Annotated in this window: 48 protein-coding genes and 1 pseudogene; 29 read left to right on the top strand and 20 right to left on the bottom strand. The window is 69.6% G+C overall.

The genetic code is table 11. The features are described from left to right. Together AXA74_RS18315 and AXA74_RS18310 are read right to left on the bottom strand one after the other, a co-directional pair. Window positions 1–228 (bottom strand): annotated as a pseudogene (locus AXA74_RS18315) (hypothetical protein); the annotation flags it as partial. A 38-nt stretch (window positions 229–266) separates the two neighbouring features. Beyond that, window positions 267–842, bottom strand: a complete 576-nt coding sequence (locus tag AXA74_RS18310; RefSeq protein WP_029581084.1) for a BON domain-containing protein — start codon at window positions 840–842, stop codon at window positions 267–269. Window positions 843–1,106: 264 nt separating this feature from the next. Between AXA74_RS18310 and AXA74_RS18305 the strand changes: the two genes are divergently transcribed. Then, window positions 1,107–1,814, top strand: coding sequence for a glutamine amidotransferase (locus tag AXA74_RS18305; protein ID WP_032979264.1), 708 nt, complete (start codon window positions 1,107–1,109; stop codon window positions 1,812–1,814). Window positions 1,815–1,883: 69 nt separating this feature from the next. Beyond that, complete coding sequence (locus tag AXA74_RS18300) at window positions 1,884–3,113, top strand: MFS transporter (protein WP_032955160.1); 1,230 nt, start codon at window positions 1,884–1,886, stop codon at window positions 3,111–3,113. On the opposite strand, the gene AXA74_RS18295 is transcribed toward AXA74_RS18300, so the two are convergent. Together AXA74_RS18295 and AXA74_RS18290 are read right to left on the bottom strand one after the other, a co-directional pair. After that, window positions 3,110–3,535, bottom strand: a complete 426-nt coding sequence (locus AXA74_RS18295) for a PaaI family thioesterase (protein WP_032955152.1) — start codon at window positions 3,533–3,535, stop codon at window positions 3,110–3,112. The genes AXA74_RS18300 and AXA74_RS18295 overlap by 4 nt on opposite strands. 4 nt (window positions 3,536–3,539) lie before the next feature. After that, the gene (locus AXA74_RS18290; RefSeq protein ID WP_029581088.1) at window positions 3,540–4,322 is read right to left on the bottom strand and encodes an IclR family transcriptional regulator; all 783 of its coding nucleotides are present in this window, start codon (window positions 4,320–4,322) and stop codon (window positions 3,540–3,542) included. A gap of 162 nt (window positions 4,323–4,484) precedes the next feature. Between AXA74_RS18290 and AXA74_RS18285 the strand changes: the two genes are divergently transcribed. From AXA74_RS18285 to AXA74_RS18270, 4 genes are read left to right on the top strand one after another with little or no spacing between them, the layout of a single operon-like run. Next, window positions 4,485–6,029, top strand: a complete 1,545-nt coding sequence (locus AXA74_RS18285) for an acyl-CoA synthetase (protein ID WP_032979263.1) — start codon at window positions 4,485–4,487, stop codon at window positions 6,027–6,029. Window positions 6,030–6,046: 17 nt separating this feature from the next. Beyond that, window positions 6,047–7,192: an FAS1-like dehydratase domain-containing protein gene (locus tag AXA74_RS18280; RefSeq protein ID WP_029581090.1), complete on the top strand. Its 1,146-nt coding sequence runs from the start codon at window positions 6,047–6,049 to the stop codon at window positions 7,190–7,192. Window positions 7,193–7,251: 59 nt separating this feature from the next. Beyond that, window positions 7,252–8,460 carry a CaiB/BaiF CoA transferase family protein gene (locus AXA74_RS18275; protein ID WP_029581091.1) on the top strand — a complete coding sequence of 403 codons (1,209 nt, stop codon included), beginning with the start codon at window positions 7,252–7,254 and terminating at the stop codon, window positions 8,458–8,460. A gap of 54 nt (window positions 8,461–8,514) precedes the next feature. Then, complete coding sequence (locus AXA74_RS18270; protein WP_032979262.1) at window positions 8,515–9,468, top strand: Bug family tripartite tricarboxylate transporter substrate binding protein; 954 nt, start codon at window positions 8,515–8,517, stop codon at window positions 9,466–9,468. Here AXA74_RS18270 and AXA74_RS18265 read toward each other — a convergent pair. Further along, entirely contained in the window at window positions 9,465–10,325 is an 861-nt protein-coding gene (locus AXA74_RS18265) for a LysR family transcriptional regulator (protein WP_032979261.1), read from the bottom strand. The genes AXA74_RS18270 and AXA74_RS18265 overlap by 4 nt on opposite strands. A gap of 128 nt (window positions 10,326–10,453) precedes the next feature. Here AXA74_RS18265 and AXA74_RS18260 point away from each other — a divergent pair, with 128 nt between their 5' ends. Beyond that, window positions 10,454–11,827 (top strand): DHA2 family efflux MFS transporter permease subunit, encoded by a 1,374-nt coding sequence (locus tag AXA74_RS18260; protein WP_080700216.1) that lies wholly within the window; start codon window positions 10,454–10,456, stop codon window positions 11,825–11,827. Window positions 11,828–11,888: 61 nt separating this feature from the next. On the opposite strand, the gene AXA74_RS18255 is transcribed toward AXA74_RS18260, so the two are convergent. Beyond that, a complete protein-coding gene (locus AXA74_RS18255; protein WP_051593968.1) occupies window positions 11,889–13,541 on the bottom strand; it encodes a thiamine pyrophosphate-binding protein in 1,653 nt (550 codons plus the stop codon). A gap of 123 nt (window positions 13,542–13,664) precedes the next feature. Between AXA74_RS18255 and AXA74_RS18250 the strand changes: the two genes are divergently transcribed. The 3 genes from AXA74_RS18250 to AXA74_RS18240 all read left to right on the top strand — a co-directional run bounded on the left by AXA74_RS18250 (window position 13,665) and on the right by AXA74_RS18240 (window position 16,099). Next, entirely contained in the window at window positions 13,665–14,588 is a 924-nt protein-coding gene (locus tag AXA74_RS18250) for a LysR family transcriptional regulator (RefSeq protein ID WP_032955146.1), read from the top strand. Between the two features lie 138 nt (window positions 14,589–14,726). Continuing rightward, a complete protein-coding gene (locus tag AXA74_RS18245; RefSeq protein ID WP_029581097.1) occupies window positions 14,727–15,698 on the top strand; it encodes a Bug family tripartite tricarboxylate transporter substrate binding protein in 972 nt (323 codons plus the stop codon). Between the two features lie 86 nt (window positions 15,699–15,784). Further along, a complete protein-coding gene (locus AXA74_RS18240; protein ID WP_029581098.1) occupies window positions 15,785–16,099 on the top strand; it encodes a hypothetical protein in 315 nt (104 codons plus the stop codon). A 10-nt stretch (window positions 16,100–16,109) separates the two neighbouring features. Here the strand turns inward: AXA74_RS18240 and AXA74_RS18235 are convergent, their stop codons facing one another. The 7 genes from AXA74_RS18235 to AXA74_RS18205 are packed head-to-tail and all read right to left on the bottom strand — an operon-like array spanning window position 16,110 to window position 25,415. Next, the gene (locus AXA74_RS18235; RefSeq protein WP_029581099.1) at window positions 16,110–17,795 is read right to left on the bottom strand and encodes a N,N-dimethylformamidase beta subunit family domain-containing protein; all 1,686 of its coding nucleotides are present in this window, start codon (window positions 17,793–17,795) and stop codon (window positions 16,110–16,112) included. A gap of 25 nt (window positions 17,796–17,820) precedes the next feature. Further along, complete coding sequence (locus AXA74_RS18230) at window positions 17,821–18,795, bottom strand: ABC transporter ATP-binding protein (RefSeq protein WP_029581100.1); 975 nt, start codon at window positions 18,793–18,795, stop codon at window positions 17,821–17,823. Then, window positions 18,792–19,775, bottom strand: coding sequence for an ABC transporter ATP-binding protein (locus AXA74_RS18225; protein ID WP_032979260.1), 984 nt, complete (start codon window positions 19,773–19,775; stop codon window positions 18,792–18,794). Before AXA74_RS18225 ends, AXA74_RS18230 begins: the two co-directional genes overlap by 4 nt. After that, window positions 19,775–20,668, bottom strand: a complete 894-nt coding sequence (locus tag AXA74_RS18220; RefSeq protein ID WP_029581102.1) for an ABC transporter permease — start codon at window positions 20,666–20,668, stop codon at window positions 19,775–19,777. The genes AXA74_RS18225 and AXA74_RS18220 overlap by 1 nt, the downstream gene beginning before the upstream one ends. Further along, a complete protein-coding gene (locus AXA74_RS18215) occupies window positions 20,661–21,605 on the bottom strand; it encodes an ABC transporter permease (protein ID WP_032979259.1) in 945 nt (314 codons plus the stop codon). Before AXA74_RS18215 ends, AXA74_RS18220 begins: the two co-directional genes overlap by 8 nt. Window positions 21,606–21,614: 9 nt before the next feature. Next, window positions 21,615–23,159 (bottom strand): ABC transporter substrate-binding protein, encoded by a 1,545-nt coding sequence (locus AXA74_RS18210; RefSeq protein WP_197700151.1) that lies wholly within the window; start codon window positions 23,157–23,159, stop codon window positions 21,615–21,617. Between the two features lie 15 nt (window positions 23,160–23,174). Then, complete coding sequence (locus AXA74_RS18205; protein ID WP_029581105.1) at window positions 23,175–25,415, bottom strand: penicillin acylase family protein; 2,241 nt, start codon at window positions 25,413–25,415, stop codon at window positions 23,175–23,177. 174 nt (window positions 25,416–25,589) lie between these two features. Between AXA74_RS18205 and AXA74_RS18200 the strand changes: the two genes are divergently transcribed. From AXA74_RS18200 to AXA74_RS18145, 12 genes are all read left to right on the top strand, one after another. After that, on the top strand, window positions 25,590–26,321 hold the full coding sequence (locus tag AXA74_RS18200; RefSeq protein WP_029581106.1) for a GntR family transcriptional regulator: 732 nt from the start codon (window positions 25,590–25,592) through the stop codon (window positions 26,319–26,321). Window positions 26,322–26,425: 104 nt separating this feature from the next. After that, window positions 26,426–27,685: an aminotransferase class III-fold pyridoxal phosphate-dependent enzyme gene (locus tag AXA74_RS18195; protein WP_080666633.1), complete on the top strand. Its 1,260-nt coding sequence runs from the start codon at window positions 26,426–26,428 to the stop codon at window positions 27,683–27,685. Window positions 27,686–27,697: 12 nt separating this feature from the next. Next, window positions 27,698–28,540, top strand: a complete 843-nt coding sequence (locus AXA74_RS18190; protein ID WP_029581108.1) for a transketolase — start codon at window positions 27,698–27,700, stop codon at window positions 28,538–28,540. Further along, window positions 28,537–29,478, top strand: a complete 942-nt coding sequence (locus tag AXA74_RS18185) for a transketolase family protein (protein ID WP_029581109.1) — start codon at window positions 28,537–28,539, stop codon at window positions 29,476–29,478. The genes AXA74_RS18190 and AXA74_RS18185 overlap by 4 nt, the downstream gene beginning before the upstream one ends. Before the next feature lie 53 nt (window positions 29,479–29,531). Then, window positions 29,532–30,458 (top strand): LysR family transcriptional regulator, encoded by a 927-nt coding sequence (locus AXA74_RS18180; RefSeq protein WP_029581110.1) that lies wholly within the window; start codon window positions 29,532–29,534, stop codon window positions 30,456–30,458. Between the two features lie 86 nt (window positions 30,459–30,544). Then, window positions 30,545–31,333: a class II aldolase/adducin family protein gene (locus tag AXA74_RS18175; protein ID WP_029581111.1), complete on the top strand. Its 789-nt coding sequence runs from the start codon at window positions 30,545–30,547 to the stop codon at window positions 31,331–31,333. A gap of 60 nt (window positions 31,334–31,393) precedes the next feature. After that, window positions 31,394–32,338 carry a Bug family tripartite tricarboxylate transporter substrate binding protein gene (locus tag AXA74_RS18170; RefSeq protein WP_029581112.1) on the top strand — a complete coding sequence of 315 codons (945 nt, stop codon included), beginning with the start codon at window positions 31,394–31,396 and terminating at the stop codon, window positions 32,336–32,338. Then, a complete protein-coding gene (locus tag AXA74_RS18165; RefSeq protein WP_029581113.1) occupies window positions 32,322–33,305 on the top strand; it encodes a D-2-hydroxyacid dehydrogenase in 984 nt (327 codons plus the stop codon). Before AXA74_RS18170 ends, AXA74_RS18165 begins: the two co-directional genes overlap by 17 nt. Before the next feature lie 132 nt (window positions 33,306–33,437). After that, complete coding sequence (locus AXA74_RS18160; protein ID WP_048940625.1) at window positions 33,438–34,799, top strand: cytochrome c; 1,362 nt, start codon at window positions 33,438–33,440, stop codon at window positions 34,797–34,799. Next, window positions 34,792–35,676, top strand: coding sequence for a c-type cytochrome (locus tag AXA74_RS18155; protein ID WP_029581115.1), 885 nt, complete (start codon window positions 34,792–34,794; stop codon window positions 35,674–35,676). The genes AXA74_RS18160 and AXA74_RS18155 overlap by 8 nt, the downstream gene beginning before the upstream one ends. 41 nt (window positions 35,677–35,717) lie before the next feature. Beyond that, window positions 35,718–35,954 (top strand): putative hemolysin, encoded by a 237-nt coding sequence (locus AXA74_RS18150; RefSeq protein WP_029581116.1) that lies wholly within the window; start codon window positions 35,718–35,720, stop codon window positions 35,952–35,954. A 31-nt stretch (window positions 35,955–35,985) separates the two neighbouring features. Further along, window positions 35,986–36,576, top strand: a complete 591-nt coding sequence (locus tag AXA74_RS18145) for a toxin-antitoxin system YwqK family antitoxin (RefSeq protein WP_029581117.1) — start codon at window positions 35,986–35,988, stop codon at window positions 36,574–36,576. Window positions 36,577–36,794: 218 nt separating this feature from the next. On the opposite strand, the gene AXA74_RS18140 is transcribed toward AXA74_RS18145, so the two are convergent. Beyond that, entirely contained in the window at window positions 36,795–38,093 is a 1,299-nt protein-coding gene (locus tag AXA74_RS18140; RefSeq protein ID WP_029581118.1) for a DUF445 domain-containing protein, read from the bottom strand. A 119-nt stretch (window positions 38,094–38,212) separates the two neighbouring features. Between AXA74_RS18140 and AXA74_RS18135 the strand changes: the two genes are divergently transcribed. Further along, window positions 38,213–38,659, top strand: a complete 447-nt coding sequence (locus AXA74_RS18135; protein WP_029581119.1) for a MaoC family dehydratase — start codon at window positions 38,213–38,215, stop codon at window positions 38,657–38,659. Here AXA74_RS18135 and AXA74_RS18130 read toward each other — a convergent pair. From AXA74_RS18130 to AXA74_RS18120, 4 genes are read right to left on the bottom strand one after another with little or no spacing between them, the layout of a single operon-like run. Beyond that, window positions 38,656–40,899: an ATP-dependent DNA helicase gene (locus tag AXA74_RS18130; protein WP_032979257.1), complete on the bottom strand. Its 2,244-nt coding sequence runs from the start codon at window positions 40,897–40,899 to the stop codon at window positions 38,656–38,658. The genes AXA74_RS18135 and AXA74_RS18130 overlap by 4 nt on opposite strands. Beyond that, a complete protein-coding gene (locus tag AXA74_RS18125; protein WP_029581121.1) occupies window positions 40,890–42,512 on the bottom strand; it encodes a VRR-NUC domain-containing protein in 1,623 nt (540 codons plus the stop codon). The genes AXA74_RS18130 and AXA74_RS18125 overlap by 10 nt, the downstream gene beginning before the upstream one ends. A gap of 36 nt (window positions 42,513–42,548) precedes the next feature. Then, window positions 42,549–42,692, bottom strand: a complete 144-nt coding sequence (locus tag AXA74_RS24500; RefSeq protein WP_164725168.1) for a hypothetical protein — start codon at window positions 42,690–42,692, stop codon at window positions 42,549–42,551. Between the two features lie 51 nt (window positions 42,693–42,743). After that, the gene (locus tag AXA74_RS18120; RefSeq protein ID WP_029581122.1) at window positions 42,744–43,055 is read right to left on the bottom strand and encodes a hypothetical protein; all 312 of its coding nucleotides are present in this window, start codon (window positions 43,053–43,055) and stop codon (window positions 42,744–42,746) included. A gap of 259 nt (window positions 43,056–43,314) precedes the next feature. On the opposite strand from AXA74_RS18120, the gene ku reads away from it, so the two are divergent. Together ku and ligD are read left to right on the top strand one after the other, a co-directional pair. Next, window positions 43,315–44,262, top strand: a complete 948-nt coding sequence (gene ku / locus AXA74_RS18115; protein ID WP_032979255.1) for a non-homologous end joining protein Ku — start codon at window positions 43,315–43,317, stop codon at window positions 44,260–44,262. Window position 44,263: 1 nt separating this feature from the next. Then, on the top strand, window positions 44,264–46,636 hold the full coding sequence (gene ligD, locus AXA74_RS18110; protein ID WP_029581124.1) for a DNA ligase D: 2,373 nt from the start codon (window positions 44,264–44,266) through the stop codon (window positions 46,634–46,636). A gap of 26 nt (window positions 46,637–46,662) precedes the next feature. Here the strand turns inward: ligD and AXA74_RS18105 are convergent, their stop codons facing one another. Continuing rightward, the gene (locus tag AXA74_RS18105) at window positions 46,663–48,849 is read right to left on the bottom strand and encodes a copper-transporting P-type ATPase (RefSeq protein WP_029581125.1); all 2,187 of its coding nucleotides are present in this window, start codon (window positions 48,847–48,849) and stop codon (window positions 46,663–46,665) included. A gap of 54 nt (window positions 48,850–48,903) precedes the next feature. Next, window positions 48,904–49,533 (bottom strand): TetR/AcrR family transcriptional regulator, encoded by a 630-nt coding sequence (locus tag AXA74_RS18100; RefSeq protein ID WP_029581126.1) that lies wholly within the window; start codon window positions 49,531–49,533, stop codon window positions 48,904–48,906. A 130-nt stretch (window positions 49,534–49,663) separates the two neighbouring features. Between AXA74_RS18100 and AXA74_RS18095 the strand changes: the two genes are divergently transcribed. The 4 genes from AXA74_RS18095 to rbbA are packed head-to-tail and all read left to right on the top strand — an operon-like array spanning window position 49,664 to window position 56,716. Next, a complete protein-coding gene (locus AXA74_RS18095) occupies window positions 49,664–51,472 on the top strand; it encodes a PHA/PHB synthase family protein (RefSeq protein ID WP_370736525.1) in 1,809 nt (602 codons plus the stop codon). A gap of 4 nt (window positions 51,473–51,476) precedes the next feature. Further along, entirely contained in the window at window positions 51,477–52,910 is a 1,434-nt protein-coding gene (locus AXA74_RS18090; protein WP_029581128.1) for an efflux transporter outer membrane subunit, read from the top strand. 15 nt (window positions 52,911–52,925) lie between these two features. Further along, window positions 52,926–53,987 (top strand): HlyD family secretion protein, encoded by a 1,062-nt coding sequence (locus AXA74_RS18085; protein WP_029581129.1) that lies wholly within the window; start codon window positions 52,926–52,928, stop codon window positions 53,985–53,987. Then, window positions 53,987–56,716: a ribosome-associated ATPase/putative transporter RbbA gene (gene rbbA / locus AXA74_RS18080; RefSeq protein WP_029581130.1), complete on the top strand. Its 2,730-nt coding sequence runs from the start codon at window positions 53,987–53,989 to the stop codon at window positions 56,714–56,716. Before AXA74_RS18085 ends, rbbA begins: the two co-directional genes overlap by 1 nt. Window positions 56,717–56,815 lie beyond the last annotated feature (99 nt).

The following is a 56,815-nucleotide window of genomic DNA, read 5'->3' as shown; positions in this document are numbered from 1 at the left end:
CGCAGCCGAAGCCGCCGCCGCGCCAAGCAGCACCGCGCCCAGCCAGGCGCCGCCGGCCGGCGCCTCGGCGGCCGTGTCGCCGCCGCTTGGCTGCGGGGCCTGCCCGCCCGGCGGATTGACATAGAAAGTATGCATGTCGGCCACGGGAAAGCCCTGGTCGAACAATTGGCGGGCCGCCGCCCCCGCCTGGTCAAAGCTGTCGTAATGGGCGGCAATGATCAAGGTCATTGGCAGCTCCTGTACGGAAAAGATCCGGACACGTCCGCTTAATGGCGCGGCGAACCCGGCGCGCCCGGCACCTCGGGCCGCGCCACCCGGGTATGGTTTTCCACATCGCGCACGCCGACACAGGTGTCGGCGCAGTGCTCCACGCCGTGGCGCGTGCGGCCGTCGGGCACCACGCCGTCCAGGCGCACGCAACCCTGGTGGACATCGACCGAGACCTGGCTCACGTCATAACCGCTGTGGCGCAGCTGCTCGCGCACGATCTCGCCCACGCGGGCGTCGCCGTCGATTACCTGGCGCTGGCCGGCCGGGTTTTCACCGAAAAACCCGCCATAGCTGCCCTGTCCCGGATCGGCGCTGCGGCTGCGCAAAGGCAGGTTCTCGTCCAAGGCCCGCACCCCGGGACTGTCGTCCAGGCGCGCCCCGGGATAGCGTCCGCCCTCTTCGTACTCGGGCCCATGCCGGTTGGGCTGGCCATAGCCGAGCTCGGGCGGGCATTCGCCGGGCGGACGGCCATAGCCGGGCTCCTGCGCGCCGACCCGGCCGCTGGCGGCCTTGCCATCGCTGCGCGCCTGCGCCGAAAGCCCGGGCCCATGCCGCAATGGAATCTTCTGCATGATCGCCTCCTGTCATGCGGCAGCGGCGGCCTGGCCGCGCTGCCTCTGCTTGCCTTTCCCATGGTAGGAAGCCGTTGCGCGCCGCAAGTAAGGGAAGGCTACGAGGTGCTTGAGATTACGGCCGCCCGCCGGCGCGGCCGCCCGCGGCCGATGTAACCGTAGGCGGCGCTTACGATTTCGCGGGCGCATGGTGGTCCCGGCGCGGCGCCGCCGGGACCACCGAAACCCGCTATGATGCCGGCACCTTTCTGATCGTCTGCCGCCATGCAAGCCCTGCCGCTGTTGATTGTCCAATTGGGCCGTCCGCCCGAAGATGTGGTGCGCCACGCCGGCGAACAAGCCGCCTGGTTCGCCGCCGAGCTGGCCGGCCAGCCGCTGGCCGTGGTCCGCCCGCATGAGGGCCAGGCCTTGCCCGAGGCGGGCAGCTTCCGCGGCGCCATCCTCAGCGGCGCCTGGGAAATGGTCACCGACCGCCTCGACTGGAGCGAACGCACCGCGGCCTGGCTGCGCGGGATCATCGCCGCCGGCAAGCCCGTGCTGGGCGTGTGCTACGGCCACCAGCTCATGGCCCACGCACTGGGCGGCGTCGTGGACTACCATCCGGACGGTCCCGAAATGGGCACGCAGCGGGTGCACTGCCTGCCCGGCGCGGCCGACGACGCCCTGCTCTCGGCCCTGCCGCCGCAGTTCGACGCCCAGCTCACCCATGAACAAAGCGTGCTGCGCCCGCCGCCCGGCGCCGTGACGCTGGGCCGCAGCGCCCATGATGCGCGGCAGATCCTGCGCTACGGCCCGCGCGCCTGGTCGCTGCAGTTCCATCCCGAGATCACCCCCTCGCTGCTGCATTACTGCATCGCGCGCAGGCGCCAGGCCCTGGGCGGCCTGGGCCTGGATGTGGACGGCCTGCTGCGCGGCGTGCGCGCCACGCCCGAGGCCACGGGACTGCTGCGGCGCTTCGCGGCGCTGGCCTAGCGCCGCGGGCTACACTGCGCCAGGCGCGGCCATCCGGCGGCGCACGTCCTCGTCAAGCCAACCGCGACCATGTCTGCTGCCCTGCGTCCCGCCTTGCCCATCCTGATCGGCGCCTCGGTCATGCTCAGCCTGGCGATGGGCTTGCGGCAGAGCCTGGGCATCTTCCTGCCGCCGCTCACGCAAGACCTGGGCATTTCGGTCAGCGACTTCACCATCGCGATCTCGACACAGAACCTCTTCTGGGGCGTGCTGCAGCCTTTCGCCGGCGCGCTGGTCGTCCGCTGGGGCTTTCGGCCCTTGATGGTGGGCGGCGCGCTGCTCTACATCCTGGGCATGGTGCTGCTCACCACCGCGCAAGGCATGCTGGGCGTGCTCTTGGGCGCCGGTTTCGCGGTCGGCGCGGCGCTGGCGGCCACCGGTAGCGCGGTGGCCATGGCGGCCTCGGTACGTCCGGTGCCGCCGGCCATGCGCAGCCTGGTGCTGGGCATCGTATCGGCCGCCGGCTCCCTGGGCGCCATGCTGGCCGCGCCCCTGGGCCAGGCCGTCGCCCAGGCCTGGGACTGGCGCATGGGCGGGGTGTCGTTCGTCGTGCTGGCGCTGTTCATGCTGCCGGCGGCCTGGCATGCCGGGCGCGTGGACCGCCTGCCGCGCCCGCCCGCGCCGGCCGGCGGCGAACAGAACGCCCGCCAGGCGCTGTCGATGGCCATGAAGAATCTGCCCTTCGTGGTCATGGCCGTGGCCTATTTCGTCTGCGGCATGCAACTGGTCTTCCTGACCACCCATCTGCCTTCCTATCTGGACCTGTGCGGCATGGACCCCATGCTCTCGGCCAAGGCGCTGGCCACCATCGGCGCCTTCAACGCCATGGGCAGTCTCTTCTTCGGCTGGGCGGGCGGACGCTGGAACAAGCAGACCCTGCTGGGCTTGATCTATCTGCTGCGCTCGCTGACCTTCATCTGGTATTTCCGCAGCCTGCCCACGCCGGAGACCACCCTGGTCTTCGCGGCCGTGATCGGCTTTCTGTGGCTGGGCGTGGCGCCCCTGGTCACCGGCTGGATCGCCCAGACCTTCGGCCTGCGCTGGCAGGCCATGCTGACCGGCGTGGCTTTCTGCAGCCACCAGCTGGGCAGCTTTGCCGGCGCCATCGGCGGCGGCCTGGCCTACGACCTGCTGCACAGCTATACCCTGGCCTGGCAGATCGGCGCCGGCCTGGGCATCGCCGCCGGCCTGGTGCAGATGCTTGCTGCCTACCTGGCCGGCCCGCGCGGCCCCCTGCCCACGGCCGGCGCGCGGCCCTAAGCGCGGCGCACGCGCTTGAGCACGGCCTGGCCGCTGGCCATCACGGCCGCGCCCACGCGGATATCGCCCTGCACGAACACCAGGCTGCTGGTGGCGCGCAGGACCGTGCCGCGCGCTTCCAGGAACTGCCCGGGACGGGCAGCGGCCAGGTAGTGGGTGTCCAGCTGCACGGTCACGCAGGGCTGGCGCTGCAAGGCCTCCCAGGCCACGGCGCTCAGGGCCTGGTCCATCAGCGTGGCCAGCAGCCCGCCATGCACCAGGCCGGCCTGGTTGGCATGCTGTTCGCCGGTCAGCAGGCCATAGGCCCAGCCATCGCCCTCGCGCCGGCTCCACAGCGGCCCGACCAGGGCCGAAAAACCCATGCCGCGGCGCTCGCCCCAGCCGGCTTCGCGCAGCATGTCGTGAGTCAGGTTCTTGTCCATGCGCTCAGCTCCTGGCCGCCAGCAGCTCCGAGAGCGCCGCGGCCTCGGCCTGCAGTTCCTTGGCCAGCGCGGGCGCCCGCGCCGCGCTGAGCTGGTTGGCCAGCGCGGCGGCCACCAGCGTATGGGTCAGCCGTCCATGCCGGTCGAGCACCGGCACGGCCACCAGCGCCACGCCATTGATGTAGTTGCCGCGGTCGATGCTGTAGCCCTTGCGCCGCACGTTCTCGACCTCGCGCCGCCAGGCCTCGATATCGGGCGGCTGGTCCCAGCGCAAGGCCTTGAATCGGCGCTCGATCTCGCCATCGCCCACCTCCGAATAGGCCGCCACCAGGCGGCCGGTGGCGCTGATGAGCGCCGGAAAGCGGCTGCCCACATCGACATGCAGGCGAAACGGCGCGCGCGAGCGCGACAGGGCCACGACCACCATGTGCTCAAGGCCCGTGACCTCCACGCCGATGGCCGTGACGCCGGCTTCGTTGGCCAGCCGGTCGAGCACGGGCTGCACCAGCGCCGGAAAGGGATTGCTCTCGATCACGCTGCGCGCCAGCGCCAGCATGCCCACGCCCAGGCTGTAGCGCTTGGCGGCATCGACCTTGACCAGACCCTCGTCGGCCAGGACACGCAGGATGTGCAGGCAGGTGCTGGTGACCATGTCCAGCTCCTCCGAGATCGCCTTCAAGGTGCGCGGCTCCCCGCCGCGGCCCAGCAGCCTGAGGATGGCGATGGCGCGCGTGACGGCGGGCACTTGCCGCAGGCGCGGACCTTCTTTCGACTCGCTTGCATTCATGGGGGGCTGTCTCCTTCTATCGACGGCAAGCATACGACGCTTTTGACCGCGGCGGCATTCGTCGCCTCTCTATAATTGTACATAGACAATTCATGAACGCTATTGACAATTTTATAGTGGGCGCGCAAAGTGTGATCCAACAACACGAGGAGACAAGGCGTCATGACCCAGTTGACGGATTACCTCTCTTACGCCGACGCCCAGGCGCATTGCTCGCCCGAAAAACTGTGGGCCCTGTTCGACGGCGACAGCGAGCGCATGAACATCGCCCACGAATGCATCGACCGCCATGCCGGCAGCGGCCGCCCCGCCGTCATCCTGGTGCGCGCCAACGGCCAGGACGAGACCATCGGCTTCGCTGAATTGGCGCGCGATTCCTCGCGTTTCGCCCATGCCCTGGCCGCCCGCGGCGTGGAGCCCGGCGACCGCGTCGCCGTCATGCTGGAGCCCTCGCGCGAGTTCTACGTCGCGCTGTTCGGCGCCATCAAGATGGGCGCCATCGCCGTGCCGCTGTTCACGCTCTTCGGGCCGGACGGCATCCGCCTGCGCATCGAGGACTGCCGCCCGCGCCTGCTGATCACCAATGCCGAGAAGGCGCCGCTGGTGCCCGCGCTGCCCGGCCTGGACGTCGAAGTGGCCGACGGGGGTTTCCTGCCCTCGCTGGCCGGCTATCCGGCGCACTACACCGTGGCCACCCGCGCCGACGACCTGGCCATCTTCCAGTACACCTCCGGCACGACGCGCGAATTGCCCGAGGCCGTGCGCCACAGCCACCGGGCCATCGTCACGCTGATGATGGCCGCCCTCTACGGCAGCGGCCTGCGCCCGGGCGACCGTTTCATGTGCCCGTCCTCGCCCGCCTGGGGCCACGGCCTGTGGCACGGCACGCTGGCGCCGCTGGCCCTGGGCATCACCATCGGCGCCTATGCCGGCAAATACCAGGCCGAGCGCCTGCTGCAGGCGCTGCAGGCCCACCGCTTCAACAACCTGTCGGCCGCCGCCACGCACTACCGCATGATGCGCAACAGCGGCGCGGCCGGACACTATCGCTATTACCTCGACAAGCTGTCCTTCACGGGCGAGCCCATCGACAGCGAGACCGCTGACTTCGTCACGGCCACGTTTGGCCGGCCGGCATGCAGCATGTACGGCACCACCGAGATCGGCGTCTGCCTGGTCAACTACCCTGGTGCGCCCGATTTCACCGTCAAGCCCGGCTCGCTGGGCAAGCCCGTGCCCGGCCTGCGCGTGCAGGTGCAGGACGCCGAGGGCCGCCCCTGCCCGCCCGGCGTCACCGGCGAGATCAAGCTGTGGCGGCGCGGCGCATGGGTCGCCACCAAGGATCTGGGGCGCGTCGACGCCGATGGCTATTTCTGGCATGGCGGCCGCGCCGATGACGTCATCATTTCGGCCGGCTGGACCATGAGCGCGGTCGAGATCGAAGACGCCATCCTCAAGCATCCCGACGTCACCGAGGCCGCGGCCATCGGCGTGCCCGACGAACTGCGCGGGCAGGTGGTCAAGGCCTATGTGGTCGCCCGGCGCGACGGCAGCGAGGCCTTCGTCCAGGAGATCCAGGATCTCGTGCGTGGACAGTTGAGCCAGCACGAATATCCGCGCCAGGTCGTCTTCGTGGCCGAGCTGCCCAAGACGCCGGCCGGAAAGATACACCGCAAGAAACTGCGCGAAGCCGCGCTGCCCGCATAACAACCCACGGAGACATCATGCTGACCCAGACGCAACCCCCCCGAAGCTTTCCCAAGATCACCGAGCGCGGCCTGGACGAACTGCGCGCGCGTATCGGCCAGAAGATAGGCGCCACCGCCGAACCGTGGTGCTACGAGGCCACGCGCGACAACATCCGCCACTACGCCCATGGCATCGGCGACGACAACCCGCTGTGGTGCGATCCCGAGTACGCCGCCAACACCCGCCACGGCGGCATCATCGCCCTGCCCAGCTTCCTGTTCTCCACCAGCCGCATCGTCTCGGGCTATGTGGGCGGCCTGCCCGGCGTGCACGCCATGTGGTCGGGCGCCGACTGGACCTGGCACCAGCCCGTGCGGCGCAACGACGTCATCTCCACCGAAGCCTATCTGAAGGACCTCATCGAACACGAGACCCGCTTTGCCGGCCGCGCCGTGCAGCAGATCTACCACGTGGACTTCTTCAACCAGCAGGGCGACAAAGTGGCCGAGGCCGACAGCTGGTGCTTCCGCACCGAGCGCGACCACGCCCGCGAACAAGGCAGCAAGTACAAAGAAGTGCGCGCGCGCGAACCGCGCCGCTACACCCCCGAAGAGATCCGCGAGGCCTACAAGCTCTACGCCCACGAAGACGTGCGCGGCGCGCGCACGCGCTACTGGGAGGACGTGACCGAGGGCGAAGAACTGCCCGTGCTCTTCAAGGGCCCGATGACCGTCACCGGCTTCATCGCCTTCGCCCAAGGCTGGGGCGGCCTGTATATCCGCGCCAACAAGCTGGCCTGGCAGCTGATCGACGCCCACCCCGGCGTGGGCATCACCAACCGCTTCGGCATCCCGGACGTGCCCGAGCGCGTGCACTGGGAAGAAGACTTCGCCCTTGAAGTGGGCGCGCCTGGCGCCTACGACTATGGCCCCGAGCGCAATTCCTGGCTGACCCATCACCTCACCAACTGGATGGGCGACGACGGTTTCCTGCGCAAATCGCATTGCAAGATCCGCCGCCACAATCCGGAGGGCGACATGCTGTTCTTCAAGGGGCGGGTCAAGCGCAAGTACATCGAGGACGGCAAGCATCTGGTCGAGATCGAACAGGAGGCCCGCAACCAGGACGACGAACTCTCGGTGCTGGGCACCGGCGTGGTCGAACTGCCCTCGCGCGGCTGAGCGCCTCCCTTGACCGTCCCGGCCCGCCGGCCGGGGCACGACTCCGTGAGGTAGCGGCCATGCCCGATGCTTCCGAACACCCCTCCCGCCAGGGCGCCCTGGCGGGCGTGCGCGTCATCGACCTGTCCCGCGTACTGGCCGGGCCGCTGTGCACGCAGATGCTGGCCGACCATGGCGCCGATGTCATCAAGATAGAGCCGCCTGCCGGCGACGAAACCCGCGGCCTGGGCCCGCCCTTCACCGCCACCGGCGACGCCGCCTATTTCAGCGCCGTCAACCGCGGCAAGCGCGCGCTCGCGCTGGACTTGGCCCATCCCGAGGGCCGCGAGCTGCTGCTGGCCCTGCTGCACAACGCCGACGTGCTGGTCGAGAACTTCCTGCCGGGCACCATGGCGCGCTGGCAGCTGGATTACGAGACCGTGCTGCGCCCGCGCTTTCCACGCCTGGTCTATTGCGCCATTTCGGGCTTCGGCGCCGGCGGCCCCCTGGGCGGCCTGCCCGGCTATGACGCCATCCTGCAGGCCATGTGCGGCCTGATGAGCGTCAATGGCGAACCGGACAGCGGCCCGACCCGCATCGGCGTGCCCATCGTCGACCACCTGACCGGCTACACCGCCATGTCCGGCATTCTCATGGCCCTGTTCGAGCGCGCCGCCAGCGGACGCGGCCAGCGCGTCGAAGCCACCTTGTTTCGCAGCGCGCTGAGCCTGCTCGTGCCGCATGCCGCCAACTGGATGCATTCGGGCAAGGCGCCTGGCCTGCTGGGCAGCGCCCACCCCAATATCGCGCCCTACGACAAATTCGCCTGCCGCGACGGCCTGGTCTTCCTGGGCATCGTCAACGACAGGCAGTTCCGGCGCTTCTGCGAATGCCTGGGCCTGCATGCGCTGAAGGACGATGCGCGCTACGCCAGCAACGCCGCCCGCCTGGCCCACCGCGACAGCTTGCGCGCGGCCATCGAGGGCGCGCTGGCCATGCGCGAACGCCAGGCGCTATGCCAGGAGCTGATGCGCGCCGGCGTGCCTGCCGGTCCGGTCAATACCGTGCCGGAAGCTTTCGAGCAGGCGCATGCGGCCGATATGCGCGTCCATGCGCGGGACTATCACGGCATCGGCCCGCCGGTCGCCTTGGCGCGCACGCCCGGCCGCCCCGGCGGCGCGCCGCCGCGCTACGCCGAACACACCGAGGAAATCTTGACCGAGGCCGGCTTGGGCCCCGAACGCATCGCGCGGCTGCGCGACAGCGGCGTGCTGCCACGCGCTCCCTGAGCGCGCGGCGGCAGGCACACACAACAACAAGCCTATATCCACCAGGAGACACCGATGAAACGACTGCTTATCGCGGTATGTATGGCAACGCTGTCCTGGCCCGCCATGGCCGATACCTATCCCAGCCGTCCCGTGCGCGTGATCGTGCCCTACCAGGCCGGCCAGGGCACGGATGTCGCCACGCGCTTTCTGGCCGAGCACCTGGCCCGCGCGCTGGGCCAGAGTTTTGTGATCGAGAACCGCCCGGGCGCCGGCGGCAACATCGGCGCCTCCGAAGTCGCGCGCGCCGCGCCCGACGGCTACACGCTGGTCATGGGCACCAACGCCACCCATGTCCTGAATCAATTCCTCTACAGCAACCTGAACTTCAATCCGGAGAAAGACTTCGACCCGGTCATGCTGGTCAGCTCCTTTCCCATGGTCTTTCTCGCGCCAGCCGGCTCGCCCTATCGCAATCTGCAAGACTTGCTCAAGGCCTCGCGCGCCAAGCCCGACAGCGTGGACGTCGGCCTGCCCAGCACGACCGCCCGCCTGGTCCTCGAATTGCTGGAAAAGCAAAGCACCACCCGCATCTCCGGCATCCCCTACAAAGGTTCGGCCACGGCGATGACCGACCTGCTCGGCGGCCGCGTGGCCCTGGGCATCGACACCATCAGCGCCGCGCGCTCCTTCATCGACAGCGGCAAGCTCAAGCCCCTGGCCGTCACCTCGCTCAAGCCCAGCGAATTGCTGCCCGGCGTGCCGGCGGCGGCCAGCGAAGGCGTGACGGGCTTCCAGGTCATCGCCTGGAACGCGCTCTTCGCCCCGCACGGCACGCCACCGGCCGTCATCAAGACCTTGAACGGACAGCTCGCCCGCATCCTGGAGCGGCCCGAGGTGCGCAAGCGCCTGCTGGAACTGGGCCATGAACCGGCCGGCGGCTCGCCGGGAGAGCTGGCCGCCTTCGCGCAGAGCGAGCGCAAGAAATGGGGGCCGTTGATCGAAGAGGCGGGCCTGAAGGCCGATTAGACCGTCGCCCAGTCGCCGCGCAGCTCGCTGTCGCGCAGGATCTGCAGCAGGGTCTCGGCCGGACGGCTCAGGCGGGCCGCCCCCAGGGTGACGAACTCCACGTCGGGCAAGGACGGCAGCCGCGCGGCATTGACCGGCGGCGCCAGCCCGCGCCCGCTCATGAATTGCGGCCTCACGGTCAGCCCCAGGCCGCCGCGGGCGGCCGCGCTGCTGCCGGCCAGCGAGCTGCTGGTGCACACGATGCGCCAGCTGGCGCCGGCCACGGCCAGGGCGTCGAGCACCACCGAGCGCGTCACGCTGGGCTCGGCCGCCAGCACCAGGGGCAACGGCTGGCCCAGATCCACCTCGGTGCCGCTGCGCGCGATCCATTGCAGATGGCTGGTGAACAGCCGCGTGCCGCGCGTATCGCCCAGCCGCCGCTTGCCCACCAGCAGGTCGATGGCGCCGGCGTCCAGCAATTCATACAGCCTGCCCGTCATGGCGATGGTGATCTGCAGCTCCACGTCCGGATGGGCATTGCGGAAGGCGGCCAGGATGCCCGGCAAGGGGCCCAGGGCAATATCGTCGGAACAGCCCAGCCGCACCCGGCCGCGCAGCCGCGGCGAGCGGAACTGCGACTCCGCATGGGCCATGGCCTCCAGGATGACCCGCGCATGGACAAGCATGGCTTCGCCGTCGGGCGTGAGGGCCACCGTATGGGTGTCGCGCGTGAACAGGCGCCGCCCCACCGTGCTTTCCAGGCGGCGGATGTGCTCGCTGACCGTGGACTGGGTCAGGCCCAGCGCCCGGCCGGCGGCCGAGAAGCTGTGCGACGCGGCCACCGTCGCAAAGGTATGCAGCCAGACAGGGTTGAGCATGGGGGATCATCGAGAATTTCGATAGCAGTAAGTGTACCTAACGGATATCCCGATAGACCATCGCTCACTAGAATGGCAATACCGCACGGCGCCACGTGCTTTGCCCGTCTTCAGGACCCCTGTTGTTCATGCCCAAGTCTTCCGCTCACACCGCCATGCTATGGACCGTAGCAGGCGGTTTTTTCATGCAGGCGCTCGATACCACCATCATCAACACGGCCTTGCCGTCGATGGCCGGCAGCCTGGGCGTGTCGGCCTTGGAGATGCATCCCGTGGTGGTGGCCTACACCTTGACCATGGCCCTGCTCACCCCGGCCTCGGGCTGGCTGTCCGACCGTTTCGGCTCACGCCGGGTCTATTTTGTCTCCATCCTGCTGTTCGTGCTGGGATCGATCTTCTGCGCCCTGTCGCAATCCCTGCCGCAATTGGTCGCCGCGCGCGTGGTGCAAGGCGTGGGCGGCGCCATGCTGCTGCCGGTGGGCCGCCTGGCCGTGCTGCGCGCCATCCGCGGCGAGGCCTATGTGGCCGCGCTGGCCATGATTTCCATCGCCGGCCAGGTCGGTCCCATCGTCGGGCCCACCCTGGGCGGCTGGTTCGTGCAATCCATGACCTGGCACACCATCTTCCTGATCAACGTGCCCGTCGGCGCCATCGGCCTGGTGGCGGTATGGAAATACCTGCCCGACGACAGCCTGCCGGATGCGCCTCGCTTCGACTGGCTGGGCGGCGTCCTGCTATCGCTGTGCATGGTGAGTTTTTCGCTGGCGCTGGAAGGTCCGGCGTCTTCGAACCGCCTGCTCACCGCCGGCCTGCTGCTGGCCCTGAGCCTGCTGTCCGTGGCGGCCTATATCTGGCATGCGCGGCGCCACCCCGATCCGCTCTTTCGTCTCAGCCTGTTCCAGGCGCCCAACTTCAGCGTCGGGCTGGCGGGCAACCTGGTCTGTCGCATCGGTTCGAGCGCCGTGCCCTTTCTGCTGCCGCTGCTGATGCAATTGCAGCTGGGCTACAGCCCCCTGCACTCCGGCCTGATGCTGCTGCCGGCCGCCGTGTCCGGGGCCATCGCCAAGAGCTGGATCGCCCCCCTGCTCAAGCGCTACGGCTACACCAGCTTCCTGATCTGGAACACGGTCATCGTGGGCGCCTCCATCGCGGCCTTCGCCACTTTCTCGCCCGTCACCCCGCTGTGGGTGGAAATCGCCGTGCTGTGCCTCTTCGGCGCCAGCAACTCCATGCAGTTCGCCGCCATGAACGGCGTGACGCTCAAGGGCCTGCCGCCCCGCGACGCCGGCAGCGGCAACAGCCTGTTCTCCATGGTGCAGATGCTGGCCATCGGCCTGGGCGTGACCATCGGCGGCGGCCTGGTCTCGCTGTTCGCCGCCGGCGGCGATGCCGCCAACGCCTTCCGCATCGCCTTCGCCGTCACCGGCGCGGTCACGCTGGCCTCCGCCCTGGTGTTCCGCCGCATCGACACCCCGGCCAGACTCACGCCGCAGGCGGCGTGAGCGCCCGCCGCCACGGTAACGCGCCAGCGTTCAAGGCGGGCATGGCAGGCCTGGGGCGCCATCAGGGCAGTACGCTGGCCAGGCTGCTCGCCACCTCGATGAATACCGGTCCCTCGGCGCGCAGCCCCTGCGCAATGGCCGCATCGATCTGCGCGGCCTGCGTGATGCGCTGCGCAGGCATGCCGTAGGCGCGCGCCAGCGCCATGAAATCCGGATTCGACAGCGTGGTGCCGCTCACGCGGCCGGGGTAGTGCCGCTCCTGGTGGATGCGGATGGACGCATAGCTGCCATTGTTGGAGAGAATGAACAGGATGGGCAGGCGGCGCTGCGCCGCCAGGATCATTTCATTGCCCGTCATCAACAGGCCGCCGTCTCCCACCATACAGACCGCGCGCCGCCCGCGCAGGGCCGTGGCGAGGGCCGCGGGCACGCCATAGCCCATGGCCCCGGCGATCGGCGACATCAGGCGCTGCGCAGGCACAAAAGGAAAATGCCGATAGACCGGCGCGGCAAACGTGCCCGCGTCCAGGCAGACGGCGAGGTCGGCCGGCGCCTGGCGCGCGACGCTGCGCACCACGGCCGTGAAATCCACGCCGTCCTGCGGGACGCGATCGGGCCAGGCCGCGCGCGCCTCGTGCAAGCCGCGCAAGCGGGCGATCCAGGCCTGCCGGTCGGCCGGCGCCTGCCCGGCCCGCCCGGCCAGGGCGCGCGCCAGCGCCTGCGGGCTGCAGACCAGGCCATGGTCGGCGGCATGGTTCAGGCCGACGATATGCGGGTCGGGGTAGCAATGCGCCAAGGTCTGAGCCGGCCTGGGCAGCGCCGGAAAAGCATAGCCCTGGGTCGGGATATCGCCCAGGCGGGTGCCCAGCGCCAGGATAAAATCCGCCTCCTCGAACGCGGCGATCTGCGCGGCCGGATTGGCCAGGCCCAGTTCGCCGACATACTGCGGATGCGTGTTCGGAAAGAGGTCATGGCGGCGGAAGGACACCGCCACCGGCAGGGACCAGGCCTGCGCCAGCGCCAACAGCGCCTCGCGGCCCTGCCCGGCCTCCAGGGCGCCGCCGGCGATCAGCAGCGGACGCCGCGCCCGCGTCAGGTCATGCACCAGGGCATCCATGGCCGCGGCGTCGGGCAGGCTGGCCGCATGGGGCACCGCCCGCCAGGCAGGCTGCGCGGCCTCCTGCTGCTGGATGTCCTCGGGAATGACCAGCACGACCGGCCCCGGCGTGCCCGAGGTCGCCATGCGCACGGCCTTGAACGCCGCCTCGGCCAATTGCGCCGGCTCGGTGGGCTCGAAGACCCATTTGGCGATATCCCCGAACATTTTCTGGTAGTCGATCTCCTGGAAGGCTTCGCGCCGCAAATCCTTCTTGGCCACCTGGCCCACCACCATGATGAGGGGCACGGCATCCTGCTGCGCCGTATGCACCGCGATGGCGGCGTTGCTCATGCCCGGGCCCCGGCTGACCAGGGCCACTCCGGGGCGGCCGGTCAGCCGCGCATCGGCCACGGCCATATACCCGGCCCCGCCCTCATGCCGGCAGGTCACGGTGTCGATGCCCGGGAAATCCACCAGGGCATCCAGGATGCCGAGATAGCTCTCCCCGGGGACGAGAAAAACGCGGTCCACGCCGTTGGCGGCAAGGACGTTGAGCAAGGCGTGCGAAGAAGTCTGGAGCATGGCGGGGCGCAGGGCAAAAGAGATGGACCGCATTCTGGGCTCGGCCGGCGGCCGGCTTCAATATCCCCTGCCCGTTATCAGCTATGCCGTCCGGGCATGGCTTGAAGCGGCGATTCCAGGCATCATCGGCGCCATGGACCAAGCCAAGGACGAAGCATGGACATCAAACGCCTGGAGTACTTTCTCAGCGTGGCCGAGCACGGCAGTTTCTCGCGCGCGGCCAGCGTCATCGGCGTGGCCCAGCCCGCGCTGGGCCGCCAGGTCCAGCGTCTGGAGGAAAGCTGCGGCGCCCGCCTGTTCTACCGCCACGGGCGCGGCGTGTCGCTCACGCCCGAGGGCGAGGCCTTCCGCCAGCGCATCCAGCCCTTGATGCGCGAACTGGCCTTGGCCATGACCGGGCTGGCCGACAGCGACCGGGCCGTCACCGGGCTGGTGCGCATCGGCATGACGCCGACCATACTGTCGCTGCTGGGCCTGCCGCTCATCCAGCGCCTGCGCGCGCGCCACCCCGGCCTGCGCCTGAACTTCCTGTCGGGCTATAGCGGCTATGTGCACGAATGGCTGGTCGACGGCCGCCTGGACATCGCCATCCTGCACGACGCGCGGCGCTCGCGCCATATCGGCGTGGACTTCCTGGGCGAGGCGCGCCTGTTCCTGATCTCGGCCCGGCCGCCGGCCCGCCTGCAGCGGGCCGACATGCAGACCCTGGCCGGCTTGCCGCTGGCCCTGCCCAGCGCCACGCACGGGCTGCGCCGCACCCTGGAGGCGGCCGCCGCCCGCGCCCGCGTGGGCCTCAACGTGGAGTACGAACTGGACGACCTCGACCTGATGAAGGCCGTGGCCGTCACCGGCGCGGCCCACACCGTGCTGGCGCTGCCGGCCGTGGCCGGCGAATTGCGCGCTGGCACCCTGCGCGCCACGCCGCTGGGATCGCCCCAGCTGTCGACGCGGCTCATGGTCGCCACCTCGGTGGCGCGCCCGCTCACGCGCGCGGCGCGCAGCGTGGCCGAAGAGCTGGCCCCCACCTTGCGCGACACCCTGGCGCGCAGCGATCTGGACCTGCACATCGAGCCGGCCTAGTACGAAAAAGCATAGCTGATACAAGCGCGGGACCATCGGCGCGCGGCCGGCGGGCGGCCAATAATGTCCGGCAGTCCGCCGTGGCTCCATCACGGCGCATCGACACAGCGCGCCCAGACGCGCATCCGGAGGAAGACCATGATCCGTCGCTGGACCCTTGCCCTGGCCTGCGCGGCCAGCCTGCTGGCCCCCGCCAGCCAGGCCGCCCAGGCGTATCCCAACCATCCCGTGAGCATCGTCGTGCCGGTCGCCGCCGGCGGCTCCATGGACATCGCCGGGCGCGCCCTGGCCCAACACCTGAAAGATGTGCTTGGCCAGCCTGTCATCATCGAGAACAAGCCCGGCGGCAGCGGCAACATCGCCTATGGCCACGTGGCGCGCGCCAAGCCCGACGGCTATACCCTGCTGTTTTCCTATGAGGGCTTCCATGCCGGCAATCCGGCGCTGGCCGGCAACCTGCCCTGGGACCCCGTCAAGAGCTTCACGCCCATCGCCGAAATCACCCGCGGCCCGCACGTCATCACCGTGCCCAAAACCCTGCCCGCCAAGGACTTGCGCGAATTCATCGCCATGGCGCAAAAGCCCGACGCCGATCTCTATTACGGCTCCTCCGGCACCGGCTCCATCCAGCACCTGGGCACCGAGCAGTTCAAACTGCTGACCCATGCCCGCCTGACCCACGTGCCCTACAACGGCGCCGCGCCCGCCATGCAGGACCTGCTGGCCAGCCGCGTGCAGCTGCTGATCACCACCCCGCCCACCGTCATCGGCCAGATCCAGGCCGGCCAGCTGCGCGGCCTGGCCATCACCAGCAGCCGCCGCCACCCCATGTTGCCCGATGTGCCGACCACGGCCGAAGCCGGCCTGCCGGATTTCCAGCTGGAGGCCTGGTTTTCCATCTTCGGCCCGGCCGGCCTGCCGCCCGAGGTCGTGAGCCAGCTGACGCAGGCCATGAAGACCGTGGTGACCTCGCCGGCCTTCCAGGACCAGATCATCAAGCAGGGGAATTACGCCAGCTACCAGCCGCCCGAAGCCGTGGGCGAGCTGCTGAAAAAAGACCTCGCCCACTGGGCCGACGTCGTCAAGCAGGCCGGCATCACGGCTAACTGAAGCCGCGCATGACAAGCGTGTGACCGACGCCGCCGCGCAGCCAGCCTGTCGCGCCGGCGTCACGCGCCCTGCCTACACTGGCCGGCATGATTGCCGTCCTGCTCATGCTGGCCGCCCTGCTGCCCTCCGCGCTGCACGCCGCCGAACGCGACGCCGCCGCCCCGCCCGCCTCCTGCATCGAGGCCGAGGTCAACGGCTATCGCAGCCTCTCCTACGACTGCCTCAACCAGGACATGGCCCAGCGCCTGGCACGGCAACGGCCGCCCCGGCGCGGCGCGCCGGCCGTCTCGGAAGAAGCGCCGCGCCGCCCGCCCAGCGCGCTGGGCATGCCCACGCCGGCCACCTTGGGCAACCGCATGGGCAACACCTTCGGCGTCTCGGCCTTTCCCCAGCGCCCCTGAAGGCGCGCGCTCAGCGCGCGGCGGGCGCCGCGCGGCCGCGCCCCAGAAACCGCGCCAGCACATTGCGCGTGACGCCCTGGGTGTAATAGCAGTTGCGCGTCAGGCCCATGACCCATTCGCAGCTGCCCGCCGTGAAGACCTCGCCCCGGCCGCGCGTGAAGGACACGATCATGCCCGACCCGTACTGGTGGCGGGCGATGGACGCCGGGCTGGCGTCGCCGCTGAGCGCCTCGGCCTTGCGCGCCAGGCCGCCGTCCTTCAGGTAGTAGCGAAAGCCCTCCCCGTCGTGCATTTCCTCGCCGTAGAGGGCGGGCGACATGGCCAGGATCTCGGCGTTGGCCGGCGCGCCGTCTTCATGCGTGGGATACGGCAAGCCATGGCGGAAGGTGTACTCCAGGCCATCGACCTCATAGGCGAAGATCCCCGCCTGCGCGCCCATGACGTCGCCGTAATGCACGTCCAGGCCGGCGAAGGCCCAATGGCGCGGGCGGTAGATGGTGAAGCCCCGGCTGGCGCGCGGCGCGAAACCGCCCCACGACGAGTAGACGCCGCGCATGCCGTTCACGCCGAAGGTCGTCGCCCCCGGGCAATTGACCGCCTGTTCTTCCCAGGCGCCGGTCAGATAGGCATGGTCGGCGCCGCCGCGCACGGGGTCCTCGTCCTTGGCGCGCGCTTTGTAGCAGACCTGGCGGCGGCCCTGGTCCTCCAGGCGGATCTGCCACATGAAGTTGCCTCCGAAGCGCGCCACCGCGCCACCCTCCTCCACGAAGCGGTCGATGGTTTCGCGCATCTGCCGGGTCCAGTATTCATCGTGCCCGGCGATCACTACCGTATCATAGGCCTGCAGCAGCGCCGGACGGTAGTGCAGATCGGTCTGGGTGATCATGTCAAAGGCATAGCCCTCGCGTTCGGCCCACAGCGCGAAGTGGCGCTCGAACTGGGCCCAGCCCGAAGAAGCGTAGTACTGCGCATAGCCATTGGTATAAGCCCACTCCTTGGTCGGATAGCGCGGCGCCTCCCAGGGCTCGCGCGGCAGCGGGTCGCACAGGCGCGGCGCGCCGGGCGGCAGCCACACCAGGCCGCGCGTCCAGGGACGCTGCAAGCTGAGCACCGGCGAGAAGTCGCGCCCTTCGGGACCGTCCACGCCGTCATAGGCGTTGGCCCCGCCCCAATCGTTGTAGGCGGTCCAGGTCGCGGTCGAGAGCAGGAAGAGCAGGCGCCCGGGCGCCTTGGCCTGGCCCGCGGCCGGACGCACGACAAAGAAGTGATGCTGCAGGAAGCGCGAGCCGTCGGCGCGCTGGCACCAGGAGGCCACGCGGTAAAAGCCGCTGGGCGCATCGGCGGGCACCGTCCAGCGATGCGCTTCGGGCCAGCCGCAGCCCTCGCGATAGGCCCGCGCCGGCATGGGCGTGAATTCGCCGGCGATATCATCGGCGGCATGCACGCAGGCCGGCTGCAGGCCATCGCGCCAGATCTCCAGGCTGAAGCGCGGCGCCGTGCTGGAGGCCCGGAACACGACCGTGTCGCCTGGCGCATACGACAGGTCATCGGTATAGACGTAGACCTCGGGCTGGGCCGGGTCTTCGCGCGGCGCTTCGTACCAATGCGACAGATGCCAGCCCTGGTCGGGGTGCATGATGCCGGTGGGACGCGGCCGCTGGTTCAAGGGGCCGAACTCGGGACGTGTGCGGGACATCGCGGGGTTTCCTTGGGGTGGGGTTTCAGCCGCGGGCGTCGATGGTCTCGTGATGATGGCAGGCCACCATCCAGCCGGTCTCCACCTCGCGCAGCAAGGGTTTTTCTTCGCGGCAGCGCTCCGTGGCATGCGGGCAGCGCGGACTCAGGCTGCAGCCCGCGGGCCGGTTGAGCACGCTCAGCAGCTCGCCCTTGATGGGCGGCTCGCGATGGCGGCCCACCTCGGGCCGCGGCACGGCCTTGAGCAAAGCCTGGGTGTAGGGATGGCGCGGCCGCGCATACAGGCCTTCGCGCGCGCCCACTTCCACTACCTCGCCCGCATAGAGCACGGCCACGCGCTGGGAGATGGCGCGCACCACGGCCAGGTCGTGGGCGATGAAGAGATAGCTCAGGCCCAGCTTGTCCTGCAGGTCCATCAGCAGGTTGACGATCTGGGCCTGCATGGACACATCCAGCGATGCCACGGCCTCGTCGCACACCACGAATTCCGGATTCAGCGCCAGGGCGCGCGCGATCACGATGCGCTGGCGCTGGCCGCCCGAGAATTCATGCGGAAAGCGCGTGGCGAAGGATGGCGGCAGCCCCACCATCTCGAACAGTTCGGCGATGCGCTCCTGGCGCTCGCGCGCGCCCAGGCGCCGCGCGATGTCGATCGGTTCGGCCACCGCATCGCCCACGCGCATGCGCGGGTTGAGCGACGAGTAGGGATCCTGGAAGACAAACTGCAGGCGCTGGCGCACCCGCGCCAGGTTGCGCTTGCCGTCGGCACCCGTGATGGAAGCGCCGAACAAGCGTATGTCGCCCTGCGAGGGCGCCAGCAGCCCTATCATCATGCGGCCGATGGTGGACTTGCCCGATCCGGACTCGCCCACCAGGCCCAGCGTCTCGCCGCGGCCAATATCGAAATTGACATCGTCCACCGCGCGCAGCACCGCATGGCCCGCGGCCCGTCCCAGCTTGAAGTCGCGCGTCAGGCCGCGCACTTGAACGATCTCGCTCATACGCCGGCCTCCAGGCTCGCGCGCCGCGGCGGACAGCGCAGGCGCCGGCCCCCGTCGACCGTCTCCAGCGGCACGGGCCGCGACAGGCAGGCGGGTTCGGCCAGCCCACAGCGCGGGCCGAAACGGCAGCCCGCGGGCCAATTGCCCGAGGCCGGGATATTGCCGGGGATGGCCGGCAGCCGGCCCGGCGCGTTGTCCAGCTTGGGAATGGCGCGCAGCAGGCCTTCGGTATAGGGGTGCAGGGGCCGCGCGAACATGCCGGCCGCGTCGGCTTCCTCGACGATATGGCCGGCGTACATGACGATCACGCGCTGGGCGAACTCGGCCACCAGGCCCAGATCATGCGAGATCAGGATGACCGACATGCCGATCTCAGCCTGCAATTCGCGCAGCAGCTGCATGATCTGGGCCTGGATGGTGACATCCAGCGCCGTGGTCGGCTCATCGGCGATCAGCAGCCGGGGCCGGCAGGCGATGGCCATGGCGATCATCACGCGCTGGCGCATGCCGCCCGACAGGCGATGCGGATACTCGTCCACGCGCCGCGCCGCGTCCGGGATGCGCACCATGTCCAGCAGCTCGATGGCCCGGCGCCGCGCCGCGGCGCGGTCCAGGCCCTGGTGGATGCGCAGCGTCTCGCCGATCTGGTCGGCGATGGTCAGCACCGGGTTGAGCGAGGTCATGGGGTCCTGGAAGATCATCGCGATGTCCGAACCGCGCACCCGCCGCAGTTCCCGGTCGTCCAGGGTCAGCAGGTCGCGGCCATCGAAGCGGATGCTGGCCTGCGGCATGCGCGACATGCGGCGATGGTGCAGGCGCAGGATGGATAGCGCGCACACGCTCTTGCCGCTGCCCGACTCGCCCACGATGCCCAGCGAGGCATTGGCTTGCAGCGCGAAGCTGACATTGCTGACCGCCCGCGTCCATCCCGCGTCGCCGCGGAAATCCACGCTCAGGTTCTCGACTTCCAAGAGGCTCATCAGTTGCCCTCCACTTTCAGCCTCGGATCCAGCACGTCGCGCAGGCCATCGCCCAGCAGGTTGATCGCCAGCGCCGACAGGCTGATGGCCAGGCCCGGGAACAGCATGATCCACCAGGCCTCGACCGCATAATCGCGTCCCTCCGAAATGATGTTGCCCCAGCTGGGCATGGGCGGCGGCGGCCCGATGCCCAGGAAGCTCAGCGTGGCCTCGGCCAGGATGGCGTAGGCGAAGATGAACGTCAGCGAGACCAGCAGCGGCGCGAGGGTGTTGGGAAAGATATGGCGCGTGAGAATGCGCCAGGCCCCTGCCCCGCTGATGCGCGCGGCATCGACATAGTCCAGCCGCCGTATCACCAGCACCGACGCGCGCACGATGCGCGCGGTGCGCGGGATGTAGGCGCTGGCCAACGCGATGATCACGCTGTGGATCTGCGGCCCCAGCACGGCGTTGATGCCGATGGCCAGCAGGATGGCCGGAAAGGCCAGCAGCGCATCCATGATGCGCATGAGCAGCGAGTCCAGCCAGCTGAAGTAGCCCGCCGCCATGCCGATCACCGCGCCGCCGATGGCCGCCAGGATGGACACCATGAAACCGATCCAGAGCGACAGCCGCGCGCCGTACAGCACCCGCGTGAAGACATCGCGCCCGTATTGGTCGGCGCCGAAGGGATAGTCCCACGAAGGCGCATGGAAGCGGTTGGCGATCTGCATCGCCATGGGATCGCCCTTGGACAGCCAGGGCGCGCAGACGGCGGCCAGCACGATGAGCGCCAGCACAACGGCCCCCAGCCGGAAGGAGCGGTGCCGCCACAGCCGCTTGAGCACCACGGTTCTGGTGTGGGCGGCGGGCAGCTCCGCCTGGGCCGCCCGGTCGATGGCGATTTCAGTCATAGCGCACCCGGGGGTCGAGGAAGGTATAGACCACGTCGATCAGCACGTTGATGAGCACGAAGGCAAAGCCCAGCAGCAGCATCGTGCCCTGGACGGTCGGATAGTCGCGCGCCATGATGGCCTGCACCAGCAGCCGCCCGATGCCGGGCAGCGCGAAGACCTGCTCGACCACCACGGACCCGCCGATCAGCAGGCTCAGGATGTAGCCGCCGACCGTCACCACCGACACCAGGGTGTTGCGAAACGCATGCTTGCCCACGGTGAAGAATTCCGAGACGCCCTTGGCGCGCGCCGTGCGCACGAAGTCCTGGTCCAGGATCTCCAGCATCTCCGAGCGGGTCATGCGCGCCAGAAAACCGATCTGGAACAAGGCCAGCACAATGGCCGGCTGGACCAGCGCGCCCAGCCATTCCCGGAAGCTGTCTTCCATGGGCACATAGCCCGCCGAGGGCAGCCAGCCCAGATTGACGCTGAACAGGATCACCGACAAGGTGGCGATCCAGAAGCTGGGCACCGACACCCCCACCAGCGCGAAGCCCATCACCGCCGAGTCCAGCCAGGAGTTGCGCCAATACGCGGCGATCATGCCCAGCGCCACGCCCACCGGCAGCGTGATGGCGAAGGCCACCGCCGCCAGCGACAAGGTCACGGGCAGGCGCTCGACCACGGCCTGCAGCACGGGCTGGTTCAGGACCAGCGATTCGCCGAAATTGCCCTGGGCCAGGTGGGTGAGCCACAGCCACAGCTGCTGGGGCAGCGGCCGGTCCAGGCCCAGGCTGTGGCGGATGGCCGCGATGGCCTCCGGCCCGGCCTGGTCGCCGGCGATGATGACCGCCGGGTCGCCGGGCAGCATATGCATCAGGAAAAACGTCAGGATCGCCACGATGAGCATGACCGGCAGGGCCTGGGCGATCCGGGTGGACACGATACGATACATAGGCGGTCCTTACTTGAGCCAGACGTTCCAGAAGTGGTTCATGTAGTAGGGCTCGAAGCCGCCCACCTTGCGCGTGTTCAGGATCTGGACATTGCCCCGGTCGGCCACCTTGATCATGTAGGCCTCGTCGAGCACGCGCTGCTCGATGGTGAGCCAGGCCTGCTTGCGCCCGGCCAGCTCGCCCGTCTTGTAGAAGGTGTCATACGCATCGTCGAGCACCTTGTCGCCCTTGACGTGCGGGAAGTTGTAGATCATGGACTGCCACTGCTGCGGCCCCAGGATGGGGTTGGAGCAGAAACTCGTGGTCGAGACGTTCCAGTTGCCCTTGCCGGTCTGCAGGTTGGAGGCGTTGGTGGTCCAGTCTGTGATGTCGATCTTGACATTCATGCCGGCCTTCTTGAGCTGCTCGGACAGCACCAGGATGGAGTCGCGCATGTAGTCGTAGTTGTTATTGGTCTGCAGGACGATGGGCTCATCCTTGTAACCGGCTTCCTTGAGCAGCTCGCGCGCCTTCTGCGGGTTGTTTTCGTTATAGCGGCCATTGGTCACTTCGCCGCCATAATAGGCGCCGTCCGGATAGACCATGGAGTGGTTCTTGCGCGAGGCCCCGATGACTTTCATGATGTCATCGACATGCACCGCCGTGCGGACGGCCTGGCGCACCTTGGACTTGTCGGTCGGCCCCTGCTGCGAATTGACGATGAAGTATTGCTGGCAGTAGGGATAGACCGTCACTTCCTGCAGATGCTTCTGCGACTTCAGGCGCGCGGCCAGCTCCGGCGGCACGGTCGAGGTGAACACGGCCTCCCCCGTCTGCATGGCCGCCACCCGCGCATTGGCCTCGGGCACGAAATTAAAGCGCACGGTGTCGACATAGGCCGTGCGCTTGCCGGCGAAACCGTCCGGCCCGGCGGCGCTGTCGTCGGGCACATAGTCGGCGAAGCGCTGGATGGTCAGGTGGCTGTCCTTGACCCATTGCCCCAGCTTGAACACCCCCGTGCCGATGACATCGATGCCGCGCGCCGGCTTGTCCTTCTGTTCGGCCGGCAGCACCACAAAGGGATAGACCGGCGTCTTGAGCACGTCCAGGAAAACCGCATTGGGCTTTTTCAGCCGGATGACGAAGGTGTCCGCGTCCGGCGTCTCATAGCCCTCCACATCGTCGAGCACCGCCTTGTTGGGGCTCACGCGCGCGTAGCGCTCGAAGGTGGCTTTCACATCGGCCGAGGTCATGACCTTGCCGTTATGGAATTTCACGCCCTTGCGCAGCAGAAAGGTGAAGGTCTTCTGGTCATCGCTGACCTTGACCTCGCGCGCCAGCAAGGGCTTGGTGTTGTAGTGCGCGTCTATCGTCACCAGGCCCTCGAACAGATGGTGGATGACTTCCAGGTCCACCATGCTGGCCGCGACCTGGGGATCCAGCGTGCCCGGCCCCGACAGGCTGGCATAGACCAGGGTGCCGCCTTTCTTCGGCGCGTCCTGCGCCATCGCCGGCAGCGCCAGGCACAGCGCGGCGCACAGGGCCGCCCGCTTCATCATGAGTGTGGCTTGCATGAGTTTCCCCTTGGTTTATGCGGGCTGGGCCCAGGAAGGCGCGGTCAGGCGCGTGCGCGATACGGCGGCCGCGTCCACCGCCGCGCGCGAGAACGGCGCCGGCACGAGTTCGCAGCGCGCCCAGTATGGGTTCTGGTCGCTGTAATGCGCGTGGCCGGGCTCGCCCGCGCTGCCGTGCAGCACCACCCAGCGGCTGCGGTCCCAGTCGGCCACGTCGAAGATATAGCGGGCCACCGGGCCGTAGGTGGCGGCCAGCCCCGAGGTGGGATAGGCGCCGTTGGCATTGACGCAATCGCCGTCGCCGGTCACCGGATCCGAGGCCGGCGCCACGGCCGCGTCGAAATGCGCGCCCAGCGGATGCGCGAACACCGGACGGTGCGCCTGGCCCCAGGGCGCCGGCGCCGGGCCGGCGGCCACCGTCTCGAGCGCCTGGGCGATGACCTCGTCCCAGCTGGCGCCGTCCAGGAGGCTGGCGTCATCGCGCCGCAGGAGCTCGGGCAGCGACCACCACAGCTGGTTGACCGGAATCACGCCGGGCGCGGCCATCGAGGCGAAGACATCGGCGCCCGCGCGTTCCAGGCCGCTGCGGCGGGCCAGCAGGCGCGTCATCGCCTGGCGCACCGCCATATAGAGAGTCGGCTCGACCGCCTCGGCCCGCATGCGGCCGTCCCATTGCGCCAGGGCGCGCTGCAAGGCCCGCGCCGGACCCTCGGGCATCGGCGCGGCGGCGATGCGCGCCGCGATCTCGCGGGCGCGCGCGCTGTCCGCATCGGCCAGGATGGCCTGCATATCGGCCACGCCGGCCGCGGTCAGCGGACGCAGCAGCTCGGCGATGCGGCGCGCCCGTGTCGAGGGATGGCAGTCGGTGCAGAGATAATCGCCCGCCTGGTCGGGCGCGATGCGGTTGTTGGCCGTCACCAGCATGCCATCGGCCGGATCCACCACACGCGGCATGCGCTCCCAGGGGATGAAGCCGCGCCATTCATGCCGTCCGGTCCAGCCCGGCACGGGCAGCCAGCCGTTGACGCGGTCGCGCTCGGGCACGATGGCGCGCACATTGACGCTGATATGGCCATCGCGGTCGGCCGACACCACGCTGTGGTCGATCACGCCCCATGGGCGGCAGGCCTCGTTGAACGCGCGCACATCGCCGGCGCGCAGCATGGGCAACAGGCAATCCAGCGAACGGTCCACCGGATCGAGCTGCACCGAGCGCAGCGCCACGCCATACTGGCCCAGGCGCGCGATGAGCGGGCCGTGCCGGGTATGGGCCACCTCCACCTCGACCGGGTCCGCGCCGCGCACGGCGATAGTCTCCCGGCGCTGGTCGGCACGCCGCCAGCCCGCTTCGGTCTCGTAGTGGTCGGCGCGCGCCGGATCGAACCGCTCCAGATAAAGATCATGGATATCGGCGAAGGCGTGCGTGACGCACCAGGCCACCGACGCCGTATGGCAGAAATGCGGAAAGGCCGGCACGCCCGGCACGGAAAACCCCAGAGCGTCGAAGTCATCGCAGCTCAGGTGCAACTGCGCATACATGCCGGGGATTTCATAGATGCGGTGCGGGTCGCCCGCCAGCAGCGGCAGGCCGCTGGCCGTGCGCGCGCCCGACAGCGCCCAGTTGTTCGAGCCCGCGATGGTGGCGTCGGCCGGCGCCAGCGCCAGCAAGGCCTCGATGGCCGGCGCCAGCTCGCGCAGGCCGGCGATCCAGCGTCCTTCATCGGCATCGGCTTGCGGCGCCACATAGCGCTCCTGGCCGCCGTCGTCGTAGCGCAGCCAGCGGATGGCCTCCGGACCCACGGCGCGCAAGGCCGCCGCGCGCCAGAGCTTGAACCAGATCGAGCCCATCAGGAAACCGCGCTGGCGCATGACCGCCACCGACTGCCAAGGCTCCCACGGCTCGGGACGCCCGCCCAGCAGGCCGTATTCCATCGGCAGCGGCAGCTCGGCCATGGCCGCGTTAACACCGGCGGCATAGCACTGCAGCATGCGCTGCGTCTCGGCGTTCAGATGCGCGTAGTCGCGGCGCGAGGCCGCCTCCACGCCCAGGCGGCGGGCCAGGCTGTCGGCGGCGACGGCCTCCGGCCCCACCCACTCGGCGTAGCGCCCGACCGCGCGGCGGCGCGCCGCATCCATCTGCCAAAGCCTGTCCTGCGCATGCACATAACCGTTGGCGTAGAACAGTTCGTCCACGCCCTGCGCCCGCACATGCGGGATGCCCCAACGGTCTCGCAGCACTTCCGGGGATGAAGACATCCGGCTCTCCTCCATGGTGCGGCCGATCACGGCCTAACACGTTATATAATATATTGTGTTCTTTCAGACAGCCCTGATATGGGGAGTTCTACCAATAGGGCCTGTCCACGCGGAATATCCCGCCCGCTCCCGGCCTTCCCTAAAATAAGGGCCGACTTCACGCGCAAGGACAACATGGCTACCCAGAAACCCTCCGTCGTCCGTTCCAGCCTGACGGCCCAGGTCTACCGCACGCTGCGCGACCGCCTGATGTCGGGCCGCTTCCAGCCCGGCGAGCGCCTGAAGATAGGCGAACTCGCCGCCGACCTGGACGTGAGCGAGACGCCGGTGCGCGAGGCCATCCTGCTGCTGACCAACGATGGCGCCATCGAAATGAAGGCCGGCTACTACTTCCTGACCCGCCGCCTGTCGTTGGCCGAGTACATGGAGATCCGCCGCCTGCGCCTGCTGCTCGAACCCCTGGCCGCCGTCGAGGCACTGCCCCACGTCGACGCCGACTTCATCGCCGAACTCGAGCGCATCCACGCCACCCTCATCCGCGCCGAGAAGGAAAGAGACTATCCGCAGGCCGTGAAGTCCAACTTCGATTTCCATTTCACCCTCTATCGCCGTTCCGGCATGAGCCAGCTGACCGACATCCTCGAGCGCCTGTGGATACAGGCCGGTCCGCTGCTGAACTATCTCTATCCCCACGGCCATCCCACCTACCGGGGCGATCACCAGCACAAACGCATCATCGCGGCCCTGAAAGCCGGCGACGCGCGCGCCCTGTCCAGCGCCGTCGAGCAGGACCTCATCGAGGGCGGCGAGCAATTCGTCGCCTATCTCGAAACCATCGACGGCCAGGAAGCCGAGCCGGTCAAGAAATCCTCCAGCAAATCCGTGCGCCGCGCGCCGCGGGCCTGAGCCCTGTTGCTCGGCGTCCACGCGCCGGCTTTCCACGTTTGCAAACATCATATATCCTGTATCGTGTTTATTCCAAGCCCGGCAACGCCTAGACAGGAAAAAAGATGACGACCGCCCCTTCAACGGTAGTAGATCCTGGCACCCGCATCGGCCTTGAGGATGCCAGGCTGCGCAGCCGCGCCGCCCGGGTCATTCCCGGCGGAATGTATGGCCACCTGCGAGCCAGCGGCCTGCCGCCGGGCTATCCGCAATTCTTCTCGCGCGCCGAGGGCTGCCGGCTGTGGGACGCCGATGGCCGCGAATACCTCGATTTCATGTGCAGCTGGGGGCCGGTGATCGCCGGCCACAAGCATCCCGAGATCGAGGCCGCGGCCCGGCGCCAGGCCGAGCAAGGCGATTGCATGAATGGCCCCACGGCCCGGCTGGTCGAACTGGCCGAGCGCCTGGTGGGCCTGCTGCCCCATGCCGATTGGGCCATGTTCCAGAAAAACGGCACCGACGCCACCACGGCCGCCCTCATGATCGCGCGCGCCGGCACGGGCAAGCGCAAGATCCTGCTGGCCAAGGGGGCCTACCATGGCGCCGTGCCCTGGTGCACGCCCTCGCTGGCCGGCGTCACCAGCGAAGACCGCGCCCATCTCATCTACTTCCAGTACAACGACATCGACAGCCTGGAGGCCGCCGCCCGCGAGGCCGGCGACGACCTGGCCGCCATCCTGGTCTCGGCCTTCCGCCATGATCTGGGCCAGCACCAGGAACTGCCCGAGCCGGCCTTCGCGCAGCGCGCGCGCGCCCTGTGCGACGCCCGCGGCGCGGCCCTGGTCATCGACGAGGTGCGCGCCGGCCTGCGCTTGTCGCTGGCCGGCAGTTGGGAAAGCCTGGGCGTGCGCCCCGACCTGTCGGCCTGGAGCAAGGCCATCGCCAACGGCCATGCGCTGGCCGCCGTCACCGGCGGCGAAGCCTGGCGCCGCGCCGCCCAGGAGATCTACATCACCGGCTCTTTCTGGATGGGCGGCGCGGCGATGGCGGCCTCGCTGGCTACGCTGGATGTCCTGCAGCGGCGCGACGCCCCCGCCCATCTCGAGCGCATGGGCCGGCGCCTGCGCGACGGCCTGCAGGCGCAGGCGGCGCGCCACGGCCTGGCCATCCGGCAAAGCGGCCCGGCGCAGCTGCCCCTGGTGCTGTTCGAGGACGATCCCGACCAGGCCAAGGGCGCGCGCTTCGCCGCCGCCGCCCTGCAGGAAGGCGTCTACCTGCACCACCGGCACAATATGTTCCTGAGCCTGGCGCACACCGAGCAAGACATCGACCACGCGCTGCAAGTCACCGACCACGCCTTCGGCCGCCTGGCCGCCAGCCTCTGAAAGGACATCGCCATGACGTTGTCATTCCCCCCGACGCGCGACCCCGCCGAACTGCGCCGCATCGCGCGCGCCCTGCGCAAGCAGGTCGTGCGCATGGTGGCCCGCACCGGCCAGGGCTATGTGCAGCAGGGCCTGGGCGCGGCCGACCTGTTCACCGCGCTGTATTTCGCCGAGCTGCGCCAGCGCCCGGAGCAGCCCGATTGGCCCGGCCGCGACCGCTTCATCCTCTCGACGGCGCACAACACCGCCATCTTCTACGCCACCCTGGCCGCGCGCGGCTACTTCGACGCCGCGCGCCTGGACAGCTATTGCGACGACGGCTCGGCGCTGGAGATCAATGCATCCGAGCGCCTGGGCCCCATGATCGAAGCCACCTGCGGCTCGCTGGGCCAGGGCCTGTCGGTGGGCGCGGGCATGGCCGCCGCGCTCAAGCGGGCCGGCGCCGACAACCGCGTCTACGTCATGCTGGGCGATGGCGAACTGCAGGAAGGCCAGGTCTGGGAGGCGGCCCTGGCCGCCGGCAACTGGGGCCTGGACAATCTCTGCCTCATCATCGACGCCAACGACATGCAGGTCGAGGGCCATGTCGGCCAGGTCCAGCCGCATGAGCCCCTGGCCGACAAATGGCGCGCCTTCGGCTGGCGCGTCGAGGACATCGACGGCAACGATATGGAGGCGGTGCTGGCGGCGCTGGCGCGCGTGCGCGCCACGCCCGGCCAGGCGCACTGCCTGATCGCCCGCACCCTGGTCGGCAAGGGCGCGCCCTCGCTGGAGGGCATCCTGGGCCACAACCTCAGGCTGCCGCCCGAGGCCGCCGCGCTGGCGCTGCAAGAACTGGACGAGGTAGACGCATGAGCACCCTGGCAGTCAATGACTTCACCGACCGCAGCGGCCAGGCCGCCAAACCCTATGGGCAGGCCCTGCTGGCCGCCGCCCGCCGCGACCCGCGCATCGTCGCGCTCACGGCCGACCTGAGCGGGCCGACCGAAACCGATCTGCTGCGCGACGCCCTGCCCGCGCAGTTCTTCCAGGTCGGCATCGCCGAGGCCAATATGATGGGCATGGCCGGCGGCATGGCGCGCTGCGGCCATATCCCTTTCGTGCACACCTTCAGCGTCTTCGCCACGCGCCGCGCCTACGACCAGCTCGCCATGCAGCTGGCCTATCCGCGCGCCAACGCCAAGGTGGTGGGCTTCATCCCCGGGCTGGACACCCTGTTGGGCGTCAGCCACCAGGCCATCGACGACATCGCCTTGATGCGCGCCCTGCCCAACATGCGCATCATCGAGCCGGCGCCGGGCCAGGCCGCCGAGGCGGTCCAAGCGGCCCTGGCCTATGACGGCCCGGTCTATCTGCGCCTGACGCGCGCCCGCCCGCAGGCCGAGCGCTACCCCCTGCCCGCCGATGGCCTGGCCACGCTGCGCGCCGGCGGCGACGGTCTCCTGCTGGCCTGCGGCTTGAGCGTGCCCGTGGCCCTGGCCGCCGCCGATCTGCTGGCCGCGCAAGGCCGCCAGGTGGCGGTGGCGGCGGTCACCCGCCTCAAGCCCCTGCCCGAGGCGGTCCTGCCCATGGCGCTGGCCGCCGGCCGCGTGCTCACCGTGGAAAACCACTCCATCATCGGCGGCCTGGGCTCGGCGCTGGCCGAGGGCATTGCCGAAAGCGGCCGCGCGCTGCGCTTTGGCCGCGTCGGCGTGCCCGATGTCTTCGCCTACGGCGCCAGCACCGGCCACCTCATGCGCGAACTCGGCATGGATGCGCCCGCCGTCGCGCGCGCCTTCATGGCGCTCGGCTAGGGACAGCCAGGCCGCCTTGCGCGGACGAGGCGGCAGCGCTTACCCTGGCCGCCATGGAACTGCGACAACTCCGTTACTTCGTGCGCGTGGCCGAACTGGGCAGCATCGGCCGCGCCGCGCGCGACCTCGACGTGGTGGCCTCGGCGCTGAGCCAGCAGATCAGCCGCCTGGAAAGCGAACTGTCCACGCGGCTGCTGCTGCGCACGCCCACCGGCGTGGTGCCCACCCCGGCCGGCCAGGCCTTCCTGCGCCAGGCCCAGCTCACGCTGCGCCATGCCGAAAGCGCCGTGGCCGCCGCGCGCGAAGCCCGCCTGTCGGGCATGGTCAGCGTGGGGTTCGCGCCGACCACGGCCTCGCTGCTCGCGCGGCCCTTCTTTGCCGCCATGGCCGAACGCTATCCCAGCGTGCGCCTGCACCTGGTCGAAGGCCTGTCGGGCAATCTCAACGAGCTGCTGGCTTCGCGCCGCCTTGAGCTGGCCGTGCTGTTCCAGAACGACGGCGGCAAAAGCCGCAACGCCATCCCCGTGCTGGACGAGCGGCTCTTCCTGCTGGCGCGGCGCGGGCTGCTGCCGCTGCCCGACGGCCAGCCCGTGGCGACGGCGCAGCTGGCCGGCCTGCCGCTGGCCGTCACCAGCAAGGCGCATGGGCTGCGCGCCTGGGTGCAGGCCGCCTTCGAGCGCGCCGGCCTGGAGCCCTGGATCGCGGTCGAGATCGACGGCCTGACCACCCTCATGGACATCGTGCAGGCCAATGCCATGGCCACCATACAGCCCGGCGCCGCGGTCGCCCGCGTCGAGAGCGGCCTGCTGGACATGCATCCCATCGACGACCCGTTCCTGTTCCGGCGCAACCTGGTGAGCTGCCTGAACGAAGACGAACTCTCGCCGGCGGCCATCGCCACCCGGATCGTACTCATCGACGTCATGCGCGGACTCGTGCGTCATGGCGGCTGGCCGGGCGCCACCCTTCTCGATCCGTGATGCCCCCATGCCGGCCGGCTGCCTAGGCGGCCGCCGGCCCGCCCGATACAGTCTGCACGATCTGCCCCCCTCCCTCTCGGATCGTGATGACAGCACCCGGCGTACTCTCCATACCCTCCCTCCAATCCCAGTGCTCGGCCCAGGAATGGGAAGCCCGCGTCAACCTGGCCGCCTGTTATCGGCTCGTGGCGCTCTACGGGATGTCGGACATGATGGCCAACCACATCTCGGCCCGCGTGCCCGGCGAGGACAATGCCTTCCTGATCAATGCCTACGGCATGATGTACGAGGAAATCACCGCCTCCAGCCTCATCAAGGTGGACCTGGACGGCAGGATCCTCGCCCGGCCCGATTTCGGGGCGCTGGACTACGGCATCAACAAGGCCGGCTACGTCATCCACAGCGCCATCCACGGCGCGCGCCACGACGTCGATTGCGTCATCCACACGCATAGCTGGGCGTCCATGGCCGTGTCCTCGCTGGAATGCGGCCTGCTGCCCGTCACCCAGACCGCCATGCGTTTCCTGAAAATCGGCTACCACGACTACCAAGGCGTGGTGCTGGACACGGCCGAACAGGCCTCGCTCATCGCCGACCTGGGCGCGGGCGAAGCCCTCATCCTGCGCAACCACGGCGCGCTGACGGTCGGCCGCTCGGTCGGCGAGGCCTTCAACTGGATGCACCGCCTGGAGCTGGCCTGCCGCTCGCAGCTGGCCGCCATGGCGACGGGCAGCCCCTTCAAGGCCGTCCCGCCCGACATTCTGGAAGAGACCTGGAACAACTACCAGCCGGGCACCCGCCGCCCCTACGGCCTGATGGAATGGCCCGCCCTGCTGCGCAAGCTCGACCGCATGGACCCGGGCTACCGCCTCTGAGCCGGCCGCGCGCCCAGGGACAAGACCCCCATAACAACAGCAAGCCCCCGAGGAGACACCATGAAGCCCTTCATCCTGGCCAGCGCCTTGCTGGCCTGCGCATCGGCCCAGGCCGCCGACTACCCCAGCCGCGCCGTCAAGACCGTGGTCGCCTTCTCCGCCGGCGGCACCACCGACACGCTCACGCGCAGCACCACCCACATCCTGGCCCGCGCCCTGGGCCAGCCTTTCGTGGTCGAGAACCGGCCCGGCGCCGGCGGCAACATCGGCACCGAATATGTGGTGCGCGCCGAGCCCGACGGTTATACGCTCATCGTCAATTCAGTCGGGCCGGTAGCCGTCAACCCCTCGCTCATGAAGCTGTCGTACAACCCGCTGACCGACCTCGTGCCGATGGTGCAGATCGCCACCGTCCCCAATGTGCTGGTGGTGCCGCCGTCCTCGCCGGCCAAGGACATCAAGGGCTTTCTCGAATACGCCCGCACGACCAAGAAGCCCCTGAACTACAGCTCGACCGGCGTGGGCACCTCCTCCCATCTCTCCAGCTATATGCTCATGGACCAGCTGGGCGTGCAGGCCACCCACATCCCCTACAAAGGCGCTGACGCCGTCAACGACCTGCTGGCCGGACGCATCGACTTCATGTTTGCCACCATCCCCTCGGTCATCGGCCAGATCCGCGCCGGCAAGCTGCGGCCGCTGGCGGTCAGCACCATCAAGCGCTCCTCGGCCCTGCCCGAGCTGCCCACCATCGCCGAATCCGGCTATCCCGGCTTCGACGCCGGCTCCTGGTTCGGCTTTTTCGGCCCCAAGGGCACCCCGCCCGCGGTCGTGGCCACCATCAACCGCGAGGTCAACGCCGCGCTGCCGGCGCTCAAGACCCAGATGCTCAACGAAGGCGCCGAACCGCTGGGCGGCACGCCGGAACAATTCGCCGCCTTCATCAAGACCGAATACGATAAGTGGGCCCTCCTCGTAAAGAAATTCGATGCCCCCGCCAACTGAGGCCGTACTGCGCATTCTCTGTTCCGACGCCGAAGCGCCGCACTTGGGCCAGGCGCTGGCCCAGGCGCCCTTCGCCTGGCGCCTGCAGCGGCCCGGCGAAGCCTTCGACCTCGCCTTCATCTCGCGCGACATCACCGGCCGTTCGACCAAGTTCGAGGTCGCGCCCGAGACCGCCGTGTACTACGACGCGCTGCGCGGCAATGCCGCCCTGCGCTGGGTGCACGTGCACTCGGCCGGCGCCGACCGGCAGATCTACCTCGACCTCCATGCGCGCGGCGTGGCCATCACCACCTCCCAGGGCGCCAGCGACGCCGTCGTGGCCCAGACCGCGCTGGCCGGCCTGCTGTCCCTGGCCCGCAAGCTGCCCGAACTCGCCCGCCAGCAGCGCGAGCACCGCTGGCAGCCCCTGATGGGCCCGCGCACCCCGCGCGACCTGGCCGGCCAGCGCGCCGTCATCGTCGGCTGGGGTGGCATCGGCCAGCGCATCGGCGCCTCACTGCGCGCCCTGGGCCTGTCCATCACGGTCGTGCGCCGCTCCGGGGCCCCCGTGCCCGACGCCGCGCAGAGCCTGCCCTATGAGCGGCTCGACGAGGCGCTGCCGCAGGCCGATTGGCTCATCCTCGCCTGCCCGCTCACGCCCCTGACCCAGAACCTGATCAGCCGCCAGGCGCTGCAACGGCTGCCGGCCCACGCCATGCTGATCAATGTGGCGCGCGGCCATGTGGTCGATGAAACCGCGCTGGCCGAGCACTTGGCCGGCGGCCGCCTGGCCGGCGCCTTCCTGGATGTGTTCCAGCACGAGCCCCTGCCGGCCGACTCGCCGCTATGGGACCTGCCCAACACCCTCATCACGCCGCACAGCGCGGCCTTCTCCAGCGGCAATGCCGACCGCGTGCGCGAGATCTTCCTGGACAACCTCGCGCGCCTGGCGCGCGGCGAGAGGCTGCGCAACCTCGTCAATGCATGAGCCGCTTGCGCCAGATCAAGCGGCCGCGCTTTTCATATGCGATTCCGGCATATCGATATAACCGAAAGCCTTAAGCTTGCGCCATAAGCTGGACCCGCCCATTCCATGGGGCGCCGGCACATGGAGGGCTTTATGCGTGTTATCGGCGGCAGGCCGGCAAGATCGAAATGGGCCAGGCGGGTGATCCTGGGCGGCTTGGCCATGGGCGTTCTCGCCGTGGGCGGCGCGCAGTGGCTGAGCGCCACGCGCGGGCCGGTCGCCGACTCCGGCGCCGACCCCGGCCTCATCGCCCGGGGCGCCTATATCGCCCGCAGCGCGGACTGCGTGGCCTGTCATACCGTGCCGGGCGGCGCGCCCTTCGCCGGCGGCCTGGCCATGCAGACCCCGGTGGGCGCGATCTTCTCGACCAACATCACGCCCGACCCCGATACCGGGATAGGCCGCTACAGCTATGCCGACTTCGCGCGGGCCGTGCAATACGGCGTGCGGCGCGACGGCACGCCGCTCTACCCGGCCATGCCCTATCCCTCCTACGCCATCATGCCCGAGGCCGACATGCGGGCGCTCTATGCCTGGTTCATGGCCGACGTGGCGCCCGTGCGCCAAACCAATGCGCCGGCCGACATCCCGTGGCCGTTGAACATGCGCTGGCCCATGGCCTGGTGGCAGTTGCTTTTCGCCCCGGCGCGGGACTTCGTCCCGCCCGAAGCCGCCGACGCGCGCATCGCGCGCGGCGCCTACCTGGTCGAAGGCCCGGGACATTGCGGCGCCTGCCACACCCCGCGCGGGCTGGCCTACCAGGAAAAAGCCCTGTCGCTGGCCGACGGCGACGCCTTCCTGTCGGGCGCCGTGATCGACGGCTGGCGCGCCAAGAGCCTGCGCGGCGAGGCCCAGGGCCTGCAATCCTGGAGCCCGGCCGAGATCGTCGAATTCCTGCGCACCGGGCGCAACGACAAGGTCGCCGCCTTCGGCGCCATGGCCGACGTGGTCGAACACAGCACCCAGTACTTCAGCGACGAAGACCTGCACAGCGTGGCCGCCTACCTCAAGCACTTGCCGCCGGCGGCGGGCAAGATCCGCAGCTTCCCGCCCAAGGCCGACACCACCACCGCCGCCCTGCTCGACGGACGCTACGACACACGGGGCGCCCTGCTCTACATGGAATACTGCGCCGCCTGCCACCGCGCCGACGGCCGCGGCGTGCCGCGCATCTTCCCGGCCCTGGACGGCAATTCCGCCGTGTTCGCCAAATATCCGCAATCCCTCATCCAGATCACGCTCGAAGGCGGCCGCATGCCCGCCAACACCGTCGACGCCATGGCCTTCGCCATGCCGGGCTTTCGCCACCTGAGCGATGCCGACATCGCCGCCATCATCAGTTTCATCCGCGGCGCCTGGACCAACCAGGCCGCTCCCATCGCCGCCGCCGAAGTCGCTCCGATCCGCGCCTTCCTGGCCGGCAAGACCCCCAATGCGCAAGACCGCCATGACTAAACCCGCCCGCGCGCTGGCCGCCGCCCTGGCCCTGCTGGCCAGCGCCTGCCTCGCCGCCGCCGAACCCGGCAGCGGCCCCTACCCGGTCAAGGACAAAGACGGCAAGCGCCTGCCCGACTACACCGTGCCCGGCGACAGCCAGATAGACCAGGAACCCAACGCCGCCCAGATACGGCTGGGCCAGCGCCTGCTCAACGACACCGCGCGCCTGCTGCCCGGCAACGTCGGTGCCGCCATGAACTGCAACAGCTGCCACGTACAGCAAGGCAAAAAACCGCTGGGCGCGCCCTATATCAACACCTTCAACAGCTTCCCCCAGTACAACCCGCGCGCCGCGCGCGTGGTCACGCTCGAAGACCGCATCAACGGCTGCTTCCAGCGCTCCATGAACGGCAAACCCCTGCCCAAGGATGGCATCGAAATGCAGGCCATGATCGCCTACATGAAATGGCTCGCCCAGGACGTGCCACATGGCGCCAAGGTGCAGATCGCCAACGCCTGGCCCATCGACACCTCCCTCACGCCCGACACCACGCGCGGCAAAACCCTGTACGCGGCGCAATGCGCCGCCTGCCACGGCGCCGACGGCGAAGGCCGCAAAAATGCCGCCGGCCACATCATCTTCCCGCCGCTATGGGGCGAAGCCTCCTTCAACATCGGCGCCGGCCTGGCCCGCACCTACAAGGCCGCCGCCTTCATCCGCAACAACATGCCCATGGCCGTCAACACCCAAGGCCATTGGGGCGAAGGCGGCGTCCTCAGCGACCAGGACGCCGTCGACATCGCCGCCTTCTTCACCCATATGCCCCGCCCCGACTTCGCCGGCAAAGACAAAGACTGGCCCCGGGGCGACAAACCCAAGGACGCGCGCTACTGAGGCGGACGGGTACACTGGTCCCTCGTCCGCAAGGAGCGCCCATGAACAAGATCGCCATCGCCGCCACGGCGCTGCTGGCCGCCGGCTGCGCCAAACCGCCGCAAGACGCCCCCCGGCCCATCGGCATGCCCAACCCCGCCTCCGCCTACTGCATCGAACGCGGCGGCCGCCTGGTCATCGAAGACCGCCCCGCGGGCCAGATCGGCATTTGCACCCTGCCCGACGGCACGCGCATCGAAGAATGGGAGCTCTACCGCCGCGACCATCCCCCCAAATAAACCGCGCCCGCCTGACAAGGAGAGACCGACCATGACGCGCCTATCCTCCTGCCTGCTCGCGCTCGCCCTCGCCGCGCCGCCGGCGCTGGCCGGCGCGGCAGCCGACCCCGCCCTGGCCGGCCAAAGCGTCACCCGCGACATCGACGGCGGCCAACAGACTCGCGAATACGCCCGCAACGGCACCCTGATCTACGAAGTGACCGAGAAGCAAGTGCGGCGCAACGGCGCCGCCCTGGTCCACGCCACCGAACGCGAATGGCAGGACAACGGCACCCCCCTGCGCGAACAAGAATTCCTGGGCGGCCAGGAAATCCGCGCCACCCTGTGGTACATGAACGGCAAAATCAAAGAAAAACGCATCGACCAATCCCTCCATGCCCCGGACGGCCTACCCGGCAGCTACGTGGAACGGTATTCGGACACGGGCGTGCTGCAATCCGCCGGCGTATTCCAAGGCCCGCTCCGCCACGTCGGCGTGCATCGCTACTACGACGAAACCGGCAAGCTGGCGCGCGAAATCACCTACGGCCCCGACGGCGTGCAGCGCGCCAGCAAAACCTACAACGGCGGCGCGACAGCAACCGTGGAGTACTACCCCGACGGCTCGCGCAAACAGCCCTGAGGGCAGGTGTGGCGCGGGGGCATTCTTCAGTCGGAGGCCCCGGCGGGCATGGCCGGCAGGGGGAAGCCCGGGACGGTTGAACAGGGATGGATGACCACGATTTATACGGTGGAGCTCTTGGTGAACAAGGCCCGATCATCGAAAAAGACCACCGGACCTTATGGGCCGCGCAATAGCCAGGGGTTCAAGCTACCCGTGCCCAACAAGCGGTCTCCCGCCTACCCCCCCTGCAACAGCAGGACCACGCCATGCAGGGCCAGCCCGATCAGGCCGCCGACCAGGGTGCCATTGAAGCGCACGTATTGCAGGTCGCGGCCCACGTTGAGTTCCAGCTCGTCGACCAGATGGCGCTCGTCCCAGTGCTTGACGGTGCGCGCGATGTGTTCGGTGACGCCGGCGCGCAGCCGGCCGGTCAGGCGCCGGGCCGCGCCGAGGATATGGGCGTTGAGCGCGGCGCGCACGTTCTCGTCGCGGCCGAGCGTGGCCGCCAGCCCGGCCAGGGCGGCTTCCAGGTGACGGGCCAGGGCCGAGTCGTCGCGTGACAGGTCGTGCCGCAGCGCGCCATGGATGTCGTCCCAGAGCGCCTGCACATAGGTTTGCACGCGCGGCTCGGCCAGCAGTCTTTCCTTGAGCTGGCGCACCTGCTCGCCCACTTCGGGATCGTCGCGCAGGCGCGCGATGTAGTCGGTGATCCATTGTTCGTAGTCCCTGCGCACTGGATGGCCGGGTTCGGCCAGCACATCGCGCAGTTCGTCCATGAGCGCCCGCGCCAGGCGGTCCGCCAGGTTGTCGGCCATGTTGTCGACCGAGGCCACCAGGTCCACGGTGGCGATGATGCGCGGCCACTCCTTGCGCGCGAACCGGACCAGCAGGTCCGAGGCCCGGGCCTTGACGTCTTCCTGGGACAGATAGGCCGCCAGCCGTTCCAGGGCGGCGTCCAGCAGCTCCTGGTGGCGGCCATCGCGGGTCAGCAGGGTGAGGAGTTCGCCGGCGGTCTGGGCGGCATCCCAACGGCGCACCGTGTCCTCGACAACGTCGCGGATGGCCCGCCGCACGGCCTCTTCATCCAGCAGTTCCAGCATCTGCAAGGCGGTCTGGCGCGCCCCCTGGGCCAGCGCGCGCGCCTGGGCGGGCCGCGCCAGCCAGCGCGCCAGGCGCGCGGCGGGGTCGAAAACCCGCAGCCGCTCCAGCAAGGTGTCCGGATCGAGGAAATGGTCGCGCACGAAGATGGCCAGGTTCTCGCCGATGCGGTCCTTGCTGTTGGGAATGATGGCGGTATGCGGGATGGGCAGGCCCAAGGGGCGGCGAAACAACGCCACCACGGCGAACCAGTCGGCCAGCGCGCCCACCGTGGCCGCCTCGCAAAAGGCCCGCACCCAGGCCCAGGCGCCCTGCCCGCCCATCAGGTGGCTGGTCACGAATCCGGCGACCATCATCAGCAGCAGCACCAGGGCCCAGCGTTTCATGCGGGTCAGCTGGCGGCGGCGGAGCTCTGGCGCGGTAAGGGTCTCGGGCATGGCAAGGCGGCGTGGGGCGACGCATACAGCGTACACGACATCGCCCCCGGGCCGCGGGGATCGACAGACGCCGGCCCGCCCACCATAATGCCCGCAGCACCCGCCACAGGAGACGCGGCATGCCCGCCAAACGCTATCTGGAAGACCTCGCCGTCGGCGACAGTTTCATCAGCGGCGAGTACACCATCACGCGCGCCGAGATCATCGATTTCGCGCAGCGCTACGATCCCCAGCCCTTTCATCTGAGCGAAGAAGCCGCGCGCCACTCCCTGTTCGGGGGCCTGGCGGCCAGCGGCTGGCATACCGCGGCGGTCAGCATGCGCCTGCTGGTGCAAAGCCTGCCGCTGGCCGGCGGCGTCATCGGCGCGGGCGGCGAAATCAGTTGGCCGCGCCCCACCCGCCCCGGCGATGTGCTGCGCGTGCGCAGCGAAATCGTGCAGATCGTGCCCTCGCGCTCCAAGCCGGACCGCGCCATCGTGCTGCTGCAAAGCGAAACCCTGAACCAGAACGCCGAGGTCGCGCAGCGCTTTGTCTCCAAGCTGGTGGTGTTCCGCCGGCCGGCCTAGCCGCCGGGCAAGGCCCACCAATCCGGCAGGAGCCGGCGCACGCGCGTCCAGCGGTAGCGGTCGTCGATCAGGTGCACGCTGCCCCGGTCGGTCTCGGCGCGGATCACCCGCCCGGCCGCCTGCACCACTTTGCGCAGGCCGGGATACAGGTAGATGTAGTCATAGGCCTGGTCGGCGCCGAAGCGCCGCGCCATGACGCGCATCATGGCCTCGTTGACCGGGTTGAGCTGAGGCAGGCCCAGGGTGGCGATGAAGGCGCCCACCAGGCGCTGGCCCGGCAGGTCCACGCCCTCGGAGAACGCGCCGCCCAGCACCGCGAAGCCCACGCCGCGGCCGCCTTCGACGAAGCGCGCCAGGAAGTCCTCGCGCTCGCCTTCGCCCATGCCCGGCGTCTGGCTCCAGACGGGAAGGTCCGGATGGTGGAACGCCAGCCAGTCGGCCACCTGGCGCGCATAGTCGAAGCTGCTCAGGAAGGCCAGGTAATTGCCGGGCCGCTCGGTGTATTGCCGGGCGATGATGGCGCCGATGGGCGCCACCGAGCGCCCGCGGTCCCGAAAGCGCGTGGACACATGCCCGGCCACGGTCACGGCCAGTTGCTCGGCCTGGAACGGCGCGGGCACGTCCACCCAGGCCGTGGCCGCCGGCAGCCCGAGCATGTCGCGATAAAAGCGCTCGGGGTTGAGCGTGCCGGAGAACATGACCGTGCAATGCGCGCCCGCGTGGCGCGGCGCCAGGAAACTGGCCGGCACCACATTGCGCAGGCCCAGTTCGCTGTCCTCGCCCTCGCGCCGCAGGTCGGCCAGGCTGTGGTCGCCGAACTGCTCGGCCAGCCGCGTGAACCGCAGGGCCTCGAAGTAGAACGACAGGAGCGCGTCATCGGCCGGCAGCGCCTGCGCCGCCTGGGCCTGGTGGTCGGCCACGGCCTGCACCAGCTTTTGCAGCGCGGCCAGCACGCCCGCCGGCACGCTGTCGTGCACGGTGTAGTCCTCCTCGGTCTTGCGCGCCAGCGCCTGCCAGGCGCGCTTCAGGCCATCCAGCGGGCCGCGCAAGGCCTTGGGCGCGGCCCGGCGCGCCGCTACCAGCGCCGACAGCCGCAAGCCGGCGCTATACATGGCGCGGGCGCGCTCGACCAGGTTGTGCGCCTCGTCCACCAGCACCGCCACCCGCCATTGGCAGGCCTGCGCCAGCATATGCAGCAGGCCGTTGGCGTCGTAGTAATAGTTGTAGTCGCCGATCACCACATCGGCCCAGCGCGCCATTTCCTGGTTGAAGAAGTAAGGACAGATGGCGTGCTCGCGCGCCGCGCGGCACAGCGCCGGCTGCGAATAATCGCCCGCGGCCTCCAGGGCTTGGCGCGCCGCCGGCAGCCGGTCATAGAAACCGCGCGCCAGCGGGCAGGACTCGCCATGGCAATGCTTGTCGGGATGCAGGCAGGCCTTCTCGCGCGCCCGCATCTCGACCACGCGCAGGCCAGGCGGCAATAGCGCCAGGGCGCCCAGGGCCAGGGCGCGGCCCGAGCCCTTGGCGGTGAGGAAAAACACCTTGTCCAGGCCCTGGGCCGCGCAGGCCTTCAAGGCCGGAAACAACGTGCCCAGGGTCTTGCCGATGCCGGTGGGCGCCTGGGCCAGCAGCGCGCGGCCGTCGCGCGCGGCCCGGAACACCGCCACGGCCAGCTCGCGCTGCCCCGGCCGGAAATCGCCATGCGGGAAACGCATCGCCGACAGCACCGCGTCGCGCGCGCGCCGGTGCAGGGCCTGGCGCCAGGCCCATTGCGCGTAGGCCTCGCAGGCCTGGCGGAAATGCCCGGCCAGGGCCTGGGCGTCCTGCCACTCGGTCAGGGCCGTCTCGTCCAGCGTCTGGACATCGACATAGATCAGGGCCAGCGTCAGCCCCGGCAGGCCGCGCGCCTGGCATATCAGGTGGCCGTAGATGCGCGCCTGCGCCCAATGCAGCGCGCGCTGGTTCTCGCCCATGGCCGCCAGGTCGCCGCGGTAGGTCTTGATTTCTTCGAGGCGGGGAATGCGCGCATCGAAGCCGTCGGCGCGCCCGCGCACGGTGAGCTCGCCATGCTCGCCGGACAAGGGCACTTCGCTCTCATAGCCTTCGCCGCGCCGCTCGGCCACGGCGGCATGGCCGGCCATGCCTTCCTGCGCGCTCGGCGCGGGCGTAAAGCGCAAGTCCAGGTCGCCGCGCTTGGCGCTGAATTCGCACAGGGTGCGCACAGCCACCGTCAATCGCATGCCCAGCTCACATAGCACACGCGCGCGGCGATGCCGTGGCGCGCGCAATACCGCAACCAGGCGATCTGGTTGTCCTGCAGGCGGTCGCCCGGCCCCTTGACCTCGATGAATTCATAGCGGCCCTGCGCGGGCCAGAAGCGGATCAGGTCGGGCAAGCCGCTGCGATGCGCCCTCAGGTCGGCCAGCAGGCGCTCGAACAGGCGGCGCAGGTCGGCCGCAGGCAGGCAATCCAGCGCCTGCTCCAGCAGCTCGGGGCCCAGCATGCCCCAGTACACGAAGGGGGATTGCAGCCCCTGCTTGGCCGCGTAGCGCTCGCGGATCACGGCGCGGTAGCTGCCATCGTCCAGCCGCGCCAGGCAGGCCTGGAACAGCGCGGCGCGGCGCGCCACGAAATCCGGCGCGTCGAGATCGGCCGGACCGCGCTGGAAGGGATGGAAGAACGCGCCCGGCAGCGGCGCGAAGATGGCGTCCCAGCACAACAGGCCGAACAGGGCGTTGACCAGGCCGCTTTCCACATAATGCACCGGGCCATCCTGGCTGCCGTAGTAGTCGCGCACGACGAATTCCACCGGCCGGGCCTCGGCCGGCGGGGCCAGGCGGAGATACTCGCTGACCAGCCCCGGTTCGGGCGGGCGGCGCGGCGCGTCCAGGCCCAGCTGCCGCCGCAGGCGTGGCAGCATGCGCGCCAGGCGCTGGCTCTCGCCCTCGTCTTCCGGCTGCCCCGCCGCCTGCAGCGCCAAGGCGTAGGCTTCTTCGTGGCGGCCCTGCTGCTCCAGCACCCGCATCAGGCGGTGGCGCGCGCCCCGGTAGTCGCACACCCGGTAGGCCGCCTCCGCGCCCGGCCAGTCGCGCAGGCGCTCGCAAGCCTGGCCGATACGCATCAGCAGCTTGGCCCGCCGCGCCATCAGCCAGGGGTTGGCGCTGTCGGCCGCGCGGACCGCTTCGCGCAAGGCCGCGTCGGGGCCGGCCTCGTCGAGCTGCTCGCGCCAGCCGTGCAGGCGCAGATAATCCTCCACGTCCGCCCGGTGCCGGAACGCGCGCGAATCGCGCGAAAAATCCACGCTCTCGTACTGGAAAATGCCGAGGTCGGCCAGGACCAGCTCATCCCATTGCTGGCGCAGATTGCCGAAGAACATCAGGCGCAGGCGCTGGCAGACCGCGTCCACCCTCACCTGCCAGACCGCCTCGGCGGCATCCGGCCACCAATCACGGTGCGGCCGGGGTCCGGCGGCGGCCAGGGCCTGCAGCAGCGCGTCCTTGCGCAGCGCGGGCGGCAGCCCGGCAAGACGGGCCAGCTCGGCCTTGGTATACAGCCGGCCCAGATCCTGGACCGACAGCTCGGGATTGGCGCTCAGCCAGCCCAGGGCCAGCAGCGGCCCGGCCGCCGCCGCGATATCGCCGATCTCGTCATAGGCCAGCTTGCCGGCGCGGAACAGGCCGCCCTTGCGCGCCAGCAGGCGCACCAGCAGGGCCTGCGAGGCCTGCGGCAGGTCGGGAAACCGGGCGAGAAAGCCGCGCTCCTCGGCGTCGAGCAGGTCGTCGTAGCGCTGCGCCACCCAGGCCAGCGCGCGCTGGAAGTTGTGCAGGTAGTAATAGCGATGCGCAGGCAACATCGGGAACGCGGATAGCTGTATGGATATACAGCCGCATCATACCAGCAGCGTCGCGCGCTGCGGCAGCGGGATCTCCTCGTCGGGCTGGTCGCTGTCCGGATCGACCGGGATGTCGCCGGGCTCGGGGCCCGGGTCCAGCGGCGCGGGCCGGGGCGGCGTATGCAATAGGCGGCGTGGCATGGGGCCTGGGTCGTGCCGGGCCCGCCGCGCGGGCGGGCCCGGCCGCGGCGGTCAGAACAGCGATGAGCGCGCGTTCTTGGCGCGCGGCTGGGGCTGCGCGCCGTCGGCCCAGTTGGACTCGGTCTGCTCATCGGCCGGCGGCAGCCGCTCGATCAGGGCTTCGTTGGCGTCGCGCGGGACTTTGGGCGGGAAATTGGGAACATCCACCAGGCTGGTCGGCGGCAACACCTTGGCGTTGATGCTGACATGCCGGGCCGGGTTGTCGGGTGCCGCCACCGCGTCTGCCTGTCGATCGGCCGCGCGGGACTCGATGTTGGCGGGATGGCGGCCTGCGGCCACCGGATTGTCGGCACGGGTATTCATGACTGCTCCTGTTTGTGGGCGCCCGATGGGGCGCCGGCCATTCAGAACCTACTCGGCGTCACGCCAGCATGACTGCGCCCGCCCGGATTGACAATTGCTGCCACCCCCAAGGGCCGGGATGCTGACGTCACCCTGAATCTTCTTTTTAACCCGAAACGCCAGGACTTTCCGACACGGACTGTTTCAATTTGACCGGCTTCCTGGACGCCTCGGCGCGCCCCGCGTATGGTGAAACGACGCACGCTCTAAGGAGGCCATCATGGCGAGAACCCTCTGGAAAGGCGCGATCAGCTTCGGGCTGGTGCACATCCCCATCGCCCTGCACCCGGCCACGCGCTCGGCACGGCTGGATTTCGACTGGATAGACAAGCGCGACGACGCGCCCGTCGGCTACCAGCGCATCAACAAACGCACGGGCAAGGCCATTGCCGCCGAGCATATCGTGCGCGGCTATGAATACGAGAAAGGCGATTACGTCTACCTCAGCGACGAGGATTTCCGCCGCGCCAACGATGTGGCAACCCAAACCATAGAAATCCTGGGTTTCGTGCAGGCCGCCGAGGTGCCGCTCTACTACTACGACACGCCCTACTATCTGGAGCCCGACAAGCGCGGCGGCCCGGGCTATGTGCTGTTGCGCGACGCGCTGCGCAAAAGCGGCCGCCTGGCGCTGGGCCAGGTGGTGCTGCATACGCGCCAGCATCTGGCCGCGCTCCTGCCCCAGGGCGATGCGCTGATGATGGTGACCCTGCGCTATGCCGAGGAAATACGCGAGGCGCCCGAACTGGATCTGCCGGCCAAGCATGCCGGCGCGCGCGAAACCGACATGGCGCTGCGCCTGATCGACGACATGAGCGTGGACTGGGATCCGGCGCAATACCATGACGCCTACCGCGAAGACCTGCTGGCCGCCATACGCGCCAAGATCAAGGCGGGCAAGACGCACAGCCTGACCGAAGCCGAGACGCCGGCCCCGGCGCGCGACTCGGCCAAGGTGCTGGACCTGATGGCCATGCTCAAGCAGAGCATCGAACAGGGACGGCGCACGCCCGCCGCCTCGGCGCGGGCAGCCTCCCCGCGCAAGACCGCCAAGGGCCGGCCGGCGGCCAAGACGGCGGCCAAGACGGCGGCCCGAAAAGCGTCCAAGACCCCCGCGAAGGCCGCGCGCAAGACGGCCGCCAAGACCCCGCGCCGCAAGGCGGCCTGACATGGCGGACAAGCTGCGCGCCTACCGGCGCAAACGCGACTTCGAGGCCAGCCCCGAGCCGCGGGGCGGCACCCCGGACGGCGGACAGCCTCTCTTCGTGGTGCAGAAACATGCGGCGCGGCGCCTGCACTATGACTTCCGCCTGCAGATCGGCGGCGTGCTGGCCAGCTGGGCCGTGCCCAAGGGTCCTTCCATGGACCCCGGGGTCAAGCGGCTGGCGGTCCATGTCGAAGATCATCCGCTGGACTACGCCCAATTCGAGGGCGATATCCCCGCCGGCCACTATGGCGCGGGGCATGTCGACATCTGGGACAGCGGCCATTGGGAAGCCCGCGGCAATGCGGCTCGAGGCCTGGCGCAAGGCCATCTGCGCTTCCGCCTGCATGGACGGCGCCTGCACGGCGATTGGCTGCTGGTCCGCACCCATGGCGAGCAATGGCTGCTGCGCAAAGTCCGCGACACGGCCCCCGCACGACCCGCGCCCGCGGCACGCGCGGCCTTGCCTGGCAAGGCCGCCGCCATGCCGCGCCAACTGCGCCCGCCCCTGGCGACCCTGGCCGAACGCCCGCCGCCCGATGCCGGCTGGCGCTACGAAGTCAAGTACGACGGCTACCGCATGCTGTGCGAACTGCGCCCGGGCAGGGTGCGCTTCATCAGCCGCAGCGGCCATGACTGGACCGCCCGCATGCGGCCGCTGGCCGAGGCGATCGCCGCGCTGAAGCTGGGCCAGGGCTGGCTGGACGGCGAGGTGGTGGTGTTCGACCGTCATGGCATCTCCGACTTCCAGCTGCTGCAGAATGCGCTGGACGGCGAAGCGGACGGCCTGCGTTTCGTCGTCTTCGACCTGCCCTATTGGGAAGGGCGGGATCTGCGCGGCATGCCGCTGTCCGTGCGCCAGCACTGGCTGGAAGTGCTCCTGGAGCACGCGCCCGCGCCCTTGATGCTGACACAGCGGCTGGCGCTGGCCGACGTCCACGAGGCCAACCAGGCCTGGACCCAGGCCTGCCAGCTCCACCTCAAAGGCCTGATCGCCAAGCGCGCCGATGCCGCCTACCGCCCCGGCCGGGGCCACGATTGGCTGAAACTGAAATGCCGCCCGCGCCAAGAGTTCGTCATCGGCGGCTACACCCCGCCGTCCGGCGCGCGGCAGCATTTCGGCGCCCTGCTGCTGGGTCTGCGCCGCGGCAAGCGCCTGCAATACGTGGGACGCACCGGCACCGGCTTCACCGACGCCAGCCTGCGCCGGCTGATGGCGCGCCTGCGGCCGCTGGCGCAGGCCGACTGCCCCTTCGTGCAGCGCCCGCCCGACAGCGGCCAGGCCCATTGGGTCCGCCCCGAGCTGGTGGCCGAGGTCGCCTATGCCGGCGTCACCGCGGACCAGCGCCTGCGCCAGGCCGCCTTCATCGCCCTGCGCGAAGACAAGCCGGCCGCCCAGGTCGACGACCCCGCCCCCGAACCGCCCGCCCGACCCAGGAGGACAGCCATGCCCGACCGTATCGGCAAGATCGCCATCACGCATCCGGACCGCATCGTCCTGCGCGACCCCGACACGAGCAAGCTGGAGCTGGCGCGTTACTACGAGGCCATCGGCCCGCGCATCCTGCCGCATCTGCAGAAACGCCGCGTCGCCCTGGTCCGCTATCCGGACGGCGCCGACAAACCCGGTTTTTTCCAGAAGCACATCACCACGGACCTGCCCAAGGGCGTGAGCCGCGACGCCGCCGGCGACCTGACCATAGACAGCCTGGAGGGTCTCATCGCGCTGGTGCAGCTGGGCGTGATCGAGCTGCATACCTGGGGGTCGCGCGCGCCCAAGACCGAGGCGCCCGACCGCCTGACGCTGGACCTGGATCCCGGCGAAGGCGTGGACTGGCGCGCCATCGTCGAAGGCGCCCAGCTGGCGCGCGGACTGATGCAGGAGGTCGGCCTGGTGCCCTTTCTCAAATCCACCGGCGGCAAGGGGCTGCACTTGGTGGCGCCGCTCAAGCCCATCGCCGGCTGGGAGGATGTCAAGACGCTGGCGCATGGCCTGGCCTCGCGGCTGGAGAGCGTGCTGCCCGGGCGCTTCGTCGCCAACATGGCCAAGGCCAAGCGGCGCGGCCGCATCTTCGTGGACTATCTGCGCAACGGCAATGGCGCGACCGCCATCGCGGCCTTTTCGGTGCGTGGACGCGCCGGGGGCCCGGTATCCATGCCCCTGCCCTGGGAGCTGCTGGACGCCGGCGAGGATTTGCGCGGCCCGGCCTTCAATCTGCGCAACGCGCGCCAATGGGCCGAGACCCATCCCGATCCCTGGGCCGACTACGCCGCCAGCCGCCGCCAGGTCGGCCCGCGCATGCTGGCCCGCCTGGGCCTGGAGCCCGCGCAGGGCTGATGTCCCCCTGGCGGGGATGGCCGGCCTCAGGGCGCAAGCCGTTGGCGGCGCAGGCGCAGGGCATTGGCGATGACACTCACCGATGACAGCGTCATCGCCAGCGCGGCCCAGACCGGCGACAGCAGCAGGCCGAAGAAGGGATAGAGCAAGCCCGCGGCCAAGGGGATGCCGACCGCGTTATAGACAAAGGCGAAGAAGAGGTTCTGGCGGATGTTGCGCATCGTCGCGCGGGCCACCAGGCGCGCCCGCGCGATGCCCATGAGATCGCCCTTGAGCAAGGTGATGCCGGCGCTTTCCATCGCCACATCGGTGCCGCCGCCCATGGCGATGCCCACATCGGCCTGTGCCAGCGCGGGCGCGTCATTGATGCCATCGCCGGCCATGGCGACCACATGCTTCTGGCCCTGCCAGTGGCGCACGATGGCCGCCTTGTCCTTGGGCAGTACCTCAGCCTGCACAGCGTCGATCCCGAGTTCGGCGGCCACTGCCTGCGCGGCGGCGCGCCCGTCGCCCGTCACCATGACCACCTGGATGCCGGCCTCGCGCAAAGCGGCCAGCGCGGGCGGCGTGGACGCCTTGACCGCGTCGGCGATGGTCACATTGCCCACATAGCGGCCATCGCGGGCGGCATGCAAGACCGTCGCATGGCCCGCCCCGTCCTGCCCCTCGGGCAGGGCCACGCCGCGGGCCTTCAAGAAGCGCCGGCTGCCGCACAGAATATGGCGCCCGCGCACCCGGCCCTCCACGCCCAGGCCGGCCCAGGCATGGAAATCCTCCACCGGCCACAGCCCGGCCCCGCGCTCGCGGGCCTCGGCCACCAGGGCGGCGGCCAGGGGATGCTCGCTGGCGCGTTCGACGCTGGCCAGCTCGGCCAGCACCTGCCCGGCCTGCTCGCCGGCGACGGCCTGCAGGTCCCGCACACGCGGCCGGCCTTCGGTCAAGGTGCCCGTCTTGTCGACCAGCACCACATCGACCCGGGCCATCTTCTCCAGCACGGCGGCGTCGCGCACCAGCACCCCCATGCCGGCGGCCCGCCCCACGCCCACCATGATGGACATGGGCGTGGCCAGGCCAAGCGCGCAGGGGCAGGCGATGATGAGCACCGACACCAGGGCGATCAGGGCATGGCTGAAAGCCGGCGCCGGGCCAAGAAAGAACCAGGCGGCAAAGGCCAGCGCGCCGGCCAGCAGCACCAGCGGCACGAAGCGGCTGGCCACCATGTCGGCCTGGCGCTGCACCGGGGCGCGGCTGCGCTGGGCCTGGGCCACGAGCTGCACGATCTGCGACAGCAGCGTGTCGGCGCCGACGCGCTCGGCACGCATCAGCAGCGCCCCCTCCTGATTGACCGTGCCGGCGGTCAGCGGCTGGCCTTCATGCTTGGCCACCGGCGCCGGCTCGCCGCTGACCATGGCCTCGTCCACCGTGCTGCGGCCCTCGATGACCACGCCGTCGACCGGGATTTTCTCGCCCGGGCGCACGCGCAGCACATCGCCCGCCACCACCTCGTCCAGCGGCACCTCCCGCTCGCCGCCATCGGGCTGGCGCCTGACCGCCGTCTTGGGCGCCAGGTCGAGCAAGGCGCGGATCGCGCCGGAGGTGCGCTCGCGCGCCCGCAGCTCCAGCAACTGCCCCAGCAGCACCAACACGGTGATGACGGCGGCCGCCTCGAAATAGACCGCCACCGCGCCCTCGGGCCGGAACACCGGCGGAAACGCCCCCGGCACGAAGGTGGCCACCATGCTGTAGAGCCAGGCCACGCCCGTGCCCATGCCGATCAAGGTGAACATATTGGCGCTGCGATGGCGCAGCGATTCCCAGGCGCGGACCAGGAAAGGCCATCCGGCCCATAGCACCACGGGCGTGGCCAGGATGGCCTGCACCAGGTTGCCCGCCTGGGCGGAAAACGGCGGATGCCAGCCAAAGAGGTGGCCGCCCATTTCCAGCACGAAAATCGGCAGGGTCAGGAGCAGGCCGATCCAGAAACGCCGCGTGAAATCGCGCAATTCGGGGTTGGCTTGCCCGCCGCCGCCGGCGATCAGGGGTTCCAGGGCCATGCCGCATATCGGGCAGTGCCCCGGCCCCTGGCGCCGGATCTCCGGATGCATGGGGCAGGTGTAGACACCCGCCGCCAACGCTTGCGCCGGCGCCCGGCGGGGATGGCCGTGGTCGTGGGTAGGGTCTTGGCTGTGGTCCTGCTTGCCGGCTTGCGCCATGCGCGATCTCCTTTTTGGCCTGGCCTCACCTTAGCGGATGCCCAGGGGGGCCGGTCAAGCCGGCGCCAGCAAGGCGCATACCATCTCGACATGACCCTCGCGCCAATGGCGCTCCCGGGTCAGCGCGGCGTCGCCCGAAATCATGCCGATCACCAAGGCATGCAACACCGGGGAGAGCAGCAGCCAGACGTGCCGGGCCGCCTCGGGCCGGCACAGCCCGCGCCCGGCCGCCAGCGTAACCAGTTCGGCCAGGGCCTGCTGCTGGCGCCGGCTGTCGCTGCGCCAGCGATCGATCAGCTCGGGCAAGCGAGCGCCTTCGGCCATCAACAGCCGGAAGGTGGTCATCAAGGCCGGCTGCGCGAAGGCGCCATGGACGCTGTCGACAAAGCGCTCGGCCAGTTCGCGCAGGCTGCCGACGCCTTCGAGCATGGCCCGCGGATCGATGGGCGCGGGCTTGAGCCAGTGGTCCAGCAAGGCGGCCAGGACCTGCTCTTTGCTCGTGAAATGCCCATACAGCCCGCCCTTGGACAGCTGCGCCCGCCGCGCGATGTCGTCCATGCGCGTGGCGGCATAGCCGCGGGCCGAAAACTCGGCCAGCGCGGCGTCCAGTATCTGGCTGACGCGCAGCTCGGCCGGCAGGCGCCGGCGCTCCCTGGGACCATGGCCTTGTTGTGAAATCATCATCGGTATCGGACACTAGGGCCTGTTCATAGCAAGCCCATTACATACCGACTGGTCGGTCGTTACCTTGATTTGCGTCAAGGATGCCGCTGCGGGTTTGGCCGACAATGGTCCTGCGGGCCCACCCGTCCGCATCGCCGCGAGGCGTTTTCCCTACCCAGCGGCGCCCACCCGGCGCCGTGCAGCTGAAGGTGGCAGGCAGATGAGCAAGCGTACGCCCTCCCGACAAGGCACCACCGCCCTGGACACGGCAGCCAAGGCAGCGCTTGCGCGCTGGACCGGCTCGCTCTCGCCGGCGGCGGGCTTGCTGGCCTGGACCGATTGGGCCGCCCACCTCGTCACCGCGCCCGGCAAGCGCATGGCGCTGGCCGAGCTGGCGCTGCGCCAGGCCGGCCAGCTGGCCCAATACGCGGGACAGGCCGGGCAGCCGCAGACGGCGGACGCGGCCCCGATGCCGGCCCCGGACCGCCGCTTTGCCGACCCGGCCTGGCAGCAATGGCCTTTCAACCTCTACCAGCAACAGTTCCTGCTCGCGCAGCAATGGTGGGAAGCCGCCACGCGCGAGGTGCCCGGCGTCGAGCCGCATCATGCGCAGGTGGCCGCCTTCGCCGCGCGCCAATGGCTGGACATGCTCTCGCCCGGCAACACTCCCTGGACCAATCCCGTCGTCGTGCGCCAGACCTGGCAGGAAGGCGGCGCCAACCTGGCGCGCGGCGCGCGCAATGCCATCGAGGACGCGCTGCGCGAACTGGGCCGCCAGCCGCCGGCCGGCGCCGAACATTTCCGGCCCGGCAAGGAAGTCGCCGTCACGCCCGGCAAGGTGGTGTTCCGCAACCGCCTGATCGAACTGCTGCAGTATGCGCCCGCCACCGCGACGGTCCATCCCGAGCCGGTGCTCATCGTGCCGGCCTGGATCATGAAGTACTACATCCTGGACCTCTCCCCGCACAACTCGCTCATCCGCTACCTGGTCAGCCAGGGCTACACTGTGTTCTGCGTTTCCTGGAAGAATCCCGACGCGGCCTACCGCGACCTGGGCATGGATGACTATCTGGACGAAGGCATCCAGGCCGCGCTCAAGGCCGTGGGGGCCATCGTTCCCCGCCAGCGGGTGCACGCCACCGGTTATTGCCTGGGCGGCACGCTGCTGGCCATCGCCGCGGCGGCGATGGCGCGCGATGGCGACCGGCGGCTGGCCAGCCTGTCGCTGTTCACCGCCCAGACCGACTTCAGTGAACCCGGCGAGCTGGGCCTGTTCATCGATGAGAGCCAGGTCAGCATGCTGGAGGCCCAGATGGCGCGCACCGGCTATCTGCGCGCCGGCCAGATGGCGGGCGCCTTCCAGATGCTGCGTTCCTACGACCTGCTGTGGTCGCGCATGGTCAATGACTATCTGCTCGGCCGGCGTCGCCCGATGTCCGACCTCATGGCCTGGAATGCCGACGCCACGCGCATGCCCGCGCGCATGCACGGCCAATACCTGCGCCGTCTCTTTCTGGACAACGACCTGGCCCAGAACCGCTACGAAGTGGCCGGACGGCCGGTCATGCTCGGCGACCTGCGCCTGCCCATTTTCTCGGTCGGCACCGAAACCGACCACGTCGCGCCCTGGCGCTCGGTCTATAAGCTGCACTACCTGAGCCCCGCGCCGCTGACCTTCGTGCTGACCAGCGGCGGCCACAACGCCGGCATCGTGAGCGAGCCCGGCCATCCGCGCCGCGCCTACCGCATCCTGTGCCGGGCGGCCAACCAGCCCAGCCTCACCGCCGACGACTGGCTGGCCCAGGTGCCCCAGCAAGAAGGCTCGTGGTGGCCCGCCTGGGTGCAATGGCTGGACAGCCAATCGGGCCCGGCCCGCACCAAGCCGCCCGGCATGGGCGCGCCGCGCCGCAAGTTCCCGGTCCTGGGCGATGCGCCCGGCACCTATGTGTTGGAGACGTGAAAACATGACCCGTCGCCTGCTCAGTCTCGCGATCAGCGCCAGCCTGCTTTCGGGCTGCATGTCCCTGGCGCCGGAACACACGCGCCCGCCCCTGCCCGTGGCCGCCACTTTCCCGCAGCCGGGCGCCCCGGTCAGCGCGGCCATGCCGGCCGCCGCCGTGGACTGGCAGTCCTTCTATACCGACCCCGAGCTGCGCGGCCTGATCGCGCGCGCCCTGATCAACAACCGCGACCTGCGCATGGCCGTGCTGCGCGTCGAAGAGGCCCGCGCCGCCTACGGCATCCAGCGCGCCGACCAGTTCCCCACCCTGGGCCTGGCGGCCGACGCCGTGCGCCAGCGCACCCCGGGTGATCTCAGCATCACGGGCCAGCCGCTGACCGCCTCGCAATACCAGGTCGGCGTCGGCATGGCCTCCTGGGAACTGGACTTCTGGGGCCGGGTGCGCAATCTCAAGGACGCCGCCCTGGAAAACTACCTGGCCACCGACGCGGCGCGCCAGGCCGCTACCCTGTCGCTCATCGCGCAAGTGGCCGACAGCTATCTCACCCTGCGCGAGCTCGACGAGCGCCTGGCGCTCACGCGGGCGACCATCGCCAGCCGCGAGGAGTCGCTGCGCATCTTCCGCCGCCGCTTCGAGGTCGGCGCGATCTCCAAGCTGGACCTGACCCAGGTCGAGACGCTGTGGCAGCAGGCCAAGGCGCTGGGCGCCGAACTGGAGCGCACGCGCGCCGCCCAGGCCCAGGCCCTGCAGGAACTTGTCGGCCAGCCCATCGACCTGCCCGAGGCGCGCGCCGCCCTGGACGACGACGCGCTGATGCGCGAGTTGCCGGCCGGGCTGCCCTCTGACCTGCTGACCAACCGCCCCGACATCGTGGCCGCGGAACACCAGCTCAGGGCCAGCAATGCCAATATCGGCGCGGCGCGCGCGGCCTTCCTGCCGCAGATCACGCTCACCGGCGCCTTCGGCACCGCCAGCAGCCAGCTCGATGGCCTGTTCGACAGCGGCAGCCTGGCCTGGAATTTCGCGCCCAGCATCAACCTGCCCATCTTCGATGCCGGCCGCCGCCAGGCCAATCTCGAGCTGGCCCAGGCGCGCCAGCAGCAGGCCGTGGCGCAGTACGAAAAAAGCATCCAGACCGCTTTCCGCGAAGTCGCCGACGCCTTGTCGGCGCGCTATTGGCTGGCCGAGCAGGTCAAGGTCCTGCGGGCCACGGTCGATGCCCAGGCCGAGCGCGAACGCCTGGCCCGCCTGCGCTATGACCACGGCGCCTCGCCCTTTCTCGAAGTGCTCGACGCCCAGCGCGATCTGCTGGAGGCCCAGCAGCAATGGGTGCGCACCCGGCGCGCGCTGCTCTCCAGCCAGGTGGCGCTGTACGCGGCCCTGGGCGGCGGCACGCAAGCCCAGCCCGCCGGGCCCGCCACTCCCGAACATCCGTAACGAGGTCTCCCAAAGATGAATGCCCGCAAATTCCTGCCCCTGGCCATCGTCGCCGTCGCGGCCCTGCTCGGCTATTACGGCTGGCGCGCCCTGAATGACCGCGGCCCCGGCGAAGGCTTTGTCAGCGGCAACGGCCGCATCGAGGCCACCGAAATCGACGTGGCCACCAAGCTGGCCGGCCGCGTCGAGGACGTGCTGGTCAACGAAGGCGCCTTCGTCAAGGCCGGCGAGCCCCTGGCGCGCATGCAGATCGACACCCTCAACGCCCAGCGCGAAGAAGCCCGCGCCCAGCATCAGCAGGCCATCAATGCCGCGGCCAGCGCGCGCGCGCAGATCGCCTTGCGCCAAAGCGACAAGGTCGCCGCGCAGGCCGTGGTCGTGCAGCGCGAAAGCGAACTGGACGCCGCGCGCCGCCGCCTGGCGCGCTCGCAGACACTGTCCAAGGAGGGGGCCTCCTCCATCCAGGAGCTGGACGACGACCGCGCCCGGGTCAAGAGCGCCGAAGCCGCCGTGGCCGCCGCGCGCGCCCAGGTCACCGCCGCCGAGGCCGCCATCCAGGCCGCCCAGGCCGAAGAAGTGGGCGCGCGCTCGGCCATCGCCGCGGCCGAGGCCACCATCGCCCGCGTCCAGGCCGATATCGTGGACAGCGAGCTGCGCGCCCCGCGCGACGGCCGGGTGCAATATCGCGTCGCCCAGCCTGGCGAGGTGCTGGGCGCCGGCGGCAAAGTCCTCAATCTGGTGGACCTCTCCGACGTCTACATGACCTTCTTCCTGCCCGAACAGGCGGCCGGCCGCGTGGCGCTGGGCACCGAAGTGCACATCGTGCTCGATGCCGCGCCCCAGTACGTCATCCCGGCCTCGGTCAGCTACGTCGCCAGCACGGCGCAGTTCACGCCCAAGACCGTGGAGACCGCCAGCGAGCGCCAGAAGCTCATGTTCCGCGTCAAGGCGCAGATCAGCCCCGAATTGCTCCAGCGCCATCTCACCCAGGTCAAGACCGGCCTGCCCGGCGTGGCCTGGATCAAGCTCGATCCGGACGCCGAATGGCCCGCCGACCTCGCCGTCAAGGTGCCCTGATGAACGCGCCCGTCGCACGGCTGGAGCATGTCACCCTGCGCTACGGCAAGACCGTCGCGCTGGACGACCTGACTCAGGACATCCCGGCCGGCCGCATGGTCGGGCTCATCGGCCCGGACGGCGTGGGCAAATCCAGCATGCTGGCCTTGGTGGCGGGCTCGCGCGCCGTGCAGCAGGGCAAGGTCACCGTGCTGGGCGGCGACATGGCCGACGCCCGGCATCGCGACCAGGTCTGCCCGCGCATCGCCTACATGCCCCAGGGCCTGGGCAAGAATCTCTATCCCACGCTCTCGGTCGAAGAAAACCTGCAATTCTTCGGCCGCCTCTTCGGCCACGATGCGCAGGAGCGGCGCCGCCGCATCGACGACCTCACGCGCGCCACCGGCCTGGATGCCTTCCTGGAACGGCCGGCCGGCAAGCTCTCGGGCGGCATGAAGCAAAAGCTCGGCCTGTGCTGCGCCCTGATCCACGATCCCGACCTGCTCATCCTCGATGAGCCCACCACCGGGGTGGATCCGCTGGCGCGCGCGCAGTTCTGGGACCTGATCGACAAGATCCGCCAAGACCGCCCGGGCATGAGCGTCATCGTCGCCACGGCCTACATGGACGAAGCCCAGGGTTTCGAATGGCTCATCGCCATGGACGCCGGCCGCATCCTGGCCACCGGCACGCCGGCCGAGCTGCTGGCCGCCAGCGGCAGCGACTCCCTGGAGCAGGCCTTCATTGCCTTGCTGCCCGAGGAGAAAAAACGCGGCCACAAGCCCGTGGAGATCCATCCGCTGGCCATGGACGAGCAGGCCGACACCGCCATCGAAGCCCGCGACCTCACGATGCGCTTTGGCGATTTCGTGGCCGTGGACCACGTCAATTTCCGCATCCGCCGGGGCGAGATCTTCGGCTTCCTCGGCTCCAACGGCTGCGGCAAGTCCACCACCATGAAGATGCTCACCGGCCTGCTGCCGGCCAGCGAAGGCCAGGCCTGGCTGTTCGGCCGCGAGGTCGATCCGCGCGACATCGCCACCCGCCGCCGAGTGGGCTATATGTCCCAGGCCTTCTCCCTGTATGGCGAACTCACCGTGCGCCAGAACCTGGTGCTGCACGCCCGTCTTTTCCATGTGCCCGAAGCCGACATCCCGGCCCGCGTGCAGGAGATGGTCGAGCGCTTCGAACTGGCCGAGGTCCTGGACACCCTGCCCGAGAACCTGCCCCTAGGCGTGCGCCAGCGCCTGTCGCTGGCCGTGGCCATGGTGCATAAGCCCGAGCTGCTCATCCTCGATGAGCCGACCTCGGGCGTGGACCCGGTGGCGCGCGACAATTTCTGGCGCCTGCTGATCGCCCTGTCGCGCCAAGACCAGGTCACCATCTTCATCTCCACCCACTTCATGAACGAGGCCCAGCGCTGCGACCGCATCTCGCTGATGCATGCCGGCCGGGTGCTGGTCAGCGACACGCCCGAGGCCATCACGCGCCAGCGCGGCGCGGCCACGCTCGAACAGGCCTTCATCGACTATCTCGTCGAGGCGGGCGCCGGCACCAAGCCGCAGGCCGACAGCCAGGCGGCGGCCGAGATCACCACCGGCGCGCGCCAGCCGAGCCGCCTGAAGGGTTTTCATTTCAGCCGCGCGGCCAGCTATATGTGGCGCGAATCGCTGGAACTGCGCCGCGATCCGGTGCGCGCGACACTGGCGCTGGCCGGCTCGCTGCTTTTGATGTTCGTCATGGGCTTTGGCATCAGCATGGACGTCGAAGACCTGCGCTACGCCGTGCTGGACCGCGACCAGAGCGGCTTGAGCCAGAACTACGCGCTCAACCTGTCGGGGTCGCGCTATTTCATCGAGCAGCCGCCCATCGCCGACTACGCCGACATGGACCGCCGCATGCGCGCCGGCGAGCTGGCGCTGGCCATCGAAATCCCTTCGGGCTTCGCGCGCGACGTGCAGCGCGGCAAGGACGTGCAGATCGGCGTCTGGATAGACGGCGCCATGCCGCAGCGCGCCGAGACGGTGCGCGGCTATGTGCAGGGCATGCACCAGGGCTGGCTGCTGGACCAGGCGCGGCAACACTATGGCGCCTCGGCCCACCTGCCGGTCAGCATCGAATCGCGTTTTCGCTACAACCCCGACGTGCGCAGCCTGCCGGCCATGGTGCCAGCGGTCATCCCGCTGCTCCTTTTGATGATGCCCGCCATGCTCACCGCGCTGGCGGTGGTGCGCGAAAAAGAACTGGGCTCCATCATCAACCTCTACGTCACGCCGGTCACGCGGCTGGAATTCCTCCTCGGCAAACAGGCCCCCTATGTGGCGCTGGCCATGCTGAACTTCCTGCTCATGGTGCTGCTGGCCGTCACCGTGTTCGACGTGCCCATCACCGGCAGCTTCGCCACGCTGGCGCTGGCCGCCCTCATCTATAGCGTCATCTCCACCGCCATCGGCCTGCTGGCCTCGACCTTCACGCGCAGCCAGATCGCCGCCCTCTTCTTCACCATGATGGGCACCATGGTGCCGGCCGTGCAGTTCGCCGGCCTGATCAACCCCGTGTCTTCGCTGGACGGCGGCGGACGGCTGATCGGCCAGATCTATCCGGCCACCCATATGCTGACCATCACGCGCGGCGTCTTCAGCAAGGCCCTGCACCTGAACGACCTGTACAGCTCGTTCTGGCCGCTGCTGCTGGCCGTGCCGCTCATCCTGGGCGCCTCGGTCTGGCTCCTGAAGAAACAGGAGGGCTGAACCATGGGCCGCCATATCGCCAATATCTATCGCCTGGGCGTCAAGGAACTCTGGAGCCTGGCCCGCGACCCCATGATGCTGATCCTGATCGTGGTGTCC

Source organism: Bordetella hinzii LMG 13501 (assembly GCF_001548475.1).
Taxonomy (GTDB): Bacteria; Pseudomonadota; Gammaproteobacteria; order Burkholderiales; family Burkholderiaceae_B; genus Bordetella; species Bordetella hinzii.
The sequence above is the reverse complement of the archived record's forward strand: the minus strand, read 5'-3'. Positions and strand labels throughout refer to the sequence as shown.

Coding starts and splice junctions, on each gene's coding strand:
- AXA74_RS18310 (WP_029581084.1), bottom strand. CDS start 842: ATGCAGAAGATTCCATTGCGGCATGGGCCCGGGCTTTCGGCGCAGGCG.
- AXA74_RS18305 (WP_032979264.1), top strand. CDS start 1,107: ATGCAAGCCCTGCCGCTGTTGATTGTCCAATTGGGCCGTCCGCCCGAA.
- AXA74_RS18300 (WP_032955160.1), top strand. CDS start 1,884: ATGTCTGCTGCCCTGCGTCCCGCCTTGCCCATCCTGATCGGCGCCTCG.
- AXA74_RS18295 (WP_032955152.1), bottom strand. CDS start 3,535: ATGGACAAGAACCTGACTCACGACATGCTGCGCGAAGCCGGCTGGGGC.
- AXA74_RS18290 (WP_029581088.1), bottom strand. CDS start 4,322: ATGAATGCAAGCGAGTCGAAAGAAGGTCCGCGCCTGCGGCAAGTGCCC.
- AXA74_RS18285 (WP_032979263.1), top strand. CDS start 4,485: ATGACCCAGTTGACGGATTACCTCTCTTACGCCGACGCCCAGGCGCAT.
- AXA74_RS18280 (WP_029581090.1), top strand. CDS start 6,047: ATGCTGACCCAGACGCAACCCCCCCGAAGCTTTCCCAAGATCACCGAG.
- AXA74_RS18275 (WP_029581091.1), top strand. CDS start 7,252: ATGCCCGATGCTTCCGAACACCCCTCCCGCCAGGGCGCCCTGGCGGGC.
- AXA74_RS18270 (WP_032979262.1), top strand. CDS start 8,515: ATGAAACGACTGCTTATCGCGGTATGTATGGCAACGCTGTCCTGGCCC.
- AXA74_RS18265 (WP_032979261.1), bottom strand. CDS start 10,325: ATGCTCAACCCTGTCTGGCTGCATACCTTTGCGACGGTGGCCGCGTCG.
- AXA74_RS18260 (WP_080700216.1), top strand. CDS start 10,454: ATGCCCAAGTCTTCCGCTCACACCGCCATGCTATGGACCGTAGCAGGC.
- AXA74_RS18255 (WP_051593968.1), bottom strand. CDS start 13,541: ATGCGGTCCATCTCTTTTGCCCTGCGCCCCGCCATGCTCCAGACTTCT.
- AXA74_RS18250 (WP_032955146.1), top strand. CDS start 13,665: ATGGACATCAAACGCCTGGAGTACTTTCTCAGCGTGGCCGAGCACGGC.
- AXA74_RS18245 (WP_029581097.1), top strand. CDS start 14,727: ATGATCCGTCGCTGGACCCTTGCCCTGGCCTGCGCGGCCAGCCTGCTG.
- AXA74_RS18240 (WP_029581098.1), top strand. CDS start 15,785: ATGATTGCCGTCCTGCTCATGCTGGCCGCCCTGCTGCCCTCCGCGCTG.
- AXA74_RS18235 (WP_029581099.1), bottom strand. CDS start 17,795: ATGTCCCGCACACGTCCCGAGTTCGGCCCCTTGAACCAGCGGCCGCGT.
- AXA74_RS18230 (WP_029581100.1), bottom strand. CDS start 18,795: ATGAGCGAGATCGTTCAAGTGCGCGGCCTGACGCGCGACTTCAAGCTG.
- AXA74_RS18225 (WP_032979260.1), bottom strand. CDS start 19,775: ATGAGCCTCTTGGAAGTCGAGAACCTGAGCGTGGATTTCCGCGGCGAC.
- AXA74_RS18220 (WP_029581102.1), bottom strand. CDS start 20,668: ATGACTGAAATCGCCATCGACCGGGCGGCCCAGGCGGAGCTGCCCGCC.
- AXA74_RS18215 (WP_032979259.1), bottom strand. CDS start 21,605: ATGTATCGTATCGTGTCCACCCGGATCGCCCAGGCCCTGCCGGTCATG.
- AXA74_RS18210 (WP_197700151.1), bottom strand. CDS start 23,159: ATGCAAGCCACACTCATGATGAAGCGGGCGGCCCTGTGCGCCGCGCTG.
- AXA74_RS18205 (WP_029581105.1), bottom strand. CDS start 25,415: ATGTCTTCATCCCCGGAAGTGCTGCGAGACCGTTGGGGCATCCCGCAT.
- AXA74_RS18200 (WP_029581106.1), top strand. CDS start 25,590: ATGGCTACCCAGAAACCCTCCGTCGTCCGTTCCAGCCTGACGGCCCAG.
- AXA74_RS18195 (WP_080666633.1), top strand. CDS start 26,426: ATGACGACCGCCCCTTCAACGGTAGTAGATCCTGGCACCCGCATCGGC.
- AXA74_RS18190 (WP_029581108.1), top strand. CDS start 27,698: ATGACGTTGTCATTCCCCCCGACGCGCGACCCCGCCGAACTGCGCCGC.
- AXA74_RS18185 (WP_029581109.1), top strand. CDS start 28,537: ATGAGCACCCTGGCAGTCAATGACTTCACCGACCGCAGCGGCCAGGCC.
- AXA74_RS18180 (WP_029581110.1), top strand. CDS start 29,532: ATGGAACTGCGACAACTCCGTTACTTCGTGCGCGTGGCCGAACTGGGC.
- AXA74_RS18175 (WP_029581111.1), top strand. CDS start 30,545: ATGACAGCACCCGGCGTACTCTCCATACCCTCCCTCCAATCCCAGTGC.
- AXA74_RS18170 (WP_029581112.1), top strand. CDS start 31,394: ATGAAGCCCTTCATCCTGGCCAGCGCCTTGCTGGCCTGCGCATCGGCC.
- AXA74_RS18165 (WP_029581113.1), top strand. CDS start 32,322: ATGCCCCCGCCAACTGAGGCCGTACTGCGCATTCTCTGTTCCGACGCC.
- AXA74_RS18160 (WP_048940625.1), top strand. CDS start 33,438: ATGCGTGTTATCGGCGGCAGGCCGGCAAGATCGAAATGGGCCAGGCGG.
- AXA74_RS18155 (WP_029581115.1), top strand. CDS start 34,792: ATGACTAAACCCGCCCGCGCGCTGGCCGCCGCCCTGGCCCTGCTGGCC.
- AXA74_RS18150 (WP_029581116.1), top strand. CDS start 35,718: ATGAACAAGATCGCCATCGCCGCCACGGCGCTGCTGGCCGCCGGCTGC.
- AXA74_RS18145 (WP_029581117.1), top strand. CDS start 35,986: ATGACGCGCCTATCCTCCTGCCTGCTCGCGCTCGCCCTCGCCGCGCCG.
- AXA74_RS18140 (WP_029581118.1), bottom strand. CDS start 38,093: ATGCCCGAGACCCTTACCGCGCCAGAGCTCCGCCGCCGCCAGCTGACC.
- AXA74_RS18135 (WP_029581119.1), top strand. CDS start 38,213: ATGCCCGCCAAACGCTATCTGGAAGACCTCGCCGTCGGCGACAGTTTC.
- AXA74_RS18130 (WP_032979257.1), bottom strand. CDS start 40,899: ATGCGATTGACGGTGGCTGTGCGCACCCTGTGCGAATTCAGCGCCAAG.
- AXA74_RS18125 (WP_029581121.1), bottom strand. CDS start 42,512: ATGTTGCCTGCGCATCGCTATTACTACCTGCACAACTTCCAGCGCGCG.
- AXA74_RS24500 (WP_164725168.1), bottom strand. CDS start 42,692: ATGCCACGCCGCCTATTGCATACGCCGCCCCGGCCCGCGCCGCTGGAC.
- AXA74_RS18120 (WP_029581122.1), bottom strand. CDS start 43,055: ATGAATACCCGTGCCGACAATCCGGTGGCCGCAGGCCGCCATCCCGCC.
- ku (WP_032979255.1), top strand. CDS start 43,315: ATGGCGAGAACCCTCTGGAAAGGCGCGATCAGCTTCGGGCTGGTGCAC.
- ligD (WP_029581124.1), top strand. CDS start 44,264: ATGGCGGACAAGCTGCGCGCCTACCGGCGCAAACGCGACTTCGAGGCC.
- AXA74_RS18105 (WP_029581125.1), bottom strand. CDS start 48,849: ATGGCGCAAGCCGGCAAGCAGGACCACAGCCAAGACCCTACCCACGAC.
- AXA74_RS18100 (WP_029581126.1), bottom strand. CDS start 49,533: ATGATGATTTCACAACAAGGCCATGGTCCCAGGGAGCGCCGGCGCCTG.
- AXA74_RS18090 (WP_029581128.1), top strand. CDS start 51,477: ATGACCCGTCGCCTGCTCAGTCTCGCGATCAGCGCCAGCCTGCTTTCG.
- AXA74_RS18085 (WP_029581129.1), top strand. CDS start 52,926: ATGAATGCCCGCAAATTCCTGCCCCTGGCCATCGTCGCCGTCGCGGCC.
- rbbA (WP_029581130.1), top strand. CDS start 53,987: ATGAACGCGCCCGTCGCACGGCTGGAGCATGTCACCCTGCGCTACGGC.